The sequence below is a fragment of the Janthinobacterium sp. BJB426 genome (assembly GCF_002735705.1).
In the GTDB taxonomy this organism is placed as follows: Bacteria; Pseudomonadota; Gammaproteobacteria; order Burkholderiales; family Burkholderiaceae_D; genus Janthinobacterium.
The window spans coordinates 1-55,957 of record NZ_PDZL01000002.1 but is presented as its reverse complement, the minus strand read 5'-3'; the positions used below and the strand labels follow the sequence as shown (position 1 = coordinate 55,957).

53 protein-coding genes and 2 pseudogenes (1 of these 55 cut by a window edge) are annotated in these 55,957 nt (G+C 63.8%); 38 read left to right on the top strand and 17 right to left on the bottom strand.

The annotated features are described in order from the left end of the window. Positions 1-930 carry the 5' portion of a chitinase gene (locus tag CSQ93_RS03320; protein ID WP_233516023.1) on the bottom strand. The gene continues 435 nt to the left of window position 1, outside the view, so the window shows 930 of its 1,365 coding nt (coding positions 1-930); its start codon is at positions 928-930; its stop codon lies beyond the left edge, outside the window. A gap of 269 nt (positions 931-1,199) precedes the next feature. Beyond that, complete coding sequence (locus tag CSQ93_RS03315) at positions 1,200-2,780, bottom strand: M28 family peptidase (protein WP_158301087.1); 1,581 nt, start codon at positions 2,778-2,780, stop codon at positions 1,200-1,202. Between the two features lie 203 nt (positions 2,781-2,983). Between CSQ93_RS03315 and CSQ93_RS03310 the strand changes: the two genes are divergently transcribed. Further along, positions 2,984-3,622, top strand: coding sequence for an SDR family oxidoreductase (locus tag CSQ93_RS03310; protein ID WP_099377119.1), 639 nt, complete (start codon positions 2,984-2,986; stop codon positions 3,620-3,622). A gap of 297 nt (positions 3,623-3,919) precedes the next feature. Here CSQ93_RS03310 and arsH read toward each other — a convergent pair. Continuing rightward, positions 3,920-4,489 (bottom strand): annotated as a pseudogene (arsH, locus tag CSQ93_RS03305) (arsenical resistance protein ArsH); the annotation flags it as partial. 203 nt (positions 4,490-4,692) lie between these two features. Between arsH and CSQ93_RS03300 the strand changes: the two are divergent. From CSQ93_RS03300 to CSQ93_RS03290, 3 genes are all read left to right on the top strand, one after another. After that, positions 4,693-5,730, top strand: a complete 1,038-nt coding sequence (locus CSQ93_RS03300) for a zinc-dependent alcohol dehydrogenase (RefSeq protein ID WP_233516021.1) — start codon at positions 4,693-4,695, stop codon at positions 5,728-5,730. Positions 5,731-5,822: 92 nt separating this feature from the next. After that, positions 5,823-6,536, top strand: coding sequence for a hypothetical protein (locus CSQ93_RS28595; RefSeq protein WP_101731610.1), 714 nt, complete (start codon positions 5,823-5,825; stop codon positions 6,534-6,536). Between the two features lie 115 nt (positions 6,537-6,651). Beyond that, a complete protein-coding gene (locus tag CSQ93_RS03290) occupies positions 6,652-8,601 on the top strand; it encodes a cytochrome c/FTR1 family iron permease (protein WP_099376744.1) in 1,950 nt (649 codons plus the stop codon). 76 nt (positions 8,602-8,677) lie between these two features. On the opposite strand, the gene CSQ93_RS03285 is transcribed toward CSQ93_RS03290, so the two are convergent. After that, positions 8,678-10,540: an amidohydrolase gene (locus CSQ93_RS03285; protein WP_099376743.1), complete on the bottom strand. Its 1,863-nt coding sequence runs from the start codon at positions 10,538-10,540 to the stop codon at positions 8,678-8,680. A 419-nt stretch (positions 10,541-10,959) separates the two neighbouring features. Between CSQ93_RS03285 and CSQ93_RS03280 the strand changes: the two genes are divergently transcribed. From CSQ93_RS03280 to CSQ93_RS03245, 8 genes are all read left to right on the top strand, one after another. Then, positions 10,960-11,364 carry a ribonuclease domain-containing protein gene (locus CSQ93_RS03280; RefSeq protein ID WP_099376742.1) on the top strand — a complete coding sequence of 135 codons (405 nt, stop codon included), beginning with the start codon at positions 10,960-10,962 and terminating at the stop codon, positions 11,362-11,364. Positions 11,365-11,440: 76 nt separating this feature from the next. Next, positions 11,441-12,049: a TetR/AcrR family transcriptional regulator gene (locus CSQ93_RS03275; protein WP_099376741.1), complete on the top strand. Its 609-nt coding sequence runs from the start codon at positions 11,441-11,443 to the stop codon at positions 12,047-12,049. 96 nt (positions 12,050-12,145) lie between these two features. Beyond that, entirely contained in the window at positions 12,146-12,955 is an 810-nt protein-coding gene (locus CSQ93_RS03270; RefSeq protein WP_099376740.1) for an oxidoreductase, read from the top strand. 36 nt (positions 12,956-12,991) lie between these two features. Continuing rightward, positions 12,992-13,999 carry an NADP-dependent oxidoreductase gene (locus CSQ93_RS03265; RefSeq protein ID WP_099376739.1) on the top strand — a complete coding sequence of 336 codons (1,008 nt, stop codon included), beginning with the start codon at positions 12,992-12,994 and terminating at the stop codon, positions 13,997-13,999. Between the two features lie 120 nt (positions 14,000-14,119). Then, positions 14,120-15,277: an ABC transporter substrate-binding protein gene (locus tag CSQ93_RS03260; protein WP_233516020.1), complete on the top strand. Its 1,158-nt coding sequence runs from the start codon at positions 14,120-14,122 to the stop codon at positions 15,275-15,277. 28 nt (positions 15,278-15,305) lie between these two features. Further along, positions 15,306-18,959, top strand: coding sequence for a response regulator (locus tag CSQ93_RS03255; RefSeq protein WP_099376738.1), 3,654 nt, complete (start codon positions 15,306-15,308; stop codon positions 18,957-18,959). Beyond that, complete coding sequence (locus CSQ93_RS03250) at positions 18,956-21,496, top strand: EAL domain-containing protein (protein ID WP_099376737.1); 2,541 nt, start codon at positions 18,956-18,958, stop codon at positions 21,494-21,496. Before CSQ93_RS03255 ends, CSQ93_RS03250 begins: the two co-directional genes overlap by 4 nt. 20 nt (positions 21,497-21,516) lie before the next feature. Next, the gene (locus CSQ93_RS03245; protein WP_099376736.1) at positions 21,517-21,891 is read left to right on the top strand and encodes an oxidoreductase; all 375 of its coding nucleotides are present in this window, start codon (positions 21,517-21,519) and stop codon (positions 21,889-21,891) included. Positions 21,892-21,904: 13 nt separating this feature from the next. Here CSQ93_RS03245 and CSQ93_RS03240 read toward each other — a convergent pair whose 3' ends face one another. Then, positions 21,905-23,410 (bottom strand): DASS family sodium-coupled anion symporter, encoded by a 1,506-nt coding sequence (locus CSQ93_RS03240; protein WP_099376735.1) that lies wholly within the window; start codon positions 23,408-23,410, stop codon positions 21,905-21,907. Positions 23,411-23,662: 252 nt separating this feature from the next. Between CSQ93_RS03240 and CSQ93_RS03235 the strand changes: the two genes are divergently transcribed. Then, positions 23,663-24,814 (top strand): acyltransferase family protein, encoded by a 1,152-nt coding sequence (locus tag CSQ93_RS03235; protein WP_099376734.1) that lies wholly within the window; start codon positions 23,663-23,665, stop codon positions 24,812-24,814. A gap of 233 nt (positions 24,815-25,047) precedes the next feature. After that, positions 25,048-25,821, top strand: a complete 774-nt coding sequence (locus CSQ93_RS03230; protein ID WP_058051074.1) for a ferredoxin--NADP reductase — start codon at positions 25,048-25,050, stop codon at positions 25,819-25,821. Positions 25,822-25,899: 78 nt separating this feature from the next. On the opposite strand, the gene CSQ93_RS03225 is transcribed toward CSQ93_RS03230, so the two are convergent. Beyond that, positions 25,900-27,561, bottom strand: coding sequence for a phosphoethanolamine transferase (locus tag CSQ93_RS03225; protein WP_099376733.1), 1,662 nt, complete (start codon positions 27,559-27,561; stop codon positions 25,900-25,902). A gap of 179 nt (positions 27,562-27,740) precedes the next feature. On the opposite strand from CSQ93_RS03225, the gene CSQ93_RS03220 reads away from it, so the two are divergent. Then, positions 27,741-28,316 (top strand): type 1 glutamine amidotransferase family protein, encoded by a 576-nt coding sequence (locus CSQ93_RS03220; protein ID WP_099376732.1) that lies wholly within the window; start codon positions 27,741-27,743, stop codon positions 28,314-28,316. Here CSQ93_RS03220 and CSQ93_RS03215 read toward each other — a convergent pair. From CSQ93_RS03215 to CSQ93_RS03205, 3 genes are all read right to left on the bottom strand, one after another. Next, positions 28,313-29,791 carry a serine hydrolase domain-containing protein gene (locus CSQ93_RS03215; RefSeq protein ID WP_199534237.1) on the bottom strand — a complete coding sequence of 493 codons (1,479 nt, stop codon included), beginning with the start codon at positions 29,789-29,791 and terminating at the stop codon, positions 28,313-28,315. The two genes, CSQ93_RS03220 and CSQ93_RS03215, sit on opposite strands and share 4 nt — an antisense overlap. A gap of 85 nt (positions 29,792-29,876) precedes the next feature. Further along, complete coding sequence (locus CSQ93_RS03210; RefSeq protein ID WP_099376730.1) at positions 29,877-30,206, bottom strand: immunity protein Imm33 domain-containing protein; 330 nt, start codon at positions 30,204-30,206, stop codon at positions 29,877-29,879. Between the two features lie 7 nt (positions 30,207-30,213). Then, positions 30,214-30,594 (bottom strand): hypothetical protein, encoded by a 381-nt coding sequence (locus CSQ93_RS03205; RefSeq protein ID WP_099376729.1) that lies wholly within the window; start codon positions 30,592-30,594, stop codon positions 30,214-30,216. Positions 30,595-30,896: 302 nt separating this feature from the next. On the opposite strand from CSQ93_RS03205, the gene CSQ93_RS03200 reads away from it, so the two are divergent. The 9 genes and pseudogenes from CSQ93_RS03200 (at position 30,897) to CSQ93_RS03160 (ending at position 37,029) form a co-directional block, all read left to right on the top strand. After that, positions 30,897-31,088: a hypothetical protein gene (locus CSQ93_RS03200; RefSeq protein ID WP_099376728.1), complete on the top strand. Its 192-nt coding sequence runs from the start codon at positions 30,897-30,899 to the stop codon at positions 31,086-31,088. Positions 31,089-31,283: 195 nt separating this feature from the next. After that, entirely contained in the window at positions 31,284-31,469 is a 186-nt protein-coding gene (locus CSQ93_RS03195) for a hypothetical protein (RefSeq protein WP_099376727.1), read from the top strand. A gap of 76 nt (positions 31,470-31,545) precedes the next feature. Beyond that, positions 31,546-32,559, top strand: a complete 1,014-nt coding sequence (locus CSQ93_RS03190) for an ATP-grasp domain-containing protein (RefSeq protein ID WP_099377116.1) — start codon at positions 31,546-31,548, stop codon at positions 32,557-32,559. Further along, positions 32,541-33,407 (top strand): SDH family Clp fold serine proteinase, encoded by an 867-nt coding sequence (locus CSQ93_RS03185; RefSeq protein WP_099376726.1) that lies wholly within the window; start codon positions 32,541-32,543, stop codon positions 33,405-33,407. Before CSQ93_RS03190 ends, CSQ93_RS03185 begins: the two co-directional genes overlap by 19 nt. Continuing rightward, the gene (locus tag CSQ93_RS03180) at positions 33,401-33,934 is read left to right on the top strand and encodes a MauE/DoxX family redox-associated membrane protein (protein ID WP_099376725.1); all 534 of its coding nucleotides are present in this window, start codon (positions 33,401-33,403) and stop codon (positions 33,932-33,934) included. Before CSQ93_RS03185 ends, CSQ93_RS03180 begins: the two co-directional genes overlap by 7 nt. Further along, positions 33,934-34,488 (top strand): redoxin domain-containing protein, encoded by a 555-nt coding sequence (locus CSQ93_RS03175; protein ID WP_099376724.1) that lies wholly within the window; start codon positions 33,934-33,936, stop codon positions 34,486-34,488. Before CSQ93_RS03180 ends, CSQ93_RS03175 begins: the two co-directional genes overlap by 1 nt. Further along, positions 34,485-36,257: an ABC transporter ATP-binding protein gene (locus tag CSQ93_RS03170; protein WP_099376723.1), complete on the top strand. Its 1,773-nt coding sequence runs from the start codon at positions 34,485-34,487 to the stop codon at positions 36,255-36,257. The genes CSQ93_RS03175 and CSQ93_RS03170 overlap by 4 nt, the downstream gene beginning before the upstream one ends. A gap of 149 nt (positions 36,258-36,406) precedes the next feature. After that, positions 36,407-36,670, top strand: a pseudogene (locus CSQ93_RS03165) (GFA family protein); the annotation flags it as partial. A gap of 110 nt (positions 36,671-36,780) precedes the next feature. Continuing rightward, the gene (locus CSQ93_RS03160) at positions 36,781-37,029 is read left to right on the top strand and encodes a DUF3297 family protein (RefSeq protein ID WP_010398340.1); all 249 of its coding nucleotides are present in this window, start codon (positions 36,781-36,783) and stop codon (positions 37,027-37,029) included. A gap of 65 nt (positions 37,030-37,094) precedes the next feature. Here the strand turns inward: CSQ93_RS03160 and CSQ93_RS03155 are convergent, their stop codons facing one another. The 7 genes from CSQ93_RS03155 to CSQ93_RS03125 all read right to left on the bottom strand — a co-directional run bounded on the left by CSQ93_RS03155 (position 37,095) and on the right by CSQ93_RS03125 (position 44,513). After that, complete coding sequence (locus CSQ93_RS03155; protein ID WP_099376722.1) at positions 37,095-37,967, bottom strand: HvfC/BufC N-terminal domain-containing protein; 873 nt, start codon at positions 37,965-37,967, stop codon at positions 37,095-37,097. Next, on the bottom strand, positions 37,957-38,886 hold the full coding sequence (gene bufB, locus CSQ93_RS03150) for an MNIO family bufferin maturase (protein WP_099376721.1): 930 nt from the start codon (positions 38,884-38,886) through the stop codon (positions 37,957-37,959). Before bufB ends, CSQ93_RS03155 begins: the two co-directional genes overlap by 11 nt. After that, positions 38,886-40,910: a ferritin-like domain-containing protein gene (locus tag CSQ93_RS03145; RefSeq protein WP_099376720.1), complete on the bottom strand. Its 2,025-nt coding sequence runs from the start codon at positions 40,908-40,910 to the stop codon at positions 38,886-38,888. The genes bufB and CSQ93_RS03145 overlap by 1 nt, the downstream gene beginning before the upstream one ends. Positions 40,911-41,180: 270 nt before the next feature. Further along, complete coding sequence (locus CSQ93_RS03140) at positions 41,181-41,828, bottom strand: hypothetical protein (RefSeq protein WP_099376719.1); 648 nt, start codon at positions 41,826-41,828, stop codon at positions 41,181-41,183. Then, complete coding sequence (locus CSQ93_RS03135; RefSeq protein WP_199534236.1) at positions 41,825-42,679, bottom strand: hypothetical protein; 855 nt, start codon at positions 42,677-42,679, stop codon at positions 41,825-41,827. The genes CSQ93_RS03140 and CSQ93_RS03135 overlap by 4 nt, the downstream gene beginning before the upstream one ends. Positions 42,680-42,760: 81 nt before the next feature. After that, on the bottom strand, positions 42,761-43,579 hold the full coding sequence (locus CSQ93_RS03130; RefSeq protein ID WP_199534235.1) for a glutaminyl-peptide cyclotransferase: 819 nt from the start codon (positions 43,577-43,579) through the stop codon (positions 42,761-42,763). A 25-nt stretch (positions 43,580-43,604) separates the two neighbouring features. After that, positions 43,605-44,513, bottom strand: a complete 909-nt coding sequence (locus CSQ93_RS03125; RefSeq protein WP_099376718.1) for a LysR family transcriptional regulator — start codon at positions 44,511-44,513, stop codon at positions 43,605-43,607. A 102-nt stretch (positions 44,514-44,615) separates the two neighbouring features. Between CSQ93_RS03125 and CSQ93_RS03120 the strand changes: the two genes are divergently transcribed. Together CSQ93_RS03120 and CSQ93_RS03115 are read left to right on the top strand one after the other, a co-directional pair. After that, on the top strand, positions 44,616-45,074 hold the full coding sequence (locus CSQ93_RS03120; protein WP_099376717.1) for a CidA/LrgA family protein: 459 nt from the start codon (positions 44,616-44,618) through the stop codon (positions 45,072-45,074). Next, the gene (locus CSQ93_RS03115; protein ID WP_099376716.1) at positions 45,071-45,760 is read left to right on the top strand and encodes an LrgB family protein; all 690 of its coding nucleotides are present in this window, start codon (positions 45,071-45,073) and stop codon (positions 45,758-45,760) included. The genes CSQ93_RS03120 and CSQ93_RS03115 overlap by 4 nt, the downstream gene beginning before the upstream one ends. Here CSQ93_RS03115 and CSQ93_RS03110 read toward each other — a convergent pair. Further along, positions 45,757-46,440, bottom strand: a complete 684-nt coding sequence (locus CSQ93_RS03110) for a TetR/AcrR family transcriptional regulator (RefSeq protein WP_099376715.1) — start codon at positions 46,438-46,440, stop codon at positions 45,757-45,759. The two genes, CSQ93_RS03115 and CSQ93_RS03110, sit on opposite strands and share 4 nt — an antisense overlap. Before the next feature lie 84 nt (positions 46,441-46,524). On the opposite strand from CSQ93_RS03110, the gene CSQ93_RS03105 reads away from it, so the two are divergent. The 12 genes from CSQ93_RS03105 to CSQ93_RS03050 form a co-directional block, all read left to right on the top strand. Beyond that, positions 46,525-47,667, top strand: a complete 1,143-nt coding sequence (locus tag CSQ93_RS03105) for an FAD-dependent oxidoreductase (protein ID WP_099376714.1) — start codon at positions 46,525-46,527, stop codon at positions 47,665-47,667. A gap of 90 nt (positions 47,668-47,757) precedes the next feature. Continuing rightward, complete coding sequence (gene mnmH / locus CSQ93_RS03100) at positions 47,758-48,849, top strand: tRNA 2-selenouridine(34) synthase MnmH (RefSeq protein ID WP_099376713.1); 1,092 nt, start codon at positions 47,758-47,760, stop codon at positions 48,847-48,849. 45 nt (positions 48,850-48,894) lie between these two features. After that, positions 48,895-49,959 carry a selenide, water dikinase SelD gene (selD, locus tag CSQ93_RS03095; protein ID WP_099376712.1) on the top strand — a complete coding sequence of 355 codons (1,065 nt, stop codon included), beginning with the start codon at positions 48,895-48,897 and terminating at the stop codon, positions 49,957-49,959. A gap of 29 nt (positions 49,960-49,988) precedes the next feature. Beyond that, positions 49,989-50,855, top strand: coding sequence for a putative selenate ABC transporter substrate-binding protein (locus CSQ93_RS03090; RefSeq protein WP_099377113.1), 867 nt, complete (start codon positions 49,989-49,991; stop codon positions 50,853-50,855). A gap of 69 nt (positions 50,856-50,924) precedes the next feature. Beyond that, positions 50,925-51,737 carry a phosphonate ABC transporter ATP-binding protein gene (locus tag CSQ93_RS03085; protein ID WP_099376711.1) on the top strand — a complete coding sequence of 271 codons (813 nt, stop codon included), beginning with the start codon at positions 50,925-50,927 and terminating at the stop codon, positions 51,735-51,737. Then, entirely contained in the window at positions 51,731-52,567 is an 837-nt protein-coding gene (locus tag CSQ93_RS03080; RefSeq protein ID WP_099376710.1) for a PhnE/PtxC family ABC transporter permease, read from the top strand. The genes CSQ93_RS03085 and CSQ93_RS03080 overlap by 7 nt, the downstream gene beginning before the upstream one ends. Beyond that, complete coding sequence (gene phnE, locus CSQ93_RS03075; protein WP_233516019.1) at positions 52,564-53,367, top strand: phosphonate ABC transporter, permease protein PhnE; 804 nt, start codon at positions 52,564-52,566, stop codon at positions 53,365-53,367. Before CSQ93_RS03080 ends, phnE begins: the two co-directional genes overlap by 4 nt. 24 nt (positions 53,368-53,391) lie before the next feature. Next, entirely contained in the window at positions 53,392-53,757 is a 366-nt protein-coding gene (locus tag CSQ93_RS03070; RefSeq protein WP_099376709.1) for a hypothetical protein, read from the top strand. A 93-nt stretch (positions 53,758-53,850) separates the two neighbouring features. Continuing rightward, the gene (locus tag CSQ93_RS03065) at positions 53,851-54,273 is read left to right on the top strand and encodes a DUF4019 domain-containing protein (RefSeq protein ID WP_099376708.1); all 423 of its coding nucleotides are present in this window, start codon (positions 53,851-53,853) and stop codon (positions 54,271-54,273) included. A gap of 95 nt (positions 54,274-54,368) precedes the next feature. Further along, positions 54,369-54,863, top strand: coding sequence for a GNAT family N-acetyltransferase (locus tag CSQ93_RS03060; RefSeq protein WP_099376707.1), 495 nt, complete (start codon positions 54,369-54,371; stop codon positions 54,861-54,863). A 27-nt stretch (positions 54,864-54,890) separates the two neighbouring features. Further along, positions 54,891-55,478 (top strand): hypothetical protein, encoded by a 588-nt coding sequence (locus CSQ93_RS28675; RefSeq protein ID WP_158301086.1) that lies wholly within the window; start codon positions 54,891-54,893, stop codon positions 55,476-55,478. A 208-nt stretch (positions 55,479-55,686) separates the two neighbouring features. Continuing rightward, a partial coding sequence (locus tag CSQ93_RS03050; RefSeq protein WP_199534234.1) for an IS1 family transposase occupies positions 55,687-55,957 on the top strand: 271 nt, incomplete at its 3' end.

The following is a 55,957-nucleotide window of genomic DNA, read 5'->3' as shown; positions in this document are numbered from 1 at the left end:
GGCGCCCCAGATACTGCCGTAGCTCGTGTAGCCCCCTTCCACATACACCCATTCCGGCGCCATCGACAGGTAAAAGCTGCTGCCGACCTTGGTTTTCAGGTTTTTCACGGCGATCGGCAGATAAGTCTGGATGGCCGCGCCTTGCGCCACGCCGTTTTCCAGGTCCAGGTCGATGCCGTCGAAGCCATATTTCGTGATGATGGCGTACAGGCTGTTGGTGAAATTCGTCGCTTCGGCCGTGTTGCCGACGGAAACGGAGCCGTTTTGCCCGCCCAGCGACAGGATGACTTTCTTTCCCTTGGCCCGCTTGGCGGCCACGTCGGCGATGAATTGCGCTTCCGTGCCCGCGCCCGGATCAATGGTCAGGCTGACATTGCCGCCGCCCGCGTTGTCGCCGAACGAGACGACGATCACGTCCCAGTCATCGCTGACCTGGCTGATCGGATACGTGGTGCCGCTGGGGTTGGTGAAGTTGTGCCAGTAACCGATCAGCGCGTGTTTCGCCAGGCCCGTGGGGGTGGGCGTCGGTGTTGGAGTTGGAGTCGGTGTCGGGGTAGGCGTCGGGGTGGGAGTTGGCGTAGGTGTTGGCGTCGGTGTTGGGGTAGGCGTGGGTGTCGGAGTTGGCGTAGGTGTAGGTGTCGGCGTGCCGCAGTCGCCCACCGCCGTCCAGGGCTGGCCGCTACCGGCGCCACCGCTGCTGGTCGACGGGTTATTTCCTTGCGTCCACCAGTTGGCCGTGTAGTTGACGTTGTTGTAGCTGGCCTGGCCGCCGCCGTTGTAGGCCGTGCTGCTGTTCCACGGCGTGTAGCAGGCAAACGCTTGGGCCGAGGCGGCCAGCAGCTGGCTTGCGCCACCGCTGGATGCGTCGCCGCTGCCGCCACCGCAGGCGGCCAACGTTCCCCCGAAGAGGGTAAGGATGAGGGTATTCATGACTGTCCGGTTCATTGCATCTCCTTGTGTATTTTTTTGACCGGGCGGCTGGACACCGTCCGATTTTTCAGAGTGCAAGCATTGCAGGTGGTAGTCAACTGGTTTTGTTCTTTGCGCAAGATCACAATACCAGTTGCCGTCTTTCCCCATATGAAGGGCGATGCGGGCCATACCAGTGGCTGTTTTCCAGTGTGCTGGTATGGTGCCAGAAATGGCGCCGGGAGCAGGGCGGGGAAGGGAGGTGGATGCCAGACAAGGTCTTGCGGCGGTTACGGCGCTGTTTCCTCGCGTAAATCGGCATGCTGCACACGCGACAGGTCCAGCAGCATTTGCGTCAAGGCCACGGTCTGGCGCTGCATCAGCCGGTAATCCGCCCGGGTCACGGCGTCGACGCCATAGTTGAGCCAATAGGTCGGTTGCGTGACGTAATGCACCGTAGGAATGCGCCGGGAAACGCGTACATATTGGTCCGCGCCAGGCCAGCCGGCATACTTCGAGCCGGGCTTGATTGAAGGCAACACGAACGCTGGCGCCGCATCGGCCTGCCGCAACATGGCACGGGACGCCTCCATCAGGGCCGGCGTGCGGGGCGAAAACACGGCGGCCGGCTCAAACCTGCCCGTGGGAGCCAAATAACCGTTGCTGTCGGGCAGCACTTCCAGCGCGCCCAGGTTCCCGATGGCGAGCATCACGGCGATGCGCTGCATCAAGCCATCGTCCTCGTGCCGTTCGAGAAACTGTTCGGCGCCTACACCGCCGGCGAGGTCGCCGCTCGTCAGCAACAACATGACGCTGCGCGGCAAGCTGTCCTGCGGCAGGCGCGTCAGGTACTGGGCCATGTCGACGATGGCGTTCGGCCCATTGTCTGCCAGCGCGTTCGTGCCATCCGTGTGGCTACCCAGCACCATCAATTCCTCGGACTTGCCGGGGATGATGCCGATCAGATTGCGCGTCTGCACCTGCCGCACGGTGGCAGCCATGGTCAGCCGCAGCACGGGCGCCGTGCCTGCCAGCACGCTTTCGCGCAGGCGCTGGCCACCGTCGCGGTCGATAAACACGCCGGGCAACTGGCGCACTTTGCCATCGCCGGGCGCATACAGGCCGGCCGCCGTCAATGGCGGCGTATCGAGAATGACGATCACGCCCGCCGCACCGGCCGCCTGCAGGCTGTCCAGCAGGGCGATGAACGGCCCCAGCATCTGGAACTGGCGTGCATACGGCGTGTCCGGCCCCATGGCGTGGTCCGGATCGTGGACGTGCACGGCGGTCTGGTGAAACGCCTGGCCTGTCCACGCCACGGCGGGCATGTCGACGAGCACCAGCTTGCCGGCCAGGCTGGCATCGGGCCTGGCCCCCGGCGCCAGATAGGCGATGCGGCCCGTAATACCAGACGGCGGCGTTACGCCCGAATACGGGATGTAGCCGACCGTGGACAATACGCTAACTCTGTCGTCGTAGAGCAGTTCCAGGCCCCAGTCGTCCATTTGCACCGACCATTGCCGGAAGCTGACGGGCTCGAAGCGCAGTTGTTTGACACCGGCGCGCGCCAGGCGTTCATGCAGGGCGTCGATATACGCTTCATGCCGGGGCGATCCGGTGGCGCGCAGGCGGCGCTCATCCAGGTCGACTTGCCAGTCCAGCAGCTGTTTTCTGGACAGGAATTGGGTGGTGTCGACCGTCACGGCAGCTGATGCAGGCAGGGCGCGCGCAGGCCAGGGACCAGGCTTGCTGGCGCAGGCGGACAAGGCGGCCGCGATGGCCAGCGCGCCGGCGAAGGACAGGAAGCGACGGCAAGATGCTAGCGCAGTGCGTGGATGCGCGTGGGATATGCGAGTCTTGAGACTTCTCATGCGAAATGGTCGGCAAACGATTGATTTCATTGATATTGTAGGCACTGAAAATACACTTCAAGGGCGGCAATTTACCACGAGGCAAGGCGCCAGGCCGACACGCCTGACCGGGCAATGTCTTTTTTCAAGAGTTCCATGTTCCGTTCCGTCAAGAAAACCTGTAACTTCCTGCATGGCAGCGTGCCATGGCGAAAGCGAAAATCATGAAAAAGATATTGATACTGGGTGCAGGCGGACAGGTGGCGCAGTGGGTCATCCGCGCTTTGGCGGGCAGTGAAGACATCGCCTTGACGCTGTACTTGCGCAATCCCGGCAAGCTGCCCACGCCAGTCCCGGCCAACAGCACGGTGCTGGCCGGCGACGTGCTGGACCAGGCATTGCTGCGGCAAACGGTGCCCGGTCACGACCTGGTCTACGCCAATCTGGTGGGCGACGACATGGAAGACCAAGCCAACAGCATCATTGCCGCCATGCAGGCCTCTGGTGTCGAGCGCCTGATTTTCGTCCTGTCGATGGGCATCTACGACGAAGTTCCCGGCAAATTCGGCGCATGGAACAACGCCAGGCTGGCGGAACACCTGAAACCATTCCGCCGCGCCGCCGACGCCATCGAAGCGTCGGGCCTGGCATACACCATCGTGCGCCCAGCCTGGATGACGGACGAGGATGAAGTTGACTACGAACTGACGACGCGCCACGCGCCATTCAAAGGCACCGTGGTGTCGCGCAAGAGCGTGGCAGACCTGATCGCCCGCATCATCGACGCGCCAGCCTTGCACCAGCACGCCAACCTGGGCGTGAACAAACCGAACACGGACGGGGACAAGCCATATTTCATGTAGCAGCGTGTTCAAGCGCCGAGGCCCAACGTCGGCGGCAGCGACGCGCAGAGGGGAAAATCGCATTTGCGATTGGGGAGTCGGCAAAATGGGGGTTTTACGAAATCCATCCATAACTTCGCATAATTTATATTATGTCAAATGAGGTGCGAAGGTTAGCAGCACTTTTAGTTACCAAGGTAGCCAATCAAAGTACGCAGTACGCCGACATCATTCTGAGGTGTTTTGCGACAACATCGTGGGGTTTTTGCGAAAACTGCAGAAAAGGTACCACTAGATGTCGCGCTAGCGCTCCCAGGGCTCTAAGTATGGCGACGGCTTCATGCGGTCGTTGTCGTCGAATTCCTGGTATGCCTTGGCGACGGACGACTGGTTCGGGATCGTCACCATGCGCATCCAGCGGCCAAGCACGCGCAAGCCGTTGACGGCGTTGAACGATTGCGAGCCGCCCGACACTTGCATCACCGCCAGGGTGCGTCCCTGTGTGGGGCGCACGCTGCCCATTTCCAGCGGCAACCAGTCGATCTGCGACTTGAACACGCCGGTCACGGCGCCGTGGCGTTCCGGGCTGCACCACACTTGTCCTTCCGACCACAGCGACAGTTCGCGCAATTCCCGCACCTTGGGATGGTCAGGGCTGACGCTGTCGACCATGGGCAAGCCATGCGGGTCGAACACCCGCGTCTCGGCGCCGAAATGCCGCAGCAGCCGCTCCGCTTCCAGGGTCAGCAAACGGCTGAACGAGCGTTCCCGCAGCGAGCCGTACAGCAAGAGGATGCGCGGCGCATGCGTGGCCACCGTCGGCGGCGCAAGTTTATCGAGGGTCGGCGTATCGAGGTGGGCCGCGCTGATGTTGGGCAAGTCATGCATAGTGGTTTCCTTCTTCAATCATTCCATAATAGTCGAATTATGGAATTAATGTAAGCCTATTTTCCATCTGAGCACATGCCATCGCTTCCCGTATATGTTGATGTGGATCAATCAATTTTCGTATCGTGTGCAGCAGAATATGCTCATTCGCAAGACTCTGTTCTGCATCCTGCACTACACATTAGCCACTTCAAAGGAATAATATGCTACCCACCACCATGAAAGCCGCCGTTGTCGAACAGCTGGGCCAGCCGCTGGTGCTGCGCGACGTCCCCGTGCCGGTGCCCGGCCCCGACCAGATCCTCGTCAAGACGGAAGCTTGCGGCGTGTGCCACACGGACTTGCATGCGGCGCGCGGCGACTGGCCCGTCAAGCCGACGCCGCCGTTCATTCCCGGCCACGAAGGCATCGGCCTGGTGGTGGCCGTGGGTACGGGCGTGACGGAAGTGCAACTGGGTGACCGGGTCGGCGTGCCCTGGTTGTACTCGGCGTGCGGCCATTGCGAACATTGCCTGGCAGCCTGGGAAACCGTGTGCGCCGAGGCGCAATTCGGCGGCTATACCAAGAATGGCGGCTTTGCCGAGTACATCCTGGCCGACCCGCGCTACGTCGCGCATATCCCGGCGGGTCTTTCCGCCGTGCAAGCGGCGCCCATCATCTGCGCCGGCGTGACCAGTTACAAGGGCATCAAGGAAACGGGCGCGCGGCCGGGCCAGTGGCTGGCCGTGTCCGGCATCGGCGGACTGGGCCATCTGGCCATCGAATATGCGGTGGCCATGGGCTTGCGCGTGGCGGCCGTCGACATCGATGAAGGCAAACTGGAGCATGCGCGCGCCTTGGGCGCCGAAGTGACCATCAATGCGCGCCAGGGCGACCCCGTTGCGGCCTTGCGCGAAGCGACCGGGGGCGGCGCCCACGGCGTGCTGATCACGGCGCCGTCGATCGATGCCTTCCAACAAGGCGTGGCGATGACGCGCAAACGCGGCACCTGCGTGCTGGTGGGCTTGCCGCCGGGCGACTTCCCGACGCCGCTGTTCGACGTCGTCGCCAATTGCGTGACGATACGCGGCTCTTTTGTGGGCACGCGCCAGGACATGGCCGAGGCGCTCGCCTTCGCCGCCACCGGCAAGGTCAAGGCGGGCGTGGAATTGCAGCCGCTGTCGGCCATCAACGAGATCTTCAGCCGGCTGGAGCACGGCAAGGTGGCCTCGCGCGTGGTGATCGATTTCACCGACAAGTAAGCGCGACGCCGGCATGCCGGTGTGTCGTGCGACGGCAAGTAAATTTATGTTGCTATGATGGAATTCCATAAAGACACACCGAGGACCTACCGATGAAGAAATCCCTCTCCGGCCTGCTGGTCTGCGCCGCCCTCGCCTTGTCCTTTTCGGCTGGTGTGGCCAGCGCGGCAGACACCGCTGCGCCTTCGCTGCCCGGACACTATTATCTGCAAGGCGTCATGGAAGTGGGCTCCGAACTGCTGCTGAAAAAAGATGGCAAGTTCGAATGGATGCTCAGTTATGGCAATACCGACGAGCAAGCCAGCGGCGAGTGGCGCGTGGCCGGCGACCTGGTGACCCTGGTGGCGGGCGACGGCGGCAAGGAGCCGCAGTTTCGCGTGTTCGAGGAATCGGAAATGCGCATCCAGAAACCCGCCGAAGCGGGCACGTGGGTGGCCATCGTCGGTTTCCCCCAAGTGGGACCGATGGCCGACGTGGAAGTGAAGTTCGAAGCGCAAAGCGGCAAGACTGCCACGGCCGTGAGTGTGGCGAACGGCGACGCCATCGTCCGCATGCCGGCGTCGGAACGCTGGGTGCGGGCCGGCTTGCGCCGCCAGGGTTCCAAAGCCGACTATCAATGGCTGGCCGTGCCAGCCGAGCGCGCACCGGAACGCCTCGCCGCATTCGCCGTCACCGACGCCCAATGGCTCAGGGGCCAGGCCTTTCAGAAACTGAACTTGCGCATCGTCAAGGGTGGCCTGAAAGTGGACGATGCGGACAATGGCCTGGCCAGGGGCCTGTACGCCAAACCGGCATCCGACAAGTAGCCCTCGTTCCACCGCATTGCCCCTCCATTTGTCCCCGCGCGCACCCGTGCGCCGTTGACACCCCGCACTGTCTGTCCTATAGTCGCCGGGTTAACGACAAATGAGAATGAGAATCATGTTCAGTTCTATCAAGAAATGGCTCGTGTGCTATCCGCTCGTGGCCGCCAGTCTCAGCCTGTTGCTGGCCGGTGGCGCGCAAGCGCAAGTGGCCGACCAAGGCGCCGGCGCCAAGCAGTTGTGGCAATTGATTGATTATGTTGCCGTCGATTACAGCGGCGCTGTCGAGCACGGCAAGGTGGTCAGCGAGGCGGAATACGCGGAAATGCTCGATTTTACGGACAACGCGACGACGCAGATTGCCGCCCTGCCCGCCCACGCCTCGCAAGCGGCCATTGCCGCCGCCATCGCCGACCTGCGCAAAGCCGTCGTCGCCAAAGCGGACGGCGTGGAAGTCAAGCGCCTGGCGCACCACGCGAACGGCTTGCTGATTGCCGCCTACCCGATACCCGTGGCGCCGAAAGTGCTGCCCAACCTGGCGCGCGGCGCGGCCCTGTATGCGGCCCAGTGCGCTTCTTGCCACGGCGTGGCCGGCGGCGGCGATGGTCCGCTGGCGGCCAGCCTGGAGCCGAAGCCGATCGCCTTCACGGATGGCGAACGGGCGCAGTCGCGCAGCCTGATGGCGCTGTACCAGGTCATTTCGCAAGGCGTGGCCGGCACCTCGATGGCCAGTTTCGGCCAGCTGTCCGAAAACGAGCGCTGGGACCTGGCCTTCTATATAGGCGGCATGTCGCACGATGCGGCAGCAAGCACGCGCGGCGAAAAGCTGTGGCAGGACGATCCGCGCAGCAAAAAACTGTATGCGGACCTGGCCGCCGTGACGACCTTGACGCAGGAAGCCGTGGCCGCCAAGCTGGGCGCGGACGAGGCCAAAGCGCTGACGGCGTACCTGCGCAGCCATGCTGACAAGGCCGAGGCGCACAAGCCGGCCGGCCTGGCCCTGTCGCGTCTGCGTCTGGCCGAAAGCCTGGTCGCCATGCATGCGGGCGACCGCGCGGGCGCCACACGCCTGGGCCTGTCGGCCTACCTGGACGGTTTCGAGCCGATCGAGCCGATGGTCGGCGCGCGCAACAAATCGCTGCTGCTCGCCGTGGAAAACGCCATGCTGGCTTACCGTTCCGCCGTTGCCAAGGGCACGGTGGCCGAGGCCGATGCGGCCGGTGAAAAGCTGCAGCAACTGTTTACCCACGTGGAAGCGGAGCTGGGCGACGCCAAGGCCGAGCCGATGACGACCTTTATCGGCGCCCTGACGATCTTGCTGCGCGAAGGCGTGGAAGCGCTGCTGATCGTGATCGGCATCATCGCCTTCCTGCGCAAGGCCAAGCGCAAGGATGTGCTGGCCTATGTGCATGCGGGCTGGGCCAGCGCGCTGGTGGCGGGCGGGCTGACGTGGGTGGCGGCAACGTATCTGGTGACCATCAGCGGCGCCAGCCGTGAAGTGAGCGAGGGACTCGGTTCCGTGTTTGCGGCCCTGGTCCTGCTCAGCGTGGGCTTGTGGATGCACCAGAAGAGCAGCGCCGGGCGCTGGCAGGAATACCTGCACGAGAAACTCACGGCAGCGATGTCGCGGCGCTCCGCCTGGGGCCTGTTCGCCCTGGCCTTCATCGCTGTCTACCGCGAAGTCTTTGAAACCGTGCTGTTCTATTCCGCCCTGGCAGCGGACGGCAACGGCGGCGCCCTGCTGGGCGGCTTCCTGGTGGCCATCGTGCTGCTGGTCGTGATCGCCTGGGCCTTGCTGCGCACGAGCGCCCGCATGCCGATCGGCAAGTTCTTCTCGCTGACGTCCGCCTTCGTGGCCGTGCTGGCCGTGATCCTGATGGGCAAAGGCGTGGCCGCGCTGCAGGAAGCGGGCTGGGTCGGCGTCAGCCCCGTCGATTTCATCCGCGTCGACCTGCTGGGCATCTTGCCAACCCTGGAAACCTTGCTGGCGCAGGCGGCCATCCTGGCCATCATCGTCGCCGGCTATGGCTGGAACCGCGTTTCCGCAGGCAAGCGCAAACTGGCTTGACCCTGTGACGCCCCGCAATAACTAAAAGCCCCCGATAGCTGCCGGCAGCTATCGGGGGCTTTTGCATTGCGGCTACTTATCGGGCGATGCTGCCCGACGACTTGCCGTGGCTATGTACTCGCGTTCCCGCCAGCCAGGTTTCCTCCACCACGATGTCGCGCAGTTTGCGCACTGTCTCGTCCAGCGGGTCTTGCGCAAGGATCACCAGGTCGGCCCGCTTGCCGGCTTCCAGCGAACCGACCAGGTGGTCGAGGTGGCAATGCCAGGCGGCATCGAGCGTGACGGCACGCAAGGCCGCCATGCGGCTCAGGCACTCGCGCGGATTCAGCGCTTCTTTCCCTGACGTCGCTTCCATCGTGCGGAACACCGCCTGCTCCATCATGCGCAAGGGGCCCAGTGGCGAGACGAAATGGTCCGAGTGCAAGCTGATGTGCATGCCCGCTTGCAGCGCCGAGTGGCAGCGGTCCAGCAAATCGGCCCGCTCCCGACCGAAAATGGTGTGCTGGAAGGTATGCCCCCAATAGCCGACGTGGCCGATGAGGAAGCTGGGGTTCAGTTGCAGTTCCGCCATGGTATTGATGGCCGCATTATTCAGCAGCGATGCATGCTCGACGCGCAGGCGCAGCTGACGCCGCTTCCGGGCTTCCTCTTCGCTGATGCCGCCTGGCGTTGACGTCAATACCTGCCTGTAGCTGTCCAGCACATATTCCACCGCCTTGTCGCCGTTGGCGTGGACCAGCACGGGCCAGCCCTGCCCCACCGCCTTCTCCAGCATGCGGGTGAACTTGGACGTGTCCTGGTAATTGCTCAAGCCGGTGCTCGGCACGCCAGGTATCGAGTGTTCATGCGAGCAGGCATAAGGCCGGCTCTGGTAACCGGTCAAGCCCTGGTTGGAGCCATCGGCGATCAGTTTGATCGCCTTGATGCTGAAACGCTGGTCGCCGTGGCTGGCCAGGTCAGGCTTGTACTGCTTCAGCCACTTGTCGAGTGCCGCTTCGTCGGGTTTGGTAAACAAGGCGGCGCCGATGCGCACGGGACCGAGATGAGCCGCCAGTTTGAGCAAGCCGATTTCCACCTGCGGGTGCTCGGTGGCGCCCAGGCCCGCGTCGAAGACGGTGGTAAAGCCCATGGCCGAGGCGTTGTCCAGCACCTGCTTCAGGCACGCGACAAAGTCCAGCAGCTTGGGCTGCGGCGCGACCAGCAGCGCCTCGGCGATCTTGATCTCGGTCAGCACGCCGGAAGGGTTGTCCGTGATGCCGGCCGCGTTCAGCGCCGCCGTATTGAGATACGCCAGGTGGCCGGAAGAGTTCATCAGCAGGATGGGCACCGTGCTGCTCAGCGTATCGAGCTGGCTGGCGGTGATGTCTTCCCAATGGTGCATCAGCGAGGGATCGACGCCGAAGCCGAGCAGCCAAGGGTTGCCCTTCTTGTCTTTTTGCAGCTTCTGCGGCTGTGCCAGCGCGCTCAGTATCTGCTGGCGAATGCTCTGGAAACTGTATTCCGGATTCAATTCCTGTTGCAGGGGGGCCTGCTGGAAGGGCGTCAGCGACAGCCAGCTCTTGTACAGCGCACTGGGCAGGACGTGCATGTGGGCTTCGACGAAGCCGGGCAGCAAGGTACGGCCGCGCAGATCCGTCTCGTGCGGCTGGTGCGCTTGCATGGCCTGGCGCACCTCGGGCAGCGTGCCGGTGGCAATGATGGTACCGCCGGCGATGCCCAGGGCCTCTACTTGCCCGCTGCCACCGCTGGCCAAGGTATGGATGACTCCGCCATGGAAGATCACGGCTTGCGGCCCCAGTGTCGCGGCGTGCGGTGGATATGCTTGTTGAAACGCCGCCTCCAGTTCACCGCCGAGTGCGGATTCCGTCAACAGGCTGCTGGTCAGCGCGGGCAGGTGCGGCAGGTTGCAGCAGGCGCAACCGATGTGGTCATGGCTCATGCAGATTCCTATCAGAAGTTAATGATCTAAATCAATGAATTCATCCTTTATTCTGATTTAAATATACCCAACAACAGAATATCGGGAGAATGTTATGCCTGGACTGGCTAGATTATTACCAGTAACTGTCGCAAAGCATAACGAATTGAAAATCAAAAATACTCAAACATTGTCACGCAAATGTGCGTGACTGCATGAATTTATCTGACGCCCTGCAGCGTATTTATTTTCAGAAAAATTTCACCGTCCAATTTCCCGGAAAAATAAATCAATATATTTATCGGCACGTGACAATTGGATAGTAATATTTTATAAATTTTAATTATATTCAGTGATGCAGAGATTATGCCGGCCGCCCGAACAGTGGCCGTATCCAGAAAAGCCCATCCATTGAACGCACCACCAACGAAAGCTTATCGATGAAAACTCAACGCGCAACAACCTGGTCGCTGGGTCTGATTGTGGCAGGCGCCCTGTTCTCTTCGCATGCCTATGCGGCGAAAATTCCCGACTGCGGCAAAAGGGAGCCGAGCAAAACCCTGCCCACGCCGCAAAACAGCGAATATGACGCATACCGCAATGCGAAAACGAGCGCGGTGGCGGGTGGTCCTGGCAATACCGTATTCAATAACAATGAGGGCCGCCTTCCCGCCGCCGGCAAGGACGAGGTTTATTATGAATACTATCTGGGTATCGGCGGCGATGGCGGAGCCGGTTCGCATCGTGCGGTCTTGCTTGTGCAGACCCCGAAAGGGAAACGCAAATTAGTGGAGCGCTATTACACGCAGGACCACTATGCCAGCTTTTGCAGCCTGAAGAGCTAGTCTTTCTTCGAATACCAGCCGCGGCAGGGAAACGTCTGCTGCGGCTGGTCGCGTGCACGGTGTTGAAAAGTGCGATATGATGACCGTCATGCAGAACTTACCCAACAAGAAATCCTCGGCCCACAGCCGCAAGGAAGCCACCCACGAACGCATCGTCGAAGTGGCCACGCGCGCCATCCGCCGCAGCGGCTACGCGGGCACGGGCGTGGCCGACATCATGAAGGAAGCGGGCCTGACGCACGGCGGCTTTTATGCGCACTTCGCCTCGCGCGACGCCCTGCTGGCCGAAGCGGGCGACCGCGCGGGCGCCGAATCGGTGGCGCTGGCGGCCAGGGTGGCGGCTGCCGCCCCGCCCGGTCAGGCCCTGCAGGCCATGCTGGCCGCCTATCTGTCGCCCGAACACATCGCCGCCATCGAGGTAGGCTGCCCCGTGGCGGCGCTGGGCTCGGAAATGCCGCGCCAGGCGCCCGAGGTCCGGCGCGCCGCCACCATCCATATCAAGGAAATGATCGACCTGTTCGCGCGCCAGTTGCCGAACTGGGGCCAGCCCGAAGCCCACGCGCAAGCCATGGCCATGGTGTGCGCCATGATCGGCACCACCATCCTCGCGCGCGCCGTGGACGAGCCGGCCCTGTCGGACGCGCTGTGCGCGGCCACGCTGGCGCAGTTTCAGGCAAGCAGCTAACTGCCCTGCCCGTGGCGCTGATCCGTTCCGGGCTTTTTTTCAATCAACAATATGACGATCATCATATTCAATACTATCAACCACTGAAGGACTGCCATGAAAAACAAGAAGATTGCCCTGGTCACCGGCGCCTCGTCCGGCATCGGCGCGGCCACGGCCCGGCGCCTGGCGCAAGCGGGCTACACGGTGTACGGCACCAGCCGCCGCGGCGACCAGGCGGCCGCACCCGGCCATGCGATGCTGGCGCTCGACGTCACCAGCGATGCGTCCGTCGCGGCCGCCGTGGCCGAGGTCATGCAGCGCGAAGGCCGCATCGACCTGCTGGTGAATAACGCCGGTTTCGGCGTGGCCCCGGCGGGCGCCGAGGAAAGCAGCATGGCGCAGGCACAAGCCATCTTCGACACGAATTTTTATGGCGTGCTGCGCATGACCTTGGCCGTGCTGCCGCACATGCGGGCCCAGGGCGGCGGGCGCATCCTCAATATCGGTTCCGTCGTGGGCTTCTTGCCCATGCCTTACGGCGCGCTGTATTCGGCCACCAAGCACGCCATCGAGGGCTACACGGAATCGCTCGACCATGAAGTGCGGGGCTGGGGCATCCGTGCCAGCGTCATCGAACCGGCCTACACGAAGACCACGTTCGAAGCCAATCTGCTGGCGCCCGATACCCCGCTGTCCGCCTACCGGCAAGTCAGCGCGGCCGTCACAAGCCGGTTGCAAGCCCTGATGGCCGGCGCCGATGACCCAGCCATCGTGGCCGACACCATCCTGGCGGCGGCGCAGGCAAGCCGGCCGAAATTGCGCTACACGGCCGGGCCGCTGGCGGCGCGCCTGCGCCTGATGCGCCGTTTCATGCCTGCCGCGCTGCTGGACGCCGGCTTGCGCAAGGACTTGCGCCTGGCCTGAACGCCTCCCCCCCTTCCCGCACTCAGAGAGAAACTCATGCAAGCATTGCAATTGACAAAATACGGCAGTCCCGATCACGTGGCGTTTGCCGAACTGCCCCGCCCCACGCCAGGACACGGCGAACTGCTGGTGCGGGTGCATGCCGTGGGCCTGAACCCCATCGACAACCTGATTCCCAAGGGCGACTTCAAGCCGATTCTAAAAATGCGCTTGCCGGCCACCCTGGGCAGCGACCTGGCCGGCGTGGTGGTGGAAGTCGGCAGCGGCGTCACGCGCTTTAAAGCGGGCGACGCCGTGTATGCGAGTATTTTCGACACTCAATACGGCAGCCTGGCCAAATTTGCCGTCGTGTCCGAACAGGCGGCCGCGCTGAAACCGGCGAACCTCGATTTCGTGCAGGCGGCGTCGATTCCCATGGTGGGCCTGACGGCGTGGCAAGCCATGCATGAGCGCATGCAGCTCAAGGCCGGCCAGAAAGTGTTCATTCCGGCCGGATCCGGCGGCATCGGCACGTTCGCCATCCAGCTGGCCAAACACTTGGGCGCCCGCGTGGGCACCACCACCAGCACGGCAAACGTGGAGCTGGTGCGCGGCCTGGGCGCCGATGACGTCATCGACTACAAGCAACAGCCATTCGAGGACGTGCTGCGCGACTACGACGCCGTGCTGGGCACGGTGCGCGGCGACGGGCTGGAAAAAGCCTTGCATATCGTCAAGCCTGGCAGCCACGTCGTCTCGCTGGTCGGCCCGCCGGACGCCGCCTTTGCCCGCGCGCGCGGCATGAACGTGGTGCTGAAACTGGTGTTTGGTTTGCTTAGCCGCAAGATCATCGGCCTGGCGAAGCGGCGCGGCGCCAGCTATGCCTTCCACTTCGTGCGTCCCGACGGCAGCCAGCTGGCGCAGATCGCCGCCCTGCTCGAAGCGGGCACCATCCGCCCCGTCATCGACAAGGTGTTTCCTTTTGCTGAGGCAAAACAGGCGCTGGCCTACCTGGCGCAGGGGCGCGCACGGGGCAAGGTGGTGGTGCAACTGCCCGAGTCTTGAGGCATATTTGAACTGCTTTCCGCGCTGTGACTATGTGTGAGTTTTTTGTTGGCAATTTACTCCATACTCGTTGTCAACCCTGTGCCTCTTGATACCGGTCAACCTCCATAAAGGTAGCTCATGCGCGTTTTCCCGGAATGCTGCTGGCTCGCTATCACCCTCGTGGCCGGCATGGTCCACGCCGCCGAACCGGGTGTCACCGATACGCAAGTCCGGCTGGGCATGGTCAATGCGCAAACGGGGGCGGCATCGGGGCTGGGGCGGGCCATGCTCGACGGCGCGACGGCCGTGTTCCAGGAAGCAAACCTGCGCGGCGGCATCCATGGCCGCAGCATCGAGCTGGTGGTCGCCGACGACGGCTACGATCCGGACCGCGCCATCAGCGAAACGCTCAGGCTGATCGAGGAAAAACAGGTGTTCGCCCTGTTCGGCAACGTGGGCACGCCCACCACCAACGCCGTCATACCGATCGTCCAGGAAATGAAAGTGCCGCTGGTGGGCGCGTTTACGGGCGCGATGACCTTGCGCCACCCCGTGGTGCATGAAATCATCAACTTCCGCGCCAGTTATGACGACGAGTCCGATGCGCTGGTGGAGTATTTCACCAGCCGCGGCGTCAAACGCTTTGGCGTCCTGTACCAGGATGACGGTTTCGGCAATGCCGTGCTCGACGGCACCGTGCGCGCCCTGCAACGGCGTGGCATGGAACTCGTTGCCAAGGGTTCCTTCCAGCGCGGCACGACGGCCGTCAAGGCGGGACTGGCGGCCCTGATCGGGCATGAGCTGCAAGCCGTGATCATGGCCGGGCCCTACACGCCGGTGGCGGCATTCGTGCGCGAGGCGAGCCAGGCCGGGCTGAAGGCGGCCCTGGCCACGGTGTCCTTTGTCGGCACGGACAGCCTGCTGCAACTGCTGGGCAAGGCAGGCGACAACATCGTCATCTCGCAGGTGGTGCCGCTGCCGGAGGAGCGCCAGCTGCCCATCGCCGCCGACTGCGCCGCGCTGCTGGCCAGGCACGTGCCGGCGGCCACACTGTCTTTCGTCAGTTTCGAAGGCTGCATCTCGGCCACGTTGATGGTGGCGGCGCTGCGCCGCGCTGGCGCCGACCTCACGCGCGAGCGCCTGATCCAGAGTTTCGAAACGTTCGACCGGCTCGATCTGGGCGGCTTGCGGGTGACGCTGCGGCCAGGCGACCACCAGGCGTCGACGGCCGTCTTCCTGACCCGCATCGCCGACGGCAGGATCGTTCCGGCCGAGCCGGCGCCTGGCGCGAAGTGATGCGCGCCTCCCTCCCCTGGAGCCTGGCATGAAAATCAGGACCAAGCTGATCATCAGTACCAGCGTGCTGCTGGCGGGCGTGGCGGCCATGGCGGCGGCCGGCCTGCTGCTGGTGAAAGGCATCGAAACGCATGTGCACGGCTTGACCGACCAGACCGTGCCGCTGTACACGGACGTGTTGCGCCTGCGCTATACCGTGCAGGATATGACGTCGGATTTTTTCGAACTGGGCAAGGCGGAAGACCTGGCGCAGCTGGAGCAGGTATCAAGCAAGATCGTCGCCAGTATCCAGGCCGCCGAGAGCATCAGCCAGGACTTGCGGCGCCACGGCGAGTCGCAAACGCCCCGCTATCACTCGGCCTTCGAACAGGAATTCCAGCGCATGCGCGTCGCCGTGCGCAAACGCCTGGAAAACGAAGCCTATTACAAGGCCCAGGCGACGGAGATGCGGCAAGTGCTGGCGCAGATCAAGGCCGCCGCCAAGGGTGCGCGCAGCAAGATCCGCCTGGTCGACAGCCAGGCCCAGGCCACGGCCGCCGAGGTGCAGCTGGAAAGCCAGCGCCTGAACCAGAACGCCCGCTACCTGACCGATTTGCGCAAGAGCATCCACGACATGCAGATTGCGCTGGCCGAAACGGAGGCTGTGAAAAACCGTTTCCGCATCGCGCCCTTGCGCGAACGGCTGACGGCGGCCGTCGCGCGCCTGGCGGGAAGCAGCGAGCGCGACATCAGTCCGGCCCAGCAGGCGCTGCGGGCGAAACTGCTGGCCACGGCGCGCCAGATGCTCGATCCCGCCGCCGGCTTGCTGGCCCTGCGTGCGGGGCTGCTGGCCGAGGGCGGCGCCAGCGCGGCGCAGCAGGCGGCCTACGCCGCCCTCAAGGAGCAAACCAGCACCGCGCTGGCCAGCGCCCACCTGCGCCTGGCCGAGGAGCTCGATCCCATCGAACTGCAGCTGGCCATCGGACGCGACCGGCTGGCGGAGGCCGGCCGCTACATGCACACCTCGGCCCGCATCGAGGATGCCAGCGGCGAAATCAACCTGGCCGTCGACGCCATCAGCATCGACGTGGGCGAAGTCATGCTGGCCACGGCAGCCGGCGATGTCACGCGCCTGGGCCACGATATCGCGCAGCGCATCAGCGCCCTGCAGCGCGACATGGCCACCATGCAGACCTTGCTGCAAAGCATAGGCCAGCTGGACTTGCTGGCCGAAACGCGCGGCGTCAACACCCATCTCGATGCGGTGGAGCGCTCGGGACAGCGGCTGGTGCAAGCCAAGGGCAGCGTGCTGGACAGCCAGACGGCGCTGGATGAGGTCATCGACCACGTGCGCGCCTTCGAGCGCGAACAGGCCGCCTATTCCGCGCAGCAGGTGGCGCGCATCACGGGCCAGCAGCAGGACGCGGTGACCCAGGTGCGCGAGGGCGTGCGCCATGCCTTCGTGCTGATCCTCGGCATCGCCCTGGTGCTGCTGCTGGCCTGCGTGGCCATCACCGGGCTGATCAGCGCTTCCATCGCCAGGCCGCTGGCGCGCCTGTCCTACGCCATCGCGCATATCCGCGACGGCAAGGCGCTGTCGGTACGCGTGGCGCAGCACGGCAGCGATGAACTGGGGCAATTGATCCTGGGATTTAACGGCATGCTGGAGCACGTTGAACAGCGCGACCTGGCGCTCAAGCAGGCCAAGGGCGAGGCCGACGCCGCGAACCGCGCCAAGTCGGAATTCCTGGCCAAGATGAGCCACGAAATCCGTACGCCGATGAATGGTGTGCTGGGCATGACGGAGTTGCTGCAGCGCACAGAACTGAGTCCCAAGCAGCAGCGTTTCGTGCACACGGTACACCGTTCGGGCGAAAGCTTGCTGAGCATCATCGACGACATCCTCGACTTTTCCAAGATCGAGGCGGGCAAGCTGGTGCTCGAACATATCCCCTTCGACCTGCGCCAGGTGATCGACGATGTGGTGGCGCTGTTTGCCAACGGCATCCATCGCAAGGCCATCGAATTTACCTGCCGCATCGCCTCCGACGTGCCGCAGCACGTGCGCGGCGACCCCGTGCGCCTGCGCCAGATCCTTACCAATTTGCTCAACAACGCCACCAAGTTCACCGAGCGGGGCGAGATTTCCGTCGACGTCAGCTGTCCCGTTGCCGGCCAGATCCGGCTGGAAGTGAGCGACACGGGCATCGGCATGGCGCCGGAAGCGGCTGCGGCCGTCTTCCAGCCCTTCCGCCAGGCCGACAGCACCACCTCGCGCAAGTATGGCGGCACGGGACTGGGACTGGCCATCATCAAGCAACTGGCGGAGATGATGGGTGGCAACATTGTGCTGAAATCCGTGGCGGGCCAGGGGTCCAGCTTCGCCGTCACCGTCGTCGTGGGCAGTGTAGCGCCCGAAGACGCGCCGCCGGCGCCGCCGCCGCGCGTATCGCTCGATGCCTTGCACGTGCTGATCGTGGACGACAATGCCACCAACCGCAGCATCCTGCTGCAGCACGCGATCGAGTGGCAGATGGCCGCCGCCAGCGCCGCCGACGGCGCCGAAGCGCTGGGCCTGCTGCAAGGCGCGCTGCGCGGCGGGCGCCCGTTCGACCTGGCCATCATCGACATGCGCATGCCCGTCATGGACGGTGCCGAACTGGTGCGGGCGATCAAGGCCGACGCCGGCATGGTGGCGCTGAAAATCATCATGCTCAGTTCACTCGATGCCTCAGCCGACCTGCGCCTGGTCACGGCGCTGGGGGTGGAATACTGCCTGACCAAGCCCGTGCGGGCGCTGGAACTGCGTCACTGCATCGAAGCCGTCTGCGGCTTCGGCACCTTGGCGCCGACGCCGCCAGCGGCGCCTGCCCTGCCCGCTGCGCCGGACAGCGCACCCGCAGGCCAGGCGCCGCTGCGCATGCTGCTGGTGGAAGACAATGCGATCAACCAGGAAATCGCCCTGGCTATGCTGGAAGATAGCGGCTACGAAGCCATGCCGGCCGACAACGGGCGGCGCGCGCTGGCCCTGTGGGAACGTCACCCGTTCGACGTGATCCTGATGGATTGCCAGATGCCGGAAATGGACGGTTTCGAAGCGACCCGGCAGTTGCGCCGCATGGAAACCCAGCAGGGCCGTCACCGCACGCCCATCATTGCCCTGACGGCCAATGCCATCCTCGGCGACCGCGAACTGTGCCTGGACGCGGGCATGGACGACTACCTCGCCAAGCCGTACACGCGCGCCGCCCTGCTGGCCGTGCTGGCCCGCTGGCACCCGGCGCCCGCCGTGCCGGCGGCTGCGGAAACGGTAGTGACGATGGAAGCGACTCCGGCGCCGGCGAAATCGGCCTCCATCCTCGACGCCGCCGCCCTGCAAAACCTGCGCGCCATGCGGCGTCCCGGCCGTCCCGACGTACTGGGCCGCATCATCGACCTGTTCTACAGCGACGCCCCGCGCCTGCTGGGCCAGCTGGAAGTGGCCGCCGAGGCCAGTGACGCCGCTGCCCTGCAGCTGGCGGCGCACACGCTCAAGTCCAGCTGCGCCAACGTGGGCGCGCTGGGCTTGTCGGCCACCTGCCGTGAAATCGAACAATACGCGCGCGGCAATGATGTCGGCAGCGCACTGCAGCATATCCGCGGCATCCAGCAAGAACTCGACCGTGTCCTCGCCGCCCTGGCCCTTGAGAAGGAAGCCCTATGAATACCGCACTGCCCCTGCAAGCACTGGTCCTGGTGGTCGATGATGACACCATGACGCGCATCCTGGTGACGGAAGCGCTGGAACCGGAAGGCTTCCGCATCGAGGAAGCGGCCAGCGGCCTGGAAGCGCTGGCCGCCTTCCAGCGCGGCGTGCCCGACCTGATCCTGCTCGACGTCGCCATGCCCGGCATGAGCGGCTTCGAATGCTGCGCCCAGCTGCGCCGCTTGCCCGGCGGCGCGCACGTGCCCATCGTCGTACTGACCGGCAACGACGACGACGACTCCATCAAGCAGGCGCTGGAAGCGGGCGCCAGCGACTTCATTTCCAAGCCGATGCAATGGCGGCTGCTGGCGCACCGGCTGCGCTACCTGCTGCGGGCCAGCAGCGCGCTCACCGAGTTGAGCCGCATCCAGGAAAGCCTCAGCCACGCGCAGGCGCTGGCCCGCCTCGGCAACTGGGAATACCGGATCGCCGGCGGCGACGGCTACTGGTCGCCGGAACTGTTGCGCATCCTGGGCCTGGACGCCAATTCCGGCCCCACCAGTTTCGACCGCCTGCTGCAATGCCTGCCGGAAGACCAGCGGCCCCTGCTGCTCGATGCCTTCATGGAACTGCATGCGAACGGCACCAGCTACGGACTGGAACACAAGGTGCTGCAGCCGGACGGCGGCGAGTGCATCGTCTTTCACCAGGCCGAAGCCGTGCGTGAAGGCCGCGAGGTGCTGCTGATGCGCGGCACCGTGCAGGACATCACGGAACGCAAGCTGCAGGAATTGCGCATCGAATACCTGGCCAACCACGACGCGCTGACAGACTTGCCCAACCGCCAGTTGCTGAACGACCGCATCGGCCAGGCCATCGTCCATGCCCGCCGCACCCGCCTGCACCTGGCCACCCTGATGCTGGACCTCGACCGTTTCAAGTTCGTCAACGACAGCTATGGCCACCCGGTGGGCGATGCGCTGCTGCAGGAAGTGGCCCGGCGGCTGAAGCTGGCGGTGCGCGAAGGCGACACCGTGGCCCGCCAGGGCGGCGACGAATTCGTCATCCTGCTGACGGACCTGCCCGACCTCGAGACGGCCGAACAGATCGTGAAGAAAGTGCTGGCGATGTTCGACGATCCTTTCGTACTGGGCGAACATACCCTGCACGTCAGCACCAGCATCGGCGCCAGCGTGTTTCCCTCCGACGGCGACAGCGGCGACATGCTGCTCAAGACGGCCGATGCGGCCCTCTACAGCGCCAAGGACAAGGGCCGCAACGGCTACCAGTTCTACAACCACAAGATGGGCGTGCTGGTGGAAGAGCGGGCCGAAATCGAACACGCGCTGCACCAGGCGCTGGCGCTGGGCGAGCTGGAACTGCACTACCAGCCCAAGGTCGACCTTACCAGCGGCAAGATTTATGGCATGGAAGCGCTGCTGCGCTGGCGCCGCGACGGCATCGGCCTGGTGCCGCCGGACCGCTTCATTCCCCTGGCCGAGGAAACGGGCATGATCGTACCCATCGGCGAATGGGTGCTGCGCACGGCTTGCGCGCAACTGGGCGTCTGGCACGCCTACGGCTTTACGCACCTGACGATGGCGGTCAACGTGTCGGCGCGCCAATTCCGCCAGGTCGACATGCCGGCACTGGTGCGCGAAGTGCTGGCCGACAGCGGCGTGCCGGCAGATTGCCTGGAACTGGAGCTGACGGAGAGCGTGCTGATGCAAAACCGCGACCTCGTGGTGAAGGCGCTGGAACAGTTGAAGGAAATCGGCGTCACCTTGTCGCTGGACGACTTCGGCACCGGCTATTCCAGCCTGTCCTACCTTAAGCAGTTCCCCATCGACGTGGTCAAGATCGATCAATCGTTCATCCGCGACGTGACCGACAGCGTGGATGGCGCGTCGCTGACCCGCTCCATCATCGCCATGGCCAAGTCGCTGCACATGACCACCGTGGCCGAGGGCGTGGAAACGGAGGGGCAATTGGGATTTCTCAATACCAACCACTGTGACGCCATGCAAGGCTATTACTTCAGCCGCCCGCTGCCCGGTGCCGAGATGGATCAGATGTTGCATGCTGGCACCCATTTGCCGCCCGACAGCTGCCATGCCGAAACGCCGCAGCGCGTGCTGCTGCTGGTGGACGACGAGGAACATATCCTGTCCGCCCTGCGCCGCTCGCTGCGCAAGGAGGGCTACCAGATACTCAGCACCAGCAAGCCGCAGGAAGCGCTGGAACTGGTGGCCGCCCACGCCGTGGGCGTGATCCTCACGGATGCGCGCATGCCGGGCATGTCCGGCAACGAGCTCCTGCGTCGCATCAAGGGCATCTATCCGGAGATCGTGCGCGTGATGTTGTCCGGCTACCCTGAATTGCATTCGGTCACGGCAGCCATCAACGAAGGCTCCGTGTACAAGTTCATCACCAAACCCTGGGACGAGACCCTGCTGAAAGAGCATCTGCGCGAAGCCTTCGTGCGCTTCGAATCGGGCGTGCAGCGCCCGCCAATGGGGCCGCATGGCATCGAGATCAGCAACCGCGCCGCCTAGGCGCGCCACCAGGAGTCAGCATGCCGGATCAGTTGTTCTTCGAAGGCTTGCGCGCCCTGGCCGAAGCCGCCTTTCCCAAGCATTGCGCCTGTTGCGGGCGCGTCTTCGCCACGGCGGACGAATTCATCGGGCAGACGCAGGCGATGCGCCAGAATGTCTCCGGGCTGAAACAAAGCTTCGACGATAACAACGTGGCCATCGTCGAGGTCTACCGCAATTGCCTGTGCGGTTCGACCCTGATGGATTTCTTTTCGGACCGGCGCAGCACCTCCGAGGCCAGCCAGGAGCGGCGCCAGCTGTTTGCGCGCCTGTTGCCGCTGCTGATGGAAAAAGGCATGGAACGGGCTGCCGCGCGCGAATATCTGCTGCACGTCGTGCGCGGCCAGCTGCCGTGACGAGCCGCCTGCTTTACCAGTAGCCCAGCACCTTCCACCAGGTCGTGCCGACGACGGCAAAGATCAACAGTTCCACTACGCACATGATGAAGCCGACGCGCCACCAGTTGCCCATGGTCACGAAGCCGCTGCCGAAGATGATGGGCGAGGTGCCCGTCGCATAGTGGGTCAGGGTCATCATGATGGCCGAGCCGGCCGTCATCATCAGCATGAAGGGCACGTGGTATTCGGCCGGGATCAGGTGCAGGCCCACCGTCAGGAAGGCCAGCAGCATGGCGCTGATGTGGGCCGTCGTGCTGGCGAAGAAATAATGCGAAAAGACAAACACCAGCACCAGGACGCCGGCGATCGGCAGCCAGTCCATGCCGCTGGCGACAATCGCCGCCTTCATGCCGGCCGAGAACCAGGCTATCACGCCCGTCTTGTTCAGTTGCTCGGCCATCATGACGAGCGCGCCGAACCACACGAGGGTGTCCCAGGCGCTCTTTTCCGACAAGACGTCATCCCAGTCGATGGTGCCGGTAATGATCAGCACGAACAAGCCGACAAAGGCGACCACCGTCGCATCGAGCGAAAACGCGGGGCCGAACAGCATGGCAGGCACGTTGGCCCACAGCAAGAGCAGCAAGGCGAAGGTGCCCAGCATGACTTTTTCCGACGGCGACAGCAGGCCCATGCTTTTCAGCTCCGCCTTGGCGTAGGTGACGGCGTCCGGCGTGGCTTTCAGTTCCGGCGGCGACAGCCAGTAGATAATCAGCGGCATCACCAGCAGGCAGACCAGGCCCGGCAGCAGCATGCACAGGGCCCAGGTCGTCCATGTCAGGTGGAAACTCTGGCCGCTGGCCTTGGCCACGAAGTCGACCACCAGCGGATTGGGCGCCGTGGCCGTCAGGAACATGGCAGACGTGATGGGATTGGCGTGGTAGTTGACGAGGGCCAGGTAGGTGCCGACCTTCTTTTCCGTGCCCTTGGCCGGGTCCGAATCGAAGGCGTTGGCGATCGATTTCATGACAGGATGGACGATGCCGCCGCCGCGTGCCGTGTTACTTGGCGTAAATGGCGCCAGCACCAGTTCGCAGATGGCCAGGCCATAGCCGATGCCCATGGTGCGCTTGCCGAGCAGCGAGATGAACAGCAGGCCGATGCGGCTGCCCAATCCCGTCTTTTTCAGGCCGCGCGAAATCAGGATTGCCACGACGATCAGCCAGATCAGGGGATTCGAGAAACTGCTGAGCGCATCCGTGATGGCGCCCTTGGACGAGGTCGACGTCACTTGCGACAGCGACACGATGACGATGGCCATCATGGCCATCACGCCGATCGGCATGACTTTTAATATGATCGCCAAAATCGTGGTGAGGAAGATCGCCACCAGGCCCCAGGCCTTGGGCGTCAAGCCATCGGGCGCCGGCAGCAATAGCATGCTCACCAGCAAGATCGTGCAGATCAGGGCGGGGACGAGGCGGAATGGGACGGCTTCCTTGAAATGCAGGAACAGGTCGCGCACTGTTTTATACATCTTTATTACCTTTCGCTGTGGGTCGGGCATCGTGGCGGCAGGAATCGTGCACGCAGATTCATGGGCTGGCAGGCACAAGAAGCGCGCCCGCAAGATGACAGATGCCCAACAATTCTGTTCGGCAATATCATACACGCAAGACTGCCCGTCTCCTGCTCCATTCGGCGCGCCTTTGCCGGCAATTGCAAAATCGTTGACCTGCGCGCGGCATCTCTCACATAATCGCCCTTCCTGCCGCCCGCCCCCACGAGGATGCCATTGCATACCCGCAACAATCACATCGACGCCCTGCGCGGCGCCGCCATCCTGTGCGTGCTGGCATTGCACTTCGCCCTGGCCTACGGCTTGAAGAACAGCCCGCTCGGCGTTCTGCCGACTTGGCTATTGAAAGCCGCCTACCAGGGCAATTACGGCGTGACCATGTTTTTCGTCATTTCCGGCTATTTGATCACATCGACCTCGCTGCGGCGCTGGGGTGACCTGGCGCGCATCGACCTGGCGGCGTTCTATGTCTACCGCATCACCCGCCTGCTGCCCGCGCTGCTGCTGGCCCTGTCCATCATCGTATTGCTGGGGGTGCTCGACGTGCCCTTCTTTGCCAATTCCGATGGCGGCAAGGACTTGCCCGCCAGTTACTTCGTCATCGCCATCGCTTCCATCCTGACCTTCTGGCACAACGTGCTGATGCAAAGCGCCGGCTATTTCAATTACTGCCTGAACGTGTACTGGTCGCTATCGGTCGAAGAAATGTTTTATCTGCTGCTGCCCCTGTCGTGCCGCCTGCTGCGCCGACGGCACTGGATCACGCTGCTGTGCGGCGCTGCCATCGTCGCCGGCCCCGTGTACCGCAGCCTGCATGCGGACAACGAGATTTACTTCATGTACGGCTACTTTGCCTGCTTCGACGCCATCGCCATCGGTTGCCTGACGGCCCTGCTGACGCAACGCTGGCAACCAGGTGCGCGGGCCGGGCGATTCTTGCGCTGGACAGCGGGCCTGGTCCTGGCGGCCCTGTACGTGCGCGGCATCGGTGGCCATGAGGTATTCGGTTTTACGTGGATCGCCGTGGCTGGCGCAGCCTACATCGTGGGCGCCACGGCGGGCCAGACGGCGGGCCAGGGCCGCTCCGGCCCGCTGCAATGGCTGGGACGGCACAGCTATGAGCTGTATTTGTTCCATATCATCGTGCTGGCCGGCATGCGCAATGTGGTCGACAAGGCGGGCCTGGGCTACGCGGAACGGCTGCCGTGGCTGGCGCTGTTCCTGGCCGCGACGGCGCTGGCGGCCGCCCTCGTGGCCCGCTACGTGTCCGACCCGGCCAATGCTGCCCTGCGCCGGCGCTTCCGGGGCGCCGCCACGGCCGCGCCGGCATGCGCTGGCGGCAACCCTGGCGCGGCGCCTTGAAAAACTGAGCCAGGTCAAGAGTCCGCATGCCCACAGCCCGTTTCCGGGCGAAATCCAGCCCGATCTTGCCATCCGCACTATAATGTTGGCACCGTGTGCGGCAGCATTGGCGGCGATAGACGGTAACAATTTCGTGTGGAGGCCGGTACAATAGCGTCTGGGCCTACACAGGGTTTCACTTTTGCCAGCAGTTGCCAGCAACTAACCATTTTTTTGACCAGCCAACAAATACTATGAGTTCGATGAATGAAGAGCGCGTTTTAAGCGTGCACCACTGGACGGATACCCTGTTCTCCTTTACCACCACGCGCGACCCATCGCTGCGTTTCTCGAATGGTCACTTCACCATGATCGGCCTGCGCGTCGATGGCAAGCCCCTGCTGCGTGCCTACAGTATCGCCAGCGCCAATTACGAAGACCACCTGGAATTTTTCAGCATCAAGGTACCAGGCGGTCCTTTGACGTCGCGTTTGCAACATTTGCAAGTGGGCGACACCGTCATCGTCGGCCGCAAGCCGACGGGCACCCTGGTGTCCGACTACCTGCTGCCAGGCAAGCGCCTGTACATGCTGTCGACGGGCACCGGCCTGGCGCCATTCCTCAGCATCGTGCGCGATCCGGACATCTACGAGCGCTTCGACCAGCTGATCCTCGTGCACGGCGTGCGCCAGGTCGATGAACTGGCTTACCACGACTTGCTGGAAGAGCATTTGCCGAAGCATGAATTCCTGGGCGAAATGGTCAGCGACAAGCTGCGCTACTACCCGACCGTGACGCGCGAAGACTTCCGCAACATGGGCCGCATCACCGAACTGATCGAGAACGGCAAGCTGGCCGAAGATCTGGGCGTGCCGGCACTCAATCCGGCCGAAGACCGCGTCATGATCTGCGGCAGCTCGGAAATGCTGCGCGACCTGAAGGAAATGCTGGAAGCGCGTGGCTTCAAGGAAGGCAATACCTCGACGCCTGGTGACTTCGTGGTCGAGCGCGCGTTCGCCGAGAAGTAATCCGCAAGGCATCCGCAACACCCCAGGGGCCCGGCCCCGCCGCTTTCTGCGGCGGCGTCGGGCCTTTGCATTGCGGCGTCAGCGGGCCAGCGGCGCGGCGCGCTGGTAGCGCAAGCCATTCATGAAGCGCTGTACGGGCAAAAAGGCGCTGCTGAGGATATCGTCCTGCGCTGCGTAATAGCGCGTTTCGATCTTCAGCAAGCCCAGCACGGTCGCATCGAGCTTGTCCGTTTGGTATGGCCGGTTTTCCAGCGCGGCGCGGACGGCCGCCGATTGCGGCGCTTGCTGGTTGTCCCAGATCAGCATGGGAATTTCATAGCCGCTCTTGTCCGAGGCGGAATGGCCCGCGTGATTGCGGCTGTAGCCCACTTCCTGCCCGTGGTCGGAAACGAACAGCAGCGAGGCGGCGCGGTCGGTCTTGGCCTTTTCCGTCATGCCGATCAGGGTGCCCAGCACATAATCGCCATAGCGGATGGCGTTGTCGTACTCGTCGCGCTGGTTGCGTATCCAGCTTGACCTGCCCTGGTGTTCCATCTGCGCGCTGACGGCGTCGTGCGCCCGGTCGAAATGCGCGAAGCGGCTCGGGTAGCGCATGTCGTAGCTGGGATGGGCGCCCAGCAAATGCACGACGATAAGCTTTTTCGGCGCCTCGTCGCGCAGCGCATGGGCGAAGGGCTGGAACAGGTTGCCATCAAAATTGTTTTCGCCGCGACCAGTGCCATAGTTGATGAAGTCGCTCTCATCGGCCTCGCCCGCCAGCAGCCCGATCCAGCCATCGTTGCGCGTCTGGTTCGACACCCAGAACGTCTTGTAGCCGGCCGCCTCGGCCAGCATCAGCAAGTTCGGCTTGGCCATCCACGCGTCGGGGTTGCCGATATCGGCGGGCGTCAGCATCGTCATCATCGATTCCACCGTGCTGGCGGCCGGCGAAATCACGTCATTGAATACCAGCAGCTTCGAGCGCATGGCGTCGAGCTGGGGCGTGGTGGCGCGCGGATAGCCATACAGCGACATCGAGGCGCGGTTGGTGCTCTCGCCGATCACCAAGATGACGGTGCGGGCATCCTCGCCTGCGTAGCGTACATCCCAGTCGCGCGGCGCGGACATGGCCGCCGTCAGCGCGTGCTGCATCGATTGCATCGCTTGCAGCTGCGCGCTGTACTGCTGATAGCGCAGCGGCCAGAACAGGGCCGGATTTTCGCGCCGCATGGTGGTGTTGACGTGCAGCAGCACGAGAAAGACGGCCATGCTGGCGGCCAGGCATTTTTGCGGCAGGCCCGGCGCCGCAACGGCGCGCGCAGCGTGCCAGCGCTGCAACTGGCGGTCGGCCAGCAGCACCGCCGCCGTCACGAGCACAAAGCAGCCGGCTGCTTGCGCCAGGGCAACGCTGTTGTGCAGCAAAAACTCGCCCGTTTCGGCTTGATCTGTCGCAAACATCGCCTGTAAAACGGCATTTGGATTCGGCCGCATGCCAAAATAGCCACGCAAGAAGCCCTTGATGGCGGCATCGAGGTAAAACACGGGCACGACGACGCGCACCAGCACGGAGATCGCGCTCGGGCTGCGGCGCCACGCATGCAGCACGCCGCCCACGCCCAGCAGGAAGGCCGCGAGTAACACGCTCAATTTCAGGCATTCGTTCGCGCTTAACTGATCGAAGAGGAAGAACAGCAGCAGGCCAGCAATGCTGAACAGGACACGGCAAAACAGAATCAGCATGGGGCGATAGATAGTAGGCATTCAAGGGAGACATGCCCGTGCGACGGGCCAGCGATTGTAGCGCAGTCCGTTGCAACTTGTACCATTATTTCCTGCGCGCTCCTGACAGAAATTGTCAGTGCTTTTTATTATGATTTCGGCACCAGCAGGCCAACGAGCCTGTATTACTATTGATATCTCCACCAGCGACAGGACTTTTCATGACACGTGCCATCACCATACTGACCGAGAACTTTGCCGATTGGGAAACCGCCCTGCTCAATTCCACGGCGCGCCTGTATTACGGCTTTTACACGCAGTTCGCCACGCCGGGCGGCTTGCCCGTCACCTCGTCCGGCGGCATGCTGGTCACGCCGCAACTGGCGCTGGAAGAAATTGTGCTCGATGAACTCGACTTGCTGATGGTGTGTGGCGGCAGCCACTGGCAAAGCGGCAAGGCGCCCGACCTGGGCCCGTTGCTGCGCGCCGCCCGCGACAAGAATATCGTGCTGGCCGGCATTTGCGACGGCACGCGCGTGCTGGCGCAGGCTGGCGTGCTCGACACCGTACGCCACACCTCCAATTCCGCCGACAACCTGACGGCAACCGGCTATGCGGGCGCCGCCCTCTACCAGGATGTGCCGTGGGCCGTGGCCGACCAGCGCGTCATCACGGCGCCCGGCACGGCGCCCGTCAGTTTCACGGCGGAAGTCTTGCGCGCCCTGGGCATCGCCGATGACAACCTGGCCGCCTACCTGGCCATGCACGGGGCCGAGCACGGCAAGACTGCCGGCTAATTGACGCCCAGCGCGCGCAGGCGCGCCACGGCGTGCGTGTTGCCCGGATCCAGTTCCAGCGAACGGCGATAATGCGTGATGGCCTGCGCCTTCGCGCCGTCCGCCTCGTACGCTTCGGCCAGGCTGTCGTGGCCATTCGCCCCTTGCGGGTACAGTTGTACGCCCAGCTGGAAGACGGCCGCCGCCTGCTTCGCTTGCTGCCGTCCCAGCAGGCGGTAACCCCAGGCATTCAAGTCGTCTTCCGTGGGTTCCGACAGCCCGTGCTGGCGCCGGATGGCCGTCAGTTTCTTGTCCAGCCCGTCAAAACCGTCAATGGCCGCCTGCTTGCGCAGCAGGTGGGCCGCATACGCGCCGCCGCGCTGCTGGCGCAGGCCGGGAATGTAGAAGCTTGCGATAGTATCGATCAGCTGCTCCGGCTGGGCGCCGGCCAGGTTGCTGAGGATAATGACGGCCAGGCCATCGTCCGGATACACATAAAAGGCCGAGCGGGCGCCGCCGATGCCGGCCACGGCGCGGTGCTCACTGCGGCCGATGCTGGGCCAGCCCAGCGCCCACGGCGCCGGCTTGCCGTCACTTAAGCTGGTCGGCTGCCACAGCCGTTCCACACCGGCGGGCGCCAGCAAGCGTCCCGACTGCAGCGCGATGAGCCAGTTCGCCAGTTCACCCACATTGCTGTTGATACCGGCCCCGGCGCGCATGAAGACGGGGAAATCCTCGATCACGTTGCGGTAACCCTTGCCTCCCCGGTCCAGTACGTAGGAACTGGCCTTGTTGGCGACCACGTCCTTCGCGTCGCCAAAGCCACTGTGCCGCATGCCGGCCACGTCGAACTGCCGGCGCTGGATGAAAGTGGTAAAGGGCTGGCCGCCTTGCCGCTCGATCAATTGCGCCAACAACACGTAATTGGTCTGGTTATAGCGGAAGCGCTCTCCTGGCTGAGCTTCCACGGGCAGCGCCTGCACGGCAGTCCACGCCGCAGCGCCATCGTCCGGCAGCGGCCCCACCAGCTTGCCGCTGCGCTGGTCCAGCACATCGGGCAAGCCCGAGGTATGGTTGAGCAGTTGCGTCACCGTCACGGCTTGCCAGGCTGGCGGGAGCCCCGTCAGGTATTCGCCGATGGGCGCCGCCAGGTCGATCTTGCCCTCCTGCACCAGCTGCATCACGGCCACACCCGCAAACGATTTCGTTGCCGAATTGATGGAAAACAGGCTCGTCTCCGTCACGGGCACCTGGTATTGCAGGCTGGCCAGGCCGAAATTGCGCGTCAACACCACCTTGCCACCCTGGATCACCGCCAGTTGCAGCCCAGGAATCTGGCGCTCCTGCATTTCGCTGCGCAGGAAGGCGGCAACCTCCTGCTCCGCGTTGGACACTTTCTGCTGGTTGGCGGGAGCGGCAGTGACCGCTGCAGTGACGGGAGCAGCCACGGCGGCAAGCGCCATGACGAGCAGGAAAGACGGGAAGCGTGGGTTCAAAATACGGCTTTCGACAGTGGAAAACGGAATCGCAGCATCCCATACCTATTTATCAACGTCAACGACAATCTTGCCGGTCAGAAAGTCACTCTTCCAGCCACACGTCTTCGTAGCCTTCGCGGTCAAGGATGAACCTGGCGCCGCTGGGCAAGGCCAGGTAATCGACCACTTGCGGCAGCATGTCGTGCAAGTGTTCCGCATGCAGGGGCTGGTAAAAGCCGCTGGCATCGTCGTGTTCGCCGCAGTGGATGAACCAGCTGATGGTGCCGTTTTCCGGCAGCGCGACGCGCGTGCCATAGATGGGCGACTGGTCCAGGCTGCCGATGGCCAGGGCCACCATGGGCTCCGGTGCTTGCGCGGGCAAGCCGAATTTGTCGCAGATGCGCTGCTGTGTTTTGCTGATCGGTATGCTCATGCTGTTCTCAGGATCCGATGTATTGATAATGGAGGCGCAGCGCGCCGTCGTGGCCGGACATTTCCAGGTGCAAGGTCGCTTCGCCCGGCTGGCCATCGGCCAGCAGCAGGCATTCCAGGCCCAGCGGTCCGGCATCGGTGGCATACACATCGACGGCCGCGCGGCCACCCTTGCCCGGCACGAAGGCTTGCGCCAGCGGCGTCAGGGACAACGCCTGGTTGGCCACAAAGTAGCTGTCGAGCATCTCGATGATCTCGTCGGCCACGCCGGGCGACAGGCCCCAGTCGCGTTGCAGCGCAACAGGATCGCGCCGGTCGAGTGTCCGTACGAACGCGGCGGCCTGCGCGTATGCCAGCTGCCGCAAGCTGTCTGTGATGGCCATTTCCATAAGGTGAGTCCTGCCCTATCCATTCAACAGGCGCCATTATAGTGCCTCGCCGCGGGTATGGTCGATCCGTTTGCTGGCAATAATCAAGCACCCTGCCGCTCATTTAGATCGACATCCTTATTATTTATCGCACCGCAATAAAATAAATGGCCTGCGTGATATTTGGTGAGTATTTAAAATAGATAATCGAGAATACGATTGATTTCAAGTTGACGCTTATTTATTCAGGCGCTAATATCGAATGGCCATATACCATGGCATACAGCGCAAGCAGTACTTAACCATCACAAGAGGATAGTACAATGCAAAAACAGAACCACTCCAAATTGTTCGCATTCAAACTGGCTGAAAAACAGGTACAAAAACTGGTAGCGCCCGCCACCGCCTGGAAGGTGCGCGACGGCGTCGCCGTGGCCGGCTGCACCGCAGTGGAAGCTGAGCAATACCGCGATTCCTCGCGCTTCCAGCCAAACGACCGCGGCCAGTATTGCTGATCACTGGCACGCCATAACCCCCGTCCGGCGTGGGGTTTCATCTATTCCCTTATATTCAAACTGGCGCTGACTCCAATTCCGGAGCGGCTTTTCTGCGCGCAGGGAATATATAAACACCTTCCAATTGGAGATTCCTTTTTTAAACAGGCATTCCCGGTAAAAATCAAATCGCAACCATTCATATAGGATATTCCCATGCACAAAGAAACCAAGCTGTTCGCATTCAAACTGGCGGAAAAGAAGGAACAGGAAAAGCCTGCCCTTCCCGCGCCCTGGAAGGTGCGCGACGGTGTCGCCGTGGCCGGCTGCACGGCGGTCGACAGCGAGGAGCAATACCGCTATTCGCGCATCGGCTCGAGTGACGGCGGCGAGTTCTGCTGATACGTTCCAGCTGAAAGCCTTGCCGCGGCAAGGCTTTTTCATCTTCCCGATTTTCCGCTACTGCAGGCTCCCCTACATGCACAAAAAGGTCTTGATTATCAGCCATAGCGGCGATCTGCACGCCGACCTGGTCGAAGCCATCCTCGCCGCGCGCGGCCATGCCCCCTTCCGTATCGATCTCGACGCTTTTCCCCGCGATTACCAGCTGTGCCAGCGCCTGCTGGACGGCCGCGCCAGCGCGCGCCTGCGCCATCTGCCCGAGGGCGACTGGCTTGACTTACAGCAGGTGGGCGCCGTCTGGCTGCGCAAGGCGGCCGACTATGCCTACGCCAGCGCCGACCTGACGCAGCAGGAACGCGCCTACGCCCAGCTGGAAACGGAGCAAGCCATCTTCAGCGTGCTGTACGGACTCGATTGCTACTGGCTCAGCCATCCGCTGGCCCTGCGCGGCGCCCAATGGAAAGGCGAACAGCTTGCGCGGGCCGCGCGCATGGGCTTTCGCGTGCCCGCCACCGTGATCACCAATGTGCCCGACGACGTGCGCGCCTTCCGCGCGGCCGTCAACGGGCCCATCATTTTCAAGAGCATGTCCACACCCAGCCTGGCCGCCGAAGCCGTCGAGGAAGCGGACAGGGTCAGCGCCGGCATCGGCACCACCATCGTCGACGATGCCATGCTGGACAGCCTGGACGCCGTCAGCGAGCTGAGCTGCCAGTTCCAGGAATATATCGCCAAGCAATATGAGCTGCGCGTCACCGTGATCGGCAAGCGCCTGTTTGCCGCGCGCCTGTATTCGCAGGACGATGCCCGCACGGCCATCGATTCGCGCGACATGTCGGCCCCCATCCGCTATGAGGCGTGCACCTTGCCAGCGGAGATAGAGCAGCGCTGCCTTGCTTTCGTGCACAGCTATGGCCTCGAGTATGGCGCGCTGGACCTCATCGTCACGCCCGACGGTGAGTATGTTTTCCTGGAAAACAATCCTGTTGGTCAATTTTTGTATGTACAACAACTGGTGCCCGCCTTGCCCCTGCTGGAAAGCGTGGCCGACACCCTCATCGAAGGAGCGCTATGCCACAGCCAGACTTGAACCTGCTGCCGTCGCAGCTGCGCGAACTGGAGCAGGCGCGCGACAGCCGGGCCATTGTCCTGGCCGCCTCGCACCTGGACATGGAACTGCTGCCCGCCCTGTACGAGCTGTGCCAGGGCATCGGCACCGTGGCGCGCCTCGACGTGGTGCTGCACGGACGCGGCGGCATCGTCAACGCGGCGCGCCGCATCGCCATCCTGCTGCGCCAGCATGCGCGCCACCTGAGTTTTATCGTGCCCTTCCACTGCCAGTCGGCCGCCACCCTGCTGACCCTGGGCGCCGATGAGATCATCGCCGGCGACCTGGCCCTGTTCTCGCCCATCGACCCGCAGCTCGATGGCGCCGACGGCGGCTCCATGTCCAGCCTGGACATCAAGGCTTTCGGCGACATGGCGCAGCAGTGGTTCGGCGTGGATGCCGGCGAAGCGCGCCAGCAATCGCTGTCCCTGCTGTGCGGCAGCATCTTTCCCCCTTCCCTGACGGCCTTTTACCGCACCACCCTGGAACTGACGCAGATCGGCGAAGAATTGCTGGCCTGGCAATTGCCCGAGGCCACACCCGAGGCGCGGCGCGCCATCGTCGCGCAACTCGTGACGGGTTATCACTCGCACAACTATGCCTTGACACGCGAAGAACTGGCGCAGCTGGGCTTGCGCATGGAACGCGATGCCCACGCCGAACGGCTGGGCTGGGCCATTTCCACACAATTGCAGGCAAGCATAGGCGGCGCCCTGCGCAGCGCGCCCGACGAGCCGTGGAACGATGCCCTGCTGGCGTCGCGCGACGGCGTGCAACTGCGGCGCCAGCGTCCGGGCGGCTACGCGCCCGTGTGGAGCACGCAATGCTGACACCCGTGCTGTCCACGTTACTGGCTGCGTTTTTATCCGATATCGCGCGCTACTGCATTGCCTTGCTGTTGCTGGCGGCCAGCGTGGGCAAGCTGCGCAGTTACGGTGACTTTCGCGCCAACCTGGCCACCTCGTTCGGCGTGCCGCCCGCCGCCGCCAGCCTGGCCGCGCCCGCCCTGGTGGCGGCTGAATTATGGCTCGCCGGCTGGCTGCTGGCGGGAGGCGCCCAGTTGCCGATGCTGCTGTCGCTCTTGCTGCTCGGTACCCTCACGGCCATCCTGGCCTGGCGCTATTTCACGCACAGCGTGGTGCGCTGCAGCTGCTTTGGCGAAGCGGCGCGGCCCGTGTCGCAGTACGACTTGCTGCGCAACGTGCTGGTGGTCGGCATCAACGGCGCCTACTTTGCGCTGGCGCAAGAAACGACCTTGTCCATCGCCACCACAGTATTGGCCGCCGGACTGGCGGCCATCGTCTGCGTGGCCACGATTTCCCTGCACGACATCGCCATTCTGGCAAAGGCCGACTGATGGATGCCACGACCCTGCAACTGGTGCTGGCGGCGCTGGCCTTCGCCCTCGCCGGCAATATCTGGCTCAGCCTGGCAGTGCTGCGCGCCAGCCGCCGCGAACGCCTCGCGCCCACGGCGCTGGTGCCGGGCCAGCCCCTGCCTGCCGTGCTAGCCCGTCCGCTGGCTGGCAGTGCGCGTTTCCAGCCGGGCGCCAGCGGCCAGGCGGCCGTGCTGCTGTTTTTGGCCAGCCGCTGTCCGAAATGCGCGGAAAAGCTGGCCGGCATCGAACAGCTGCTTCCGCTGGCGCGCGAGGCAGGCCTGGCCGTGTGGCTGATCAGCGAAGAACCGGTCCGCCGGCTGCGCGCCTTTTTACCCGGCAACGCCTTGCGAGCGGCCACGGCGCGGCTGACGCTGCGCGACTACCGGCGCGTGAATCCGCTGATGAGTTCTCCCTCCTATGTCTTTGTCAATTACGAAGGGCAAGTGGAAGCGGCCGGTTTGATCGGCGACGAAGACTGGCTGGCCCTCGTCGAACAACTGAACGCGGAACCGTCGCAGGAGCGCGCCGCATGAGCCATCTGAACTTCGGCCCGCATGTTGAACGCCTGCGCCTGCTGTATCCCGTGCGCTGGCGCATTGCCGCCGGCCTGCTTTGCATGATCCTCACCGTGGGCGCGCAGCTGGCCTTCCCGCAAGCCATCGCGTATTTCATCGACAACGTGGCGGAACTGACGCGGCGCGGCGTCACGCCGGGCATGGTGATCGCCATGCTGGCCTTCAGCCTGCTGTATGCGCTGGTCACGAGCGCGCGCTTCTATTTGCTGCAATCGAGCGGCCACATGATCGTCATGGGCGTGCGCCGGCGCCTGTTCGACGTGGTCATCAACCAGCCCATCGCCTTCTTCGACAAGCACCATGGCGGAGAACTGAACGGCCGGCTCACGTCCGACGTGTCGGCCCTGCATGAAAGCCTGACCATCGGCGCGGCGAATGCCCTGCGCTCGCTGTGCGTCTTCGTCGGCGGCATCGCCATGCTGCTGCAGCTGTCACCCATGCTGAGCCTGCCGCTGGCCCTGTTCATTCCCATCAGCCTGTATCTGGGAAAATTATCAGGCAGTAATTACCGGCAGCGTTCGCGGGCCATTTCCGCCACCCTGGCCGCCAGCGGCAAGGTGGCGCAGGAATACTTTGCCCATGCGCGCCTGGTGCAGGCGTTCAACCAGCAAGGCGGCGCCATGGCCCGCTACGCGCAAGCCATGCGGCAACTGCTGGAGGTGTCCCTGGCCGGCACACGGCTGCTGGCCGTGTTTCAGGGCGCGCAAGGGCTGCTCGCCTTCGTTGCCCTGCTGACCACTCTGTGTTTCGGCGCCCACCTGATCGGCCAGGGCCGGTTGAGCGTGGGCGAGCTGACGGCCTTTGTCATCTATGCCAGCATGGTGACGGACACGGCCGGCTCGATCAGCGAATTCTGGAACACGTGGATGCGCACCATGGGCTCGACCGACCGCATCTTCGATATCCTGCGCAGCCACCGCGCCGTGACCGAGATGGCACCGCAGCCGCCGCTGGCCGGCCATATCGCGCTGCGCGACGTGCGTTTTTCGTATCCCGAACGCACGCAAGCCACGGCCCTCGACGGCGTCAGCCTGTCCATCCGTGCGGGCGAAAAGATCGCCCTGGTGGGCGCCTCGGGCGCGGGCAAGTCCACCATCGCCAGCCTCGTGCTCGGCCATTACCAGCCTGGCACGGGCAGCCTGCAGTTCGACGGCATCGATGCGCAGGTACTGGGCGTGACGCAGCTGCGGCGCCAGATGGCCGTGGTGGAACAGGAGCCGGCCCTGTTTTCCGGCAGCATCGCCGACAATATCGGCTTTGCCGTGCCGGATCGCCAGGTGACGCATGAGGAGATGCTGGCGGCGGCACGCCTGGCGCACGCCCATGATTTCATTGAGGCCTTTCCCGATGGCTACGAAACCCTCGTGGGCGAACGGGGCGTGCAATTGTCCGGCGGACAGAAGCAGCGCATCGCGATTGCCCGCGCCATCCTGCGCGCGCCGAAAATCCTGATCCTGGACGAAGCTACCAGCGCGCTCGACGCCGCCAGCGAACAGCAGGTGCAGCGCGCCCTCGATACCCTGATGCAAGGGCGCACCACCATCATCATCGCCCACCGCTTTTCCACCATCGTCAAAGCGGACCGCATCATCGTCATGGACAAGGGTCGAATTTGCCAGCAAGGCACGCACGCAGAGCTGCTGCGCGCGGGCGGCCAGTATGCACGGCTGATGCAGCAGCAACTGTCGCAATTCCAGCAGTTGCATGACAGTACGGCAACGCTGTAAAGTAGGCCACGATGAAAAAAACCTGTCATGGCAGTTGCCACTGCTGCGCAGTGCGCTTCGCGGCCGAGATCGACCTGGCGGCTCCCAGCCTGCGCTGCAACTGCTCGTTCTGTCTGAAAGTGCGCTGCTGAGCCAGCCACGTTCCCCCGTCAGCCTTCCGCCTGTTGTCCGGCGAGGCGGATTTGAGCGAATACCGCTTCGGCGCAGGCCGCGAACGCCATTATTTTTGCCGCCACTGCGGCGTGCGCCCGTTCGGCCGCGGCGATTCGCCCCGCAGCGGCCCGTTTGTCGGCATCAGCGTCAACTGCCTCGACGATGCGTCTGCCGCCGAACTGGCCAGGGTACCCGTCACCTTTGTCGATGGCTGGCACGATGTGTGGGACGCACCGCCGCAGGAAACGCGGCATCTGTGAGGCAAGAAGGATGGCAGGGAAAGGAAATGCGGCTGCGCCATGTCGTGGGCGGGCAGATAAGCGTGCGCTGCCCGTTGTCTGGATCGGCATTCTGGGCGATAATTACGCCCATGAACGATACCACCACCTTACCCCCATTGCCCGATCGCCTGTCGATCGACCCTAGCAGCCCTTACCACGTTGCAGCCGTGTTCGAGAACGACGTCGGCATCCGCTTCAACGACAAGGAACGTCTTGACGTGGAAGAATATTGCATCAGCGAACGCTGGATCAAGGTCGCTTCCACCAAGTCCCTCGACCGCCGCGGCCGTCCGCTGCAGATCAAGCTGAAGGGCAAAGTCGAAGCGTTTTACCGCTAAGCAACACCTATAGTTGTCATCGAGGCCGATTTCCATCGGCCTTTTTTACGTCCGCCGCTTTCTACTCAGGCATCAACGGTGATCAGCCCGGCCGAGGCCGCCAGCGGCAGCCACAGCATGGCGTCGGCCAGCACCTCGTCCGGCGTCCGGCCGCTCGACCGCGCCGCCTGCCCCGCGCACTGTGCCAGCGGCGCGCCGCCGGCCAGCGCTTGCAGGCAGTAAAATTGCCAAGGCTGCAACTCCTGCATGGCAAGCCGGTAATGCATGCGCGAAATGGCGACGAAGGCGGGCCTGGCATCCGGCTGGGCCGGCACGGCGTCGTCCGGCGCGGCCTGTGCCTGTTGCCAATATGCACACAGGGGAAATGACAGGGCCAGCAGCCGCGTGCACGGCGCCAGGCGCCAGGCCGGTGCATTTCCCAGCAACAAATCAAGTCCGCAAGGCAGCATGGGCGGCGCCAGCTTTTCCATGCCGGGCGCCCTGCCCGCCTCGCTGCGCGCCCGTTCCAGCTGCGCCAGTTCGACGGGAAAGCGCAAGGCGTCCCCCTGCGCGCCGGCGGCACGCTGGCTGGCGGCAAGGAAATCGGCAAAGCCAGCACCCAGGTCATACAGGGTCGCTGACGCAGACGGATGGCGCCAGACATAGGCGCGGGCAAAGAAGACGAACAGCTCGTCACCCATGACCTTGCGCAAGACAGGATAGTCGGCTTGCAGGCATTCGAGCAGGCGCTGCACATAGCCATCCGCATGGATGTGCAGCGGCGCCGGCCCGCCCCGCGCCTGTTTCAGCACTTGCTCCTGCGTCAAGCCATGGCGCTCGCTGGCCAGCTGGGCACCATGCACGGCACCGCCTGGCGCCGTCATGGCCGTCAGGAACCACGCCTGCAATTGCGCCAGCGGAGCGTCGGCGGGGGCGTCCCTGGCGGCGCTACGGCGCATGGGCCGCCTCCAGGTGAAAACCCAGCGGCGTGGAGACGGCGGCGGCAGCCGTGGCTGGCACTGCAACGGCGAATTCTCCCCGCCCGGCCGCGCGCGCCTTGTCCAGTTCAAGCAGCAGTTGCGGGTATGGCGGAATCTTCGCATCCCATTCCAGCAGGGCCGACACGCCGCCCGTCAGCTGCTGCGCCAGCGCGTACAGCCGCCAGACGGCGGCCGGCACGGGCGCGTCGTGGGTATCGATCAGCACGGCGCCGCACACGGTCGGCCCGGCCAGGTGAATCTGCACGATGTGCGCGTGCGGCAACTGGCGGATGTAGGCGGCCGCGTCATAGCCGTGGTTATGCGCGCTGACGTGGACATTGTTGACGTCGAGCAAGAGTCCGCAACCTGTGTCCTCGGCCAGGCGGCCCAGGAATTCCCATTCCGGCATGCTGGACTGGGCAAACTCCACGTAGCTGCTGGGGTTTTCCAGGATCAGGGGACGGCCCAGGAATTCCTGCACCTGGCGCACGCGCCCCGCCACGTGGCGCAGACTGGCCTCGTCCAGCGGCAGCGGCAGCAAATCGTGGCTGTTGAGCGAGGCGGCGCCCGTCCAGCACAGGTGGTCGGAAATCCACGCGGGCCGGAACTCTTCGGCCAGCTGGCGCAGCTTGCGCAGGTAGGCCAGGCTCAGGGGATCGCTGCTGCCGATCGACAGCGACACGCCATGCATGACGATGGGCACTTGCGCGGCCACCTGCTCCAGCACATGGCGCGCATAGCCGTGGTTGTCGATGAAATTCTCGCTGATGATCTCGAACCAGTCCACCTGCGGTCCGTGGCGCAGGATGTGCGCATAGTGCGGCGGGCGCAGCCCCACGCCCAGGCCCAGGTTCGGCAAGCCCAGGCGTGGCGCCACCGCGTGCACGGCGTGCCGCATCAGGTCGACGGCGGCAAGGCCAGGCGCAGGTCGGTGGGCGCAGGCGGCGCTCCCACCGGCGTGCCGCGCGCCGCCATCACCTTGCCGTAGGCTTCCCAGGCCTTGTCGTATACATTGTCGCCGAGCGCGAAGCGCATGGTCTGGCCCAGCGGAATGCTGCGGTGGTCGGGCGCGGGGCCAAAGTCGTACAGGGTCATGGTGGCCGGCGCGGGCGGTTCCTTGCCCGTGGTGTTCGGATACAGTTGCGAGGCCGAAATCGGCACGGCGCAGCCGCCGAAGCCGCCGCATTTGTTGTCGCTGGGCGCGCTGTAGACTTTATCGGGCTGCGGCGGAGGCGGCGGCACATAGCATGGCGTGCCCGGCGACGCGGCAAGCTTGACCGAGTGGCCGCAGGACGAGCCGCCCGTGTCGGCCTGGGCAAAGCCGCAGCCGCCCTGGGCGTGGCAGCCGTTGGAGCCCCGGCAAGTGTGATAGACGGCCAGCGCGGCGCAGGTGGACGAGGCTTCGCCTTCCAGGTGCATGCCCTGGCAGGCGTGGTACAGCACGCTTTTCTCGGCCAGCGGCACGCCCGTCGCCAGGTTCGGCGCCTGGCCCAGCACGGCCCAGCAGATGGCCATGCGGTCGCCCGCGCCCACCATCGACGGATACGGGAAGTCCAGTTGCTGGTTCAGCCAGTACTTGTCCAGCACGGAAGTGATGCCATAGATGGCGCCCGTGGCCACCGTACTCAGCATCTCCAGGGTGCCGCTGGCGTCCTTCAGGCGGTTCAGGGCGCCCGCCACGGCGGCCGGCGCGGGGATGTTCTGTGGTGCGGTGGCCGGGTTGTAGCGCTCGTTGGTCAGCATGGCCGCGCTCCAGCAGCCCCCTTCCGCGTGCCAGCCGGCCCAGGTCTGCACTGGGAGCATGGCCTTGACCTGGCGGAAACGCTCGTAGTGGTCGAACCGGGCGCTGTCGTGGCGCGCCTGCGCGTCGCGCGATTCGGCATCCTTGCCATTGTTCGCGTAAGACGGATAATCGCACTTCAAGGCATCCAGGTCTTCGCGGTAGTCTGGCTGCACGGCCATCAGGCGCTGCGCCGCGTCGCGGCGGTAGCGCTGGATGGCAGTTGCGCTGCCCTCGCCCTGGTCCGTGATGGCCGCCATCATGTCGATGGCCTTGTTGAACGAGCCAGTCTGTCCGCCATCCTGGTCCTGCGGGCCGAAGCAGGCGTCGAAGCGGGGAAATTCCGCCCGCGCGTGGCCCTGGACCTGGCTGTTGAACATGTCCTGCTGCACCGAGCCATTGACGAACAGCTTGTGCCACAGGGTCTGGCCATCCGTGTATTCGATGCTGATGTAGCGCGCATAGCATTCGTACATGTAGCCGATGGTGCCGAACAGGGGCAAGTCCTGCACGTGCTTGCCCGGTGTCCAGCCCGGCAGCGGCACTTCCGGGAAGTATTTGGTGTGGTTGTGCTTGTCGAACTCCGCCAGCTGGGCGCGTGCCTGCTCCTCGGGCTGCTCGATGGCGAGGAACAGGTCGCACTGATTGGTGTTCAGTTCTTCCAGGTTGACGCGCACGTGGCGGTAATCGGCCGTATCCTGCAAGTCGACGATGTGCGGGATCACGGTGCGATCCTTGCCATAGCAGGTCCAGCCGTGGTCCTGCGATTGCAGCTCCGAGCCCGTGAAGCATGGCGCCGTGCCGATGGCCGTGGCCAGGTTGGCTGCCATCTGCAGGTGCAGCATTTCCTGGATAAAGACGCTGAAGATGATATTGAAAGCCTTCTGTTCCTTCAGCTCGGGCCGGGCCGTGGTGCCCATGCCCGGCCACTGGCGGCCTTCATAATAGGTGATGCCTTTCGAGTTGATCTGGTGCGTGCCGTGGATCGAGTACATGGTGGCCATGTACAGGGGTATGGTGAACAGTTCCACGCTGACGGCCGCCTGGGCGATGGCGCGCACGGCGGCCTTGTCGGTGTCCAGCATGTCGAGCGGGCGCTTGGTAATGGCGGGCTGGGTGCTTCCTAAAACGGGCATTTTCATTCTGTATCTCCACAGGAAGGATGCGTTTCGGATATCGGGCCGGGTCGCGCCATCTGTGTGCGCTGTTCACGGCAAGGAAATCATACGCCTGAGAAAGATACTTTTGCGGCAAGATTTATGCGCTGAGCAAGGGCCAATGCCGCCAGCCCTGGGCCATGAAAATAGGCGTTTTCAGCTGCCATTCGATGACAATTGAATAGAATCGGCAAAACGCGCGCGTGTATAAGCGCCGCACCGGCAAGCGCCGGCGCGTGGCTTGCACGATGATAGTTAAGCCGCCGGCGGCGGCTGGAAGGCGCAGAAGCCCGGCCACTGGTCGCGGCTGTCGCATACTTTCAGGCAGCCTTTGTTATCCTTGAACGTGGCGACGACCTTGATGGGGAAGCCATATTTTGGCGTGGTGGCCAGGAAGGCGGACGGGCAGCTTTGCTCGTTGCTGAAGCGGAAAGTGATTTCTTCGCGGCGGCCCTTGCGCTCAAAGCCCAGCATGAAGGTTTCATTGCTGTTCCACTGCGCCTTGCCCGGCACGCGGAAGCGGTAGCGGGGGCTGCCCGGCTGCTGGCCATCAAGTTTCTGGCCGAAGACGCGGCTGCTGGCCGTGGCCGTCTCGACCTTGGCAACGGGATACACGACGGCAAAGATATAGGTGCCGGCAAAACCCTGGTCGAAGCCGAGTCCCTTCTGGTAAAACGGCACGACGATATGCGGCGCGCCCGCGTATTCCACGGTATTGCGGGCCGTCACGCGCGACGTCAGCTTGTCATCGGGCTCTTTGCCGAAGACCACGTCCAGTTCCAGCAAGGCTTGTTGCTTGTCGATATCTTGCGCCAGATAATCCTTGGGGAACGTTTCGCCGTGCACGCAGCCGGCCAGCAAGGAGGCGGCGAAGCAGCCCGCGATCAGTTTGGGTAGTGTCATGGCTGTTTTCCTTCCGGCGGCGCGGAAATGAGGCCCAGCCCCGTCACTTGCAAGCCGTTCTTGCCTTGTTTCCATTGAAATTGCTGGCCGAACCAGGCCAGTTCCAGCTCGCGCCGGATGCGGATCGAATCCGTGCGGCCCTGGCGCGCCTTGATGGCGGCGCCCGCCTGCGCGGAAGCGGCGTCCGACAAGGGCTTCAGCCACCGTTGATAGGTGTCCGGCGGCAAGGCCAGCTCACCGGCCACGCCGTCGTCGCGCGTGGCAACGATGATGCCCACCTTCGTCAGCGCATTCGTCAGATAGGCGCCGCGCCGCCCGTCGGGCGAGACGGAGACGAGCATGGCATGCGGATAATCGCCCCTGACGTTGCCCGGCACGTCAAACCACAGCAGTTCGCCCGTGCCCGTATCGAGGGCGCGTCCGTCGCGGGGAAACAGCAGCACCTCGCTGTTGCCCGGCTGCGGCACGCCCCATTCGGGGTCGCGTTCCGTGCGCACCATGTTGTCGCGCTGCATGGGACTGATGGGGCGCATCAGCGGTTCGCCATTCTGCACGCCGATCAATATCGTGCCCTGCCCCGTATAGCCCTTGGTGAAGGCCAGCAGCATGGGCTGGCCTTCGCGCGTGGCCTTGATCGGCCGCACTTCCACCACTTCGCGCGCGCCGCCGGGCCAATAGCCGTGCTTGCGGAAAGTCAAGGTAACGAGCGGGTCGTGGCGGTCACGCGTGACGACAAAATCGCCGTATTGCTTCATCACCGGCACGTAGGATGTTTGCGCCTGCGCGGCGGGCAGGACGGCGGCAAGCAAGCTGGCGGCAGCCGCCAGGCGGCATAAAGATAGGGACAGCATGGCATCCTGTAAAGGTCGCACGGGGCGAAGAATCAGAATTCTAAACGATTCCTCGCCAGCAACACTGTCCGATAGGAAACATCAACGTCGCTGGATTTCGATCAGCTCGATCTCGAACAGCTTGGGCCACAGTTTTCCCGTGACAAACAGGCGCTTGCCACGCGCATCCCAGGCGATGCCGTTGAGCACGGCGTCGGGATTGGCCGTGCCCCGCTGCCCGGGCGGCAGCAAGCCCGTCAGGTCGATCCAGCCGACAACCTTGCCGCTGGCCGGGTCGATGCGGGCGATCACGTCCGCGCCCCACACATTGGCAAACAATTGCCCGTCGACCATTTCCAGCTCGTTCAGACGCTCGATGGCGCGGCCCTCGGCCTTCACCTCGAAGCGGCGCACCTCGGCCAGGGTTTTCGGATTGAGCACGCGGATGGCGGACGTGCCATCGCTCATGTAGACGAATTGACTGTCGCTGGCCAGGCCCCAACCTTCGCCCTGGTAGCTGAATTTGCGTTTCAATTTGAAGGTCTTCAGGTCGAAGACATAGCCGGTTTGCGAAATCCACGTCAGGCCCAGGATTTCATCGCCCACGTCCGTGATGCCTTCGCCAAACACTGTCTTGTCCAGCATGGTTTTCTGCAAGACCTTGCCCGTCGCCAATTCCACCTTGCGCAAGGAAGACTGGCCGTTCTGGCCCGTGCTTTCATACAGGTGGCCATCCTTGAACAGCAAGCCCTGGGTGAACGCCTGGGGGTCGTGCGGATAGGTATTCTTGACGAAATAGCCATACACGGGAATGGCGGCCTGGGCGTAGCCCATTTCGCTCATCAGGCCCACGGTGCACAACAATCCCAGCAGCAGCGAGCCGGCCGTGCGTTTCAGTCTTGTTTTACCGATATTCTTCATATTCTTGACGGTGGTTGGCGAGCGCCTATTGTAAACGGGCCGCGTCCGCCATGCCCACCCTGACGAGTTCGAGCCAGGCCCGCGCCGCAAACGACAGCCGCCCGCCGCGGCGCCAGGCCAGCATCAGATTCCACTCCACGGGTGGACCGGCCAGCGGAATGACGGCAAATTGCGCTTGATCCAGCGTGTCGCAATACATCTTCGGCAGCAGGCAGATGCCCACGCCCAGCCTGACCAGCGAGGCAATGAAATCCCATTGGCCGCTGCGGCCCGTGATGCGCGGGGCGAAACCGGCCCGCTGGCAGGCGTCCAGCACGATATCATTCAGGGCAAAGGCGGCGCCATAGAAAATGAATGGGCTGTCGGCCAGCTCGGCCAGGGCGACGGAAGCGCGTCCCTGCCACGCAGAACCGGGCGCGGCCAGCAGGCACAGCGGCGAGCGCACGAGGGGCAAGGCTTCGAAATCCTGCCAGGTGGCCGCATTGCCCGGGTAATCGAGCATGGTGCCCAGTTCCACCGTGCCCGTGCGCAAGTCGCGCTCGATGGCTTGCGTGCCGCTTTCATACATTTTCAGCTCGATACCGGGATAGCGCTGGTGGTACTCGGCCAGCCACGGCGCCAGGGTGGAATGCGTCTGCGGCGACACGCCGACCCTTAATTCTCCCCGCTCCAGATGTTGCAGGTCGCGCAACTCCACTTTTAACTCCGCGTGCAGGGCCAGCAGTTCATGCGCGCGCGACAGCACTACCTGGCCCGCATCCGTCAGGGTAAACCGCTTGCCCGCGCGGTCGAGCAAGGCCAGGTCCAGCGACTGTTCCAACTGGGCGACCATCTTGCTGACGGTGGGTTGCGTCACGTGCAGCCTGGCGGCCGCGCGCGTAAAACTGGCTTGCTCGACCACTTCGACGAAGTAGCGCAGGGAGCGGATATCCATGATGCATTCCAATATCGAATGATAATCATGAGTTTAAGTCATTTTATCTTTTGATGCGGGATCCCTACAATGAAAACTTCCCCTGCCGCTTGAAAGCCCGCCGTGAAAGCCTTGCACTGTTCCACCGCCGCCCTGCCCTCCATCCCTGCCTGGCGCCAGCCCGCGCAGACCGTGTGGCAAGTGGGCATCCTGACCGCCGCCTGGTGGCTAGCCGATGCGGCCGCTTCCGCGTTGCACTTGCCGTTTTCCGGCGGCGTCGTGGGCCTGTTCGTGCTGGTGGCCCTGTTGCTGGCCGGCTGGGTGCGGCCGGCCGCCATCGCACTGGGCGCGAACTGGCTGCTGGCCAACATGCTGCTGTTCTTCATACCCTTGGTCGTGTCCGTGGTGCAATTTACGCAGCTGCTGAAGACGCAAGGTCTGATGCTCTTCGTGAATATCGGCCTGGGCTTTGCCAGCGTGATGCTGGCCACGGCCTTCACCGTGGAAGGGGTGTGCCGCTATGAACGCAAGCTGCGCCTGCAAAAACTGCTGCGCCAGCGCGCAGCCAGGGCGCAAGCATGAGCACCCTCGTCCTGTCGCTGCTGTTCTTGCTGCTGACCCTGGTGCTGTTCTACGCCAACCAGGCGCTGCACCGCCGCCATCCCCACTTCCTGCTCACGCCCGCCATCTGCACCTCGGCGATATTGATCGTCATCGTGCAGGCGACCTCGACCCCGTTTGCCACGTATTTCGGCGAAACGCGCTGGCTGCCGTGGCTGCTGGGGCCCGCCACCATCGCGTTTGCGCTGCCCATCTTCCAGGAGCGCAAGCTGATCCGCAAGCACTGGCTGGCCCTGTCGTTGGGCAGCTGCGCCGGCATCGTCGCATCGGTCGCCGCCACCCTGCTGCTGGACCGGCTGATGGGCGTGCACGGCGACATGGCGCGCAGCCTGCTGGCCCGTTCCGTGTCGACGCCGTTCGCGCTGGAAGCGTCGCGCCACATGGGCGGCTCGGCCCAGCTGACGGGCATATTCGTGGTGATGACGGGCTTGTTCGGCCTGCTGCTGGGCAAACCGTTATTGAAACTGCTGCCCTTGCGCATGCGCATCGCCCGTGGCGCCCCGTATGGCGCGGCCGCGCACGGCTTTGGCTTGTCCGTGGCGCGCCGGGCCGGCACGGAAGAAGGCGCCGTGGCCAGCCTGACGATGATTTTCTCGGGCGTCGTGACGGTGCTGCTGGCGCCTCTGCTGGGGTATCTGCTGGGCTAGTCGTCCGCTTGCAGGGCCTGCATGCCATGCACGATCAGGTCTATCCCCGCCAGAAAATCCTCGCGGTCGTCGTGCGCGCGCAATTGCCCCGCCACCTTGCGGGCAAACGGAAACGCTTGCGCGTCGAGGCGTGACCAGGCGCCCGCCAGGGTGTCGAGGAAATGCGCGCGCTCCAGGCCCTGGTCGCGCGCGATGACGGCGTTGGCCGCATTCTGCCCGCTCACGCCCAGCAAATAATTCAACAAGGTGCATGCCGCCAGCCACTGTTTTTCCTGCGGCACGCCCAGGGCATCCACTTGCCGGCCCAGGCGCTCCAGGATGCGCACCGTGGGCAGCTGGCCCGGCGCGCGCGACAGGGCCGAGCCCAGCCATGGATGCGCATCCATCGCCTCGAACATGGCCAGCGCCACGGCGCGGATGCCCGCCTGCGGCGTGTCGCCGTGGGAAGCGGAATCCATGGCGCGGGCGACGATGGCGTCGCTGGCGGCCGTAAACAAATCATCCTTGTCGGCCACGTGCCAGTAAATAGCCCCCGCCCCCGTGGCCAGGCGTGTTGCCAGGGCGCGGAACGTCAGGCCGCCCTCGCCCGCTGTGTCGAGCAGGGCAATGGCGGCGTCGATGATGGTGTCGCGCGTCAGCGAGTCGGCGCGTCGTGGTGGGTTCGCTACTGTCTTGGGCATCGCTTATCTTGACACAGATGCCGGCTTGCCGCAAAATTATTGTGGAACACTGTTCCACGTCATCGACAACACCAAGGAAGCATCATGCATATCGCCATCATCGGCGCAGGGCTGGGCGGGCTGATGCTCGCCCGCGCGCTGCACGTCCACGGCATCGCCGCCACCGTCTATGAAGCGGACGCTACACCGCAGGCGCGCCGCCAGGGCGGCATGCTCGACATCCACGAAGACACGGGCCAGCAAGCGCTATGGGCAGCCGGCCTGCATGACGCCTTCCGCGCCCTCATCCATGCGGGCGGCGAAGCGAGCCGCGTGCTCGACCAGCACGGCACGGTCCTGCTCGAAGAGGGAGACGATGGCACGGGCGGCCGTCCCGAAGTGGCGCGCGGCGAACTGCGCAAGCTCCTGCTCGAGTCGCTGCCGGCCGGCACCGTGCGCTGGGGGCATAAACTGACCGGCGTCACGACGCTGGACGGCTGCCAGCACAGGCTGAGCTTTGCGCACGGCGCCACGGCCACCAGCGATCTGCTGGTGGGTGCGGATGGCGCCTGGTCGAAGGTGCGTCCGCTGCTTTCCAGCGCGCAGCCCGCGTATAGCGGCATTGCCTTCATTGAAACCTATCTGTTTGACAGCGACCGCCGCCACCCGGCCAGCGCGCACGCCGTAGGCGGTGGCGCCCTGTTTGCGCTGGCGCCCGGCAAGGGTATACAGGCGCACCGCGAAGCCGATGGCGTGCTGCACGCCTATGTGGCCCTGAGCAAGCCCGAGGCATGGCTGGCCGACATCGATTTTGCCGACCCCGCCGCCGCCCGGACCCGCATCGCGGCCCAGTTTGCCGGCTGGGCGCCGGCGCTGACAGCCCTGATCACGGAGGCGGACACGCCCCCCATGCCGCGCCCCGTGCATACCTTGCCCATCGATCACGCCTGGCAGCGCGTGGCGGGCGTGACCTTGCTGGGCGACGCTGCCCATCTGATGGCGCCGGCCGGCGAAGGCGCGAATCTCGCCATGTTCGATGGCGCCGAGCTGGCGCAGGCACTTGCCGCGCACCCAAGCGACATGGAAGCGGCCCTGCTGGCGTATGAAACGGCGCTGTTTGCGCGCAGCAGCGTGGCGGCGGCGGAGTCCGAGCGCATCCTGCGCCTGTGCTTTGGCGACGACGCGCCGCACAGCCTGGTCCAGTTCTTTGCTGGCATGCAAGACACCGGCCCGGCGCGCGAAGTGTAAGGGGCGGCGTGAAGCGCAGTGCCAAAGCTCCACGCCAGCGGCCTTTATCGGGGATAATACGTCTTTCCCCCCACCAGCAGCCGCGCCACGATGAAATACCCAGCAGTTCAGCCTTTCAGCGACATCCTGCCCCGCTTGCATGAGTTCGATGCCATCATCGATGTGCGCAGCCCGTCCGAGTTCGCGGAAGACCACTTGCCGGGCGCCATCAACCTGCCCGTGCTGGACGACGAGCAGCGCGTGCGCGTTGGCACTTTATACAAGCAGACCAGCGCCTTCGAAGCAAAGAAGCTGGGCGCGGCGCTGGTGGCAAAAAATATCGCGCGGCATATCGAAGAGGGGTTGCTCGGCCACCCGCAGCACTGGAAGCCGCTCGTCTACTGCTGGCGCGGCGGCAACCGCAGCGGCGCCATGGCACACATCCTGGCGCGCATCGGCTGGCCCGTCACGCAGCTCGAGGGCGGCTACAAGGATTACCGGCGCCACGTGAATGCAGAGCTGGTCACCCTGCCCGAACGCTTCGACTTCATCAACGTGCTGTGCGGCCCCACGGGCAGCGGCAAGAGCCGCTTGCTGCAAGTATTGGACAAACAAGGCGCGCAAGTGATCGACTTGGAGCAATTGGCGGCCCACCGCGGTTCCGTGCTGGGCGGCTTGCCCGAGGAAGACCAGCCATCGCAAAAAGCGTTTGAAAGCGCGCTGTGGCAGCAACTGCGCCATTTCGACCCGCAACTGCCCGTGTTCATTGAGTCGGAAAGCAAGAAAGTGGGCCGCTTGCGCGTGCCCGACGCGCTGATGGAAAAGATGCGCGCGGCCGCTTGCACGGACGTGCGCCTGGACATCGGCGAGCGCGTGCAATTGCTGATGCAGGACTATGCGCATTTCGTCGGCGACCCGGCGCGCCTGAACGTGCAGCTGGCCCTGTTGACGCAGCTGCATGGCAAGGAGAAAATTGCCCACTGGCAGCAGCTGGCCACGGCTGGCCGCATGGCCGAGCTGGTGCAGGAATTGCTGATACAGCATTACGACCCCGTTTACCGGCAATCGATCGCCCGCAATTTCAGCCGCTACGCCCAGGCGACGCCGCTGGTCTTGCCCGATATTTCAGAACATGCCTTTGAGCAAGCCGCGCGCGCATTATGTGCTATCGTCGGCGAACAACGTACCGCCAGCGCCGCGTGATGCCTGGCTTGCCACCTAATTACTTATTTCAGCAGGATGACGACCATGTCCGATAGCGCAGCAACACCAGATAGACCGATCCGATTGACCGAATTTGCCCATGGCGGCGGCTGCGGCTGCAAAATTGCGCCGGGCGTGCTGGCCGACATTTTAAAGGGCAGCGGCGGCTTTCCCTTGCCGAAGGAATTGCTGGTCGGCATAGAAACCTCGGATGACGCGGCCGTCTATCAGCTCAACGACGAGCAGGCGCTGATCGCCACGACGGACTTCTTCATGCCCATCGTCGACGACCCGTTCGACTTCGGCCGCATCGCCGCCACCAATGCCATTTCCGACGTGTACGCCATGGGCGGCACGCCCATCATGGCGCTGGCCCTGGTCGGCATGCCGATCAACAAGCTGCCCGTGGAAACCATCGGCCTCATATTAAAAGGCGGAGAAACCATCTGCGCCCAGGCCGGCATCCCCATCGCGGGCGGCCACACCATCGATTCCGTCGAACCGATCTATGGCCTCGTCGTGCTGGGCCTGGTCCACCCGTCGCAAGTGAAGCGCAACGCGGGCGCGCGCGCCGGCGACAAACTGGTATTGGGCAAGCCGATCGGCGTGGGCATCTTGTCGGCCGCGCTGAAGAAGAATGCGCTCGACGCGGATGGCTATGCTTCCTTGATCGACAACACCACCAAATTGAATACCCCGGGCAAGAAGCTGGCCCTGCTCGATGGCGTGCATGCGCTGACGGATGTGACGGGCTTCGGCTTGCTGGGCCACACCCTGGAACTGGCGCGCGGCGCCAAGTTGCAGGCGCGTATCGCCATGAACGACGTGCCGCTGCTGCCGCAAGTGCAGCAACTGGCGCAAAATGGCAACATCACGGGCGCCTCCGGCCGCAACTGGCAAGGCTATGGAGCGCAAGTGGCGCTGGCCGACAGCCTGAGCGCCATCGACAAGGCGATCCTGACGGACCCGCAAACGGCCGGTCCCCTGCTGGTGGCCTGCGCGCCGGAAGCCGTCGAGCAAGTGCTGGCGATTTTCCGCGCCGAAGGTTTTGCCGACGCCGTCGTTATCGGCGAGATGCTGGAAGGCACGACCGGGGTTTCCGTCATCTAATGAACAAATTTTTTTGCAAAGGCAGTCCCATGACCACATTCTCAAAATTCCCCGCCATCCTGGCCACCGTTGCCGCCACCCTGGCCATCCACAGCGGCCTGGCGCAGGCGCAGCAAGTGCTGCGCGTGTCCGCCATCCCCGACGAAGCGCCGACGGAACTGCAGCGCAAGTTCAAGCCGCTGGGCAGCTACCTGGAGAAAAAGCTGGGCATGAAGGTGGAATTTACGCCCGTCACCGATTACGCGGCGTCCGTGGAAGGCTTGATCAACAACAAGCTCGACATGGTCTGGTTCGGCGGTTTCACGTTTGTTCAAGCCAACGTGCGCAGCGGCGGCAAGATCGTGCCGCTGGTGCAGCGCGAGGAAGACACGAAATTCCGCTCCGTGTTCGTCACCACCAGCAAGGACATCAATCAATTGTCGGACCTGAAAGGCAAGAATTTCACCTTCGGTTCGGAATCGTCGACCTCCGGTCACTTGATGCCGCGTTACTACTTGCTGGCCGCCAAGATCAATCCGGACACGGACATGAAGCGCATCGCGTTTTCCGGCGCACATGACGCCACCGTGGCGGCAGTGGCTGGCGGCAAGGTCGATGCGGGCACCTTGAACATTTCCGTATGGGAAAAGCTGGTCGAAGCGAAAAAAGTCGATCCAAGCAAGGTGCGCGTGTTCTACACGACGCCCGGCTACTACGATTACAACTGGAGCGTGCGCGCCGACATGAACCCCGTCGTGCGCAAGAAGCTGACGGACGCCTTCCTGGCGCTGGACCCATCGACGGCCGAAGGCAAGGAAATCCTCGAACTGCAGCGCGCCACCAAGTTCATTCCGACCAAGGCCGAGAACTACAAGGATATCGAAGCGGCTGCGCGCGATGCGAAGCTGTTGAAGTAATTGCTGAAACTGGTCGGATGCCGTTCTGCGGACGCATCCGACACACTCCCTCCCACACCGAAACATCGCATGACATTCCAACTTCACAAGGTCTCCGTCCACCACGCGGGCGCTGCCGGCAATGCGCTGGCCCTGCGCGAGCTGGACCTGGACGTGGCCCAAGGTGAACAGATCGCCCTGATCGGCCCCTCCGGCGCCGGCAAGACCAGCCTGCTGCACACCTTGGCCTGCGCGCTGCGCCCGGAAGCGGGCACATTCAGCATCCTGGGCACTACACCGTGGCAGATCGGCAGCGCCGAGCGCCACGCCTTGCGCGCGCGATTGTTCCTGGCGCCGCAAACGCCGCCGCTGCCGCCGCGCCAGCGGGTGGTCAACGCCGTGCTGGCGGGCCGCCTGCCGCAATGGAGCTTGTGGACGGCCATTCGTTCGCTGGTCGCGCCCGTCGACCCGCGCGCCGCGTGGGAAGCCCTGGGCAAATTCAACCTGCAGGATAAATTGTATGCGCGGGTTGACCGCCTGTCCGGCGGCGAACGCCAGCGCTGCGGCATGGCCCGCGCGCTCGTGTCGAATGCGCAAGTCTTCCTCGTCGACGAACCCTTGTCCGCGCTCGACCCCACACTGGCCTTGCAGACGATCCATGTGCTGCAGGCGGAAGCGACGGCGCGCAACGCCACGCTGGTCTGCAGCCTGCACCAGGTGGAAATCGCCCGCGCCTGCTTTACGCGCATCGTCGCCTTGCGCGATGGCAAGATCGTCTTCGACTTGCCTGGCGCCCAGGTCAGCGACGCCATGATCGCCGAGCTGTACCGCAACAAGGCCGATCCGGCGCCGCAGTTCGAGGCCGTGGAAGCGAACCTGGACGCCGCGAGGCCCCTTTGCTGAAGAGTGCCACTGACGCCCTGCCCCGCGATCCCGCCTGGCGCGGCCGCCTGACCGTCACGGCCGTGGCGCTGCTCGTGCTGTGGCCGATGCTGGTGCAGGCCGAGTTCAAGCCGTGGATTTTATGGGATGCGCAAAGCCTGGCGGCCACCTGGCAGTTTATTGCCAGCTTCGTGCCGCCCGCCCACTCGCTGGAATTTTTGCAACTGGTGGCCATTTCCAGCTGGGAAACCATTGCCATGGCCACGGCCGGCATGGCGCTGGCCATGCTGGGCGCCATCCCCCTGACTTTGCTGGTGACGGAGCGCCTGTCGATTTCGCGCATCGGCTCCGGCCAGGTGTCGCCCCTGGCCGCCAGCGTGCGCCACGCCGTGCGCGCCTTGCTGGTGCTGCTGCGCAGCGTGCCGGAACTGGTCTGGGCCTTATTATTAGTACGCATCGTCGGCCTGGGACCGACTGCCGGCGTGATTGCCATCGCACTTACCTATTGCGGCATGCTGGGCAAGGTGTATGCGGAAATCCTCGAATCGTCGGATGCGTCCGCCTGCAACGCCCTGCTCCACAATGGCAGCGGCCGCCTGAAAGCCTTGCTGTACGGCGCCTTGCCCGAATCGGCCGCCGAGCTGGTGTCGTACACGATTTACCGCTGGGAATGCGCGATCCGCGGCTCCGTCGTCATGGGCTTTGTTGGCGCGGGCGGCCTGGGCCAGCGCATGGATGAATCGATGAAGATGATGGCGGGCAGTGAACTGGCCACCATGCTGATGGTGTTCGTGCTGCTGGTGGCGGGCGCCGACGCCGTGTCCGCCATGCTGCGCCGGAGGCTGGCATGAAGCATCCGAATTTCGCCGCAATGCCCGCGCCTGCCCCCGTGCGCTGGTCGACCTGGACCTTGCTGGCCGGATTGCTGCTGCTGGTCATTGCCAGCTTCGCCACCCTACCCTTGAAATGGGGCGAGTTCTTCAGCGCCGACGCCGTGCGCACAAGCGCCGACTTCCTGCACGGTTTCGCCCCGCCCGAGCTGGCCAGTCCCTTCCTCATGAAAGTCGGCGTGGCCACGTTTGAAACCCTGGCCATGTCGGCCATCGGCACGGTCATCGCGGCAGTATTGGGCGCACTGCTGGCCCTGCCCGCCAGCGGCCGCTTCGGCATGGTCGCGCGCAGCGCCACGCGCGCGGTGCTCAACGTGCTGCGCTCGGTCCCTGAACTGGTCTGGGCGTCGATTTTGCTGATCGCCGCCGGCCTGGGCCCGTTCGCGGGTACCCTGGCGCTGGCGCTGCACACGGTGGGCGTGCTGGGTCGTCTGTTTGCCGATGCCTTCGAGAATTGCCCGCCCTTGCCGGCCGCCACCTTGCGCATCAACGGCACCCGGCCCGCCGTGGCTTTCCTGTATGCCACCTTGCCGCAGTGCAGCCCGCAAATGATGTCCTACACCCTGTACCGATGGGAAAACAATATCCGCGCCGCCGCCATCCTCGGCGTCGTCGGTGCGGGCGGCCTGGGGCAGATGCTGAAATACCATCTGTCCCTGTTCCAGATGCAGAACGCCGCCACCGTCATCGTCGCCATGCTGCTGATGGTGGCGGCCGTCGACGGCCTCAGCTACCTGCTGCGCCGCGCCATGACCCGTTAACTTTCACTTTTGCAAGGAACGCCCATGTCAGGCTGGTGGACCATTATCTCGACAGAAACGCCGGCGCAAATGGCCGACATGACGAAAGTCAACAAGGATGCATTTCTCGCCACCTGGAAAGCGGGCCTGTTCGGCGCAGACTGGATCGCGCAATTGTGCCAGCAAGGCAAGGCGACCCAGCTGACCTTCAACGGCTTTCCCAACCGCTACACGGCCAAGACGGAGGTCATCGCGCCCCTGCTGCAGGCGGGCATCGCCGAGGCGCAGGACGGCGAATTTCCGCAGGACCAGCTGACGGGCTGGCCCGGCTGCATTACCGTGCACCCGGAGCGCATCGCCGCCTGCGCGCCGGGGCAGCTGCTGACGGTCGAAGTGTGGGACCAGTCGTAACGTTGCGCGCATAGCCGCCTTTTTAAAAAGAGCTTTGCCGGACCGAACCTTCAGGATAATCTTGACGACTGTTCACTACTTTCCAAAGCCGCCATGAAAATCTTCGCCCACGTATGTATCGCCGTTGCCTTGTTGACGTCCCTGCCTGCCATGGCGCAGGAAGCGCAGGAAGTGGCGGCCGCCAAAATTGCCGCGGAAAGCTGGCTCAAGCGCCTGGATGCGGGCGACGAGGCCGCTACCTGGGACGCCAGTGCCGCAGCGCTGCGTAGCGAAATATCGAAATCAAGCTGGAAGATGGTCATCACGGCCGTGCACTGGCCGCTGGGCGAGTTCAAGTCGCGCAAGCTCAAGTCGGCCGCGCTGCAAAAAGCGACGGCTGGCAAGCCAGGGCCGGACAAGGTCGTTATCGATTATGTGAGCCAGTACGAAAACAAGGCCAACGTGCAGGAAACCATCACGACGGTCCTTGAAAAAGGTTCTGGATGGAAAGTTTCCGGGTATAACATCAACGGCTAGTCATCCGCCTTGACGGTTGCGCTCCCCACCGCGCACTTGCTGTCCTTGGCATCCGGAGCCAGCGCATGGCCACCTAAAATAAAGGCATTGCAAGATTGAACAACATTCTCATCCGCCCCACCATCGCCAGCGACTGGCCCGCCCTGAAAGCCACGCGCCTGGCCGCCCTGCTTGACGCCCCGACGGCCTTTGGCGCCTGCCACGCCAGCGCCGCCGGTTTTTCCGATGCCGACTGGCAGCAACGTGCCGTCAGCACGCCGCAGCGCACGTTTTTCCTCGCCTTCGATGGAGAGCAAGCCATCGGCCTCGCCGCGCAAGTGGTGGCCGGCAATGGCGAGTGCCATCTGATCGCCATGTGGGTACATCCGGAATATCGGGGCCTGGCCGTGGCGCAGGGCCTGGTCGACGCCGTGAAACAATGCGCCGTGAACAATGGCCGCGCACGCCTGGTGCTCGACGTGGCGCCGGAAAATGCGCGCGCGGCCGCGTTTTACCGGAAACAGGGCTTTGTCTTTTTACCGGAATGGGAGCCGCTGGAAAGCCATCCGCATATCCAGGTGCAGAAGATGGAGTGGCGGGAACCTGCATAGGCATTAACAGTGGAAAGATAAACCGCGATGCGACGATCTATTGCAACACTCCTGCTATTCATAACCGCCCTTGCCGGCAAGGCGAACGCTGGCAATATTCCAGATATCGTTCTTGAATATGCGCATGCGTTTGCGCAAACACAGGCGGGGGACAAGCAAGCATCCACGCCGACAACCGACTACGCGCAGTGGTTCTTTCAAGGCTTGGTTCATCCATACGGTGGAATTGTGACGCAATCAGACGTCATGCGTGATGCCTACACGAATGGTCAACGCTATTGGCGCGATCATCCGTCCGAACGCGCCAATATCATGGCGGGCTATGGCTACCGTGCCATCGAGCGCGATGGCGTCTGGTCGCGGGGCTTTGAAAAGAGCAAGTTCCAGCCGGCCCAGCTTGACCCTGGCGTTGACGCCGGCCCATGGTGGCTAAATTCCTTCGGCGGTGTTGCATGGCGAGACGTTGGCCTGGTGGCGCCCAATTCAGCCTATGAGCAGCCGCTTGTGCATATTGTCGCTTATCTCAGTCCCAAAGGTCACTATGGCCATCTGGGCGCCTATGAGCATGAGGCATTGGTCATTTCGGGCACCGCCATTAAAGCCGCAGATCATTGATGGCGAATCCGGAAAACGGCAATTTCAGGCACTCCATTCATCCCGATTGACATCCTGTCTTAAAACCCACCTGGCGCCTGTGTTTTTTTCTACACTCTGCCAAGCTGGGATTACGATTGGCTCTGTCATCGGTAAATAGGGGAACTGCCGGAATCTTCCCTTGGCATTGCTGTCTGACTCTGCATACTTACCACACAGGGAGCAGATCGTGCAGCCAGCCGAATGGATCCGTTTTATCGCCCAGTTTGCTCACCTGAACCGACGCCAGCGGCAAACAGGCATCGCCCTGCTGTGTGGCAACGCACCGCACGACGCGACCATCGCGTTGCTGGAAAGCGTGGCGCAGCCGCGCTTGGCCTGTCCCGCCTGCCGCTCGCCTCACCTGCACCGGCATGGCCATGCGCACGGCTTGCAGCGCTACCGCTGTGTGCCTTGCGGACGCACTTTCAATGCCTTGACGGGCACGCCGCTGGCCCGCT

Bases quoted from the DNA above. Each gene is read 5' to 3' on its own strand.
- CSQ93_RS03200 (WP_099376728.1), top strand. From the start codon at position 30,897: ATGCAAAAACAGAACCACTCCAAATTGTTCGCATTCAAACTGGCTGAA.
- CSQ93_RS03155 (WP_099376722.1), bottom strand. From the start codon at position 37,967: ATGCGCCGTAGCGCCGCCAGGGACGCCCCCGCCGACGCTCCGCTGGCG.
- CSQ93_RS03115 (WP_099376716.1), top strand. From the start codon at position 45,071: ATGAGCACCCTCGTCCTGTCGCTGCTGTTCTTGCTGCTGACCCTGGTG.
- CSQ93_RS03260 (WP_233516020.1), top strand. From the start codon at position 14,120: ATGCGCGTTTTCCCGGAATGCTGCTGGCTCGCTATCACCCTCGTGGCC.
- CSQ93_RS03125 (WP_099376718.1), bottom strand. From the start codon at position 44,513: ATGGATATCCGCTCCCTGCGCTACTTCGTCGAAGTGGTCGAGCAAGCC.
- bufB (WP_099376721.1), bottom strand. From the start codon at position 38,886: ATGCGGCACGCCGTGCACGCGGTGGCGCCACGCCTGGGCTTGCCGAAC.
- CSQ93_RS03300 (WP_233516021.1), top strand. From the start codon at position 4,693: ATGCTACCCACCACCATGAAAGCCGCCGTTGTCGAACAGCTGGGCCAG.
- CSQ93_RS28595 (WP_101731610.1), top strand. From the start codon at position 5,823: ATGAAGAAATCCCTCTCCGGCCTGCTGGTCTGCGCCGCCCTCGCCTTG.
- CSQ93_RS03085 (WP_099376711.1), top strand. From the start codon at position 50,925: ATGACATTCCAACTTCACAAGGTCTCCGTCCACCACGCGGGCGCTGCC.
- CSQ93_RS03285 (WP_099376743.1), bottom strand. From the start codon at position 10,540: ATGAGCCATGACCACATCGGTTGCGCCTGCTGCAACCTGCCGCACCTG.
- CSQ93_RS03310 (WP_099377119.1), top strand. From the start codon at position 2,984: ATGAAAAAGATATTGATACTGGGTGCAGGCGGACAGGTGGCGCAGTGG.
- CSQ93_RS03135 (WP_199534236.1), bottom strand. From the start codon at position 42,679: ATGCTGTCCCTATCTTTATGCCGCCTGGCGGCTGCCGCCAGCTTGCTT.
- CSQ93_RS03255 (WP_099376738.1), top strand. From the start codon at position 15,306: ATGAAAATCAGGACCAAGCTGATCATCAGTACCAGCGTGCTGCTGGCG.
- CSQ93_RS03240 (WP_099376735.1), bottom strand. From the start codon at position 23,410: ATGTATAAAACAGTGCGCGACCTGTTCCTGCATTTCAAGGAAGCCGTC.
- CSQ93_RS03205 (WP_099376729.1), bottom strand. From the start codon at position 30,594: ATGGAAATGGCCATCACAGACAGCTTGCGGCAGCTGGCATACGCGCAG.
- CSQ93_RS03145 (WP_099376720.1), bottom strand. From the start codon at position 40,910: ATGAAAATGCCCGTTTTAGGAAGCACCCAGCCCGCCATTACCAAGCGC.
- mnmH (WP_099376713.1), top strand. From the start codon at position 47,758: ATGAAATACCCAGCAGTTCAGCCTTTCAGCGACATCCTGCCCCGCTTG.
- CSQ93_RS03250 (WP_099376737.1), top strand. From the start codon at position 18,956: ATGAATACCGCACTGCCCCTGCAAGCACTGGTCCTGGTGGTCGATGAT.
- CSQ93_RS03110 (WP_099376715.1), bottom strand. From the start codon at position 46,440: ATGCCCAAGACAGTAGCGAACCCACCACGACGCGCCGACTCGCTGACG.
- CSQ93_RS03315 (WP_158301087.1), bottom strand. From the start codon at position 2,780: ATGAGAAGTCTCAAGACTCGCATATCCCACGCGCATCCACGCACTGCG.
- CSQ93_RS03280 (WP_099376742.1), top strand. From the start codon at position 10,960: ATGAAAACTCAACGCGCAACAACCTGGTCGCTGGGTCTGATTGTGGCA.
- CSQ93_RS03290 (WP_099376744.1), top strand. From the start codon at position 6,652: ATGTTCAGTTCTATCAAGAAATGGCTCGTGTGCTATCCGCTCGTGGCC.
- CSQ93_RS03235 (WP_099376734.1), top strand. From the start codon at position 23,663: ATGCCATTGCATACCCGCAACAATCACATCGACGCCCTGCGCGGCGCC.
- CSQ93_RS03185 (WP_099376726.1), top strand. From the start codon at position 32,541: ATGCCACAGCCAGACTTGAACCTGCTGCCGTCGCAGCTGCGCGAACTG.
- selD (WP_099376712.1), top strand. From the start codon at position 48,895: ATGTCCGATAGCGCAGCAACACCAGATAGACCGATCCGATTGACCGAA.
- CSQ93_RS03160 (WP_010398340.1), top strand. From the start codon at position 36,781: ATGAACGATACCACCACCTTACCCCCATTGCCCGATCGCCTGTCGATC.
- CSQ93_RS03065 (WP_099376708.1), top strand. From the start codon at position 53,851: ATGAAAATCTTCGCCCACGTATGTATCGCCGTTGCCTTGTTGACGTCC.
- CSQ93_RS03170 (WP_099376723.1), top strand. From the start codon at position 34,485: ATGAGCCATCTGAACTTCGGCCCGCATGTTGAACGCCTGCGCCTGCTG.
- CSQ93_RS03190 (WP_099377116.1), top strand. From the start codon at position 31,546: ATGCACAAAAAGGTCTTGATTATCAGCCATAGCGGCGATCTGCACGCC.
- CSQ93_RS03270 (WP_099376740.1), top strand. From the start codon at position 12,146: ATGAAAAACAAGAAGATTGCCCTGGTCACCGGCGCCTCGTCCGGCATC.
- CSQ93_RS03225 (WP_099376733.1), bottom strand. From the start codon at position 27,561: ATGCCTACTATCTATCGCCCCATGCTGATTCTGTTTTGCCGTGTCCTG.
- CSQ93_RS03130 (WP_199534235.1), bottom strand. From the start codon at position 43,579: ATGAAGAATATCGGTAAAACAAGACTGAAACGCACGGCCGGCTCGCTG.
- phnE (WP_233516019.1), top strand. From the start codon at position 52,564: ATGAAGCATCCGAATTTCGCCGCAATGCCCGCGCCTGCCCCCGTGCGC.
- CSQ93_RS03230 (WP_058051074.1), top strand. From the start codon at position 25,048: ATGAGTTCGATGAATGAAGAGCGCGTTTTAAGCGTGCACCACTGGACG.
- CSQ93_RS03220 (WP_099376732.1), top strand. From the start codon at position 27,741: ATGACACGTGCCATCACCATACTGACCGAGAACTTTGCCGATTGGGAA.
- CSQ93_RS03210 (WP_099376730.1), bottom strand. From the start codon at position 30,206: ATGAGCATACCGATCAGCAAAACACAGCAGCGCATCTGCGACAAATTC.
- CSQ93_RS03195 (WP_099376727.1), top strand. From the start codon at position 31,284: ATGCACAAAGAAACCAAGCTGTTCGCATTCAAACTGGCGGAAAAGAAG.
- CSQ93_RS03265 (WP_099376739.1), top strand. From the start codon at position 12,992: ATGCAAGCATTGCAATTGACAAAATACGGCAGTCCCGATCACGTGGCG.
- CSQ93_RS03245 (WP_099376736.1), top strand. From the start codon at position 21,517: ATGCCGGATCAGTTGTTCTTCGAAGGCTTGCGCGCCCTGGCCGAAGCC.
- CSQ93_RS03275 (WP_099376741.1), top strand. From the start codon at position 11,441: ATGATGACCGTCATGCAGAACTTACCCAACAAGAAATCCTCGGCCCAC.
- CSQ93_RS03175 (WP_099376724.1), top strand. From the start codon at position 33,934: ATGGATGCCACGACCCTGCAACTGGTGCTGGCGGCGCTGGCCTTCGCC.
- CSQ93_RS28675 (WP_158301086.1), top strand. From the start codon at position 54,891: ATGCGACGATCTATTGCAACACTCCTGCTATTCATAACCGCCCTTGCC.
- CSQ93_RS03070 (WP_099376709.1), top strand. From the start codon at position 53,392: ATGTCAGGCTGGTGGACCATTATCTCGACAGAAACGCCGGCGCAAATG.
- CSQ93_RS03180 (WP_099376725.1), top strand. From the start codon at position 33,401: ATGCTGACACCCGTGCTGTCCACGTTACTGGCTGCGTTTTTATCCGAT.
- CSQ93_RS03140 (WP_099376719.1), bottom strand. From the start codon at position 41,828: ATGACACTACCCAAACTGATCGCGGGCTGCTTCGCCGCCTCCTTGCTG.
- CSQ93_RS03090 (WP_099377113.1), top strand. From the start codon at position 49,989: ATGACCACATTCTCAAAATTCCCCGCCATCCTGGCCACCGTTGCCGCC.
- CSQ93_RS03105 (WP_099376714.1), top strand. From the start codon at position 46,525: ATGCATATCGCCATCATCGGCGCAGGGCTGGGCGGGCTGATGCTCGCC.